We start from the raw sequence: 57,671 nt of genomic DNA on the forward strand, positions 1-57,671 counted from the left end.
TGACCACGCCCATGGGCACGGCCGACTTCAAGGTCTCGACTTCTTCATGGGTGTAGATCCGCTTGCGCAGGAGCTTGGCCACCAGGTAGGCGAAACCGAAGCCGATGGGGGTTGCGGTGTTGGTCAACTGGAGGGCGGTGACGGGGCCGTTGATGCCCTGGGCCTGGAGGGTCAGGGAGAAGGCGAAGGCCGTCTTGTTGATGGGACCGCCGAAATCGACGATGCTGAGCGCGCCCAAGACACCACCGAAGATCAGGTTGGAGGTGCCGTTCATGCTGGTCAGCAGGTTGGTCAGCCAGGTGGTGAACCAGGCCACGGGGGTACCAACAATATAGACCATGATCAGGCCGCTCAGAAGGGATGCCAAGAAGGGCACGATCAGGGTGGGCATGAGTCCCTTGGCCCAGCTCGGCACCTTGACATACTTGAGTACGGCAAAGGCCAGCCAGCCTCCGATGTATCCGCCGATAATGCCTCCGATGAAACCGGCGCTGATGGCCACTGCCGCCAGGCCGGTCACGAAGCCGGGCGCGATGCCGGGCTTGCCGGCAATTGAAAAGGCGATTCCGGTGGCGATGATGACGGGCAGAAGGCCCAGAGCCTTGCCGCCCAGTGTGGCCAGCGCCTGGAAGAAGTCGAACTTCCCCATGACCAGACTGTCCTGGGTCTTGCCGCCGAATGCCATACCGATAGCGATGATGAAGCCGGCACCACATACAATCGGAATCATGTAGGAAATGGCCGTCAAGAGGTGGCCCTTGAAGTTGGCCTTCTTCATAAATTGTTTCATGATGACTTCCTTGTCCGCATGGTTGCGTCCGCTCGGTTTACTTTCCGGTGATTTCGTGAAGCTTGGCGATCAGCTTGTTGGGGGACTTGATGGCGGTTTCCGTGGAGACCTTGACCACTTTCTTCCCCTTGAAACGCTCCTCGTCGGCGATCTTGATATCAATGGCCAGGATGACCACATCCGCCTGCTCGATGTCTTCCGCCGTCAAAGCATTCTCGATACCGATGGTGCCCTGGGTTTCAACCTTGATGTCATCACCCGCGGCCTTGGCCGCATCCTCCAGCTTCTGTTGGGCCAGATACGTGTGTGCAATGCCGATGGTGCATGCAGTCACCCCAACGATCTTCATAGTTGATTGCTCCCTCTTTCTTCTTTTTCCGTATTGGCAATGCCTCATTTGGTCAGGGCCGCTATGACCTGGTCCTGGCTGGTCGCCTGGAGAAGATCACGGACAACGTTGGCCTTGGCGAGCTTGCGTGCGAATTCAGAAAGCAGATGAAGGTGCCGTTTGGAACCCTTATCATCAGCACCGACAGCAAAGAGGACCACCACCTTGGCACCGGTGTCATCCAACGATTCCCACTCGATCTCGTGATCGAGTATGGCGATGGCGACCCCGTTCCTCTTCACGGTGTCACTCCTGCCGTGAGGTATGGCCACGTGCTCGCCGATACCCGTGGCACCCTGGGCTTCGCGCTCACGAATGGCCTTGAGGAACTCATCCACCGAATCTATGTATCCGGCATCATGCAGTCGCTGAGCCAATTCCGCGAATACCTCTTCCTTGGTATCGGCCTTGAGTCCGGTGACCACTGTCCGTGCATCGATCGCCTCACTGAGTGGTGCTGAATCCACAATCATTTCCCTTCTGTCAGTAATATCTGCTGAACATCTGTATCCGTGCCCGACTGAAGCACATTCATGAAGGCCTCATCGGCCATCCGTCGGTAAAGCATCCGCAATCTCAACAGGTCCCTGCCGTCGGGCTTCTCCGGCAGGAGAGTAACCAGAATCCGGTCCACGTCATGCCTACCGTCCCAGTTCAGGATTGGGTCGCACAATTTGATATAGAAAATGAGGCATTCGCTGACCTCGGATAGCTGCGCATGGGGGTTGGCCAGATTGATCCCGACCAGGGTGCTGCCTGCGGCTTCACGGTCCATCAGCCGCTCACGGAGACGGTTCGGCTCCTTGACCAATCCAAGATCGGACAGGTAGCCAATCACCCAATCAAGGAGTTCAAAAACATCGATTGATGTCTTGCCCAGATCAGGCTCCCATTCCATAATCGTTTTCATCGACCAGCCTCCCCGCCGCGAATCTGATCGGCCATACGCTCAAGCCGTTCCTGATCCTCGATGGTCAGCATGGCGCTGACAACCAGCGTGGGCATGGTCAGGCTCTCGGGGAGACCGACAGTCGAGACCACCAGGCCGATTTCAGGGTGCGCGTCCAGCGCGGTGTCGATGTCCTTGATCGCCACCGTCTCCACGATGTTCAGGTCGGAGAACCGACGTTCGATCTTGGAACGGAGCAGCTGTGCCGTGCCCAGGCCTGTGGTGCAGACCAGCAGGATATTGACAGGCGTGCGCAGGTTCTCGACTGCCTGCGCAAAATAGACCGTGATGAACCCGACCTCCTCCTCGTCGATGTGGTTGAGCCCGAAACGATTCTCCAACCCGTTCGTGGCATCCTGGACCGTCTGGAAAAGGTGGGGGTACTCCAGGCGAATCTGCTCCAGCAGGTTGTTGTTGACCTTGATCTTGTTCTGCAGCCGATTCAGGAGGGGCTTCATGTGCTTGGCCAGACCGGAGAATAACTCTCGGCTATCGATATCCCTATAGCGGGGATCTAGCGCCACCTGCCCGATCAGATACTGGGTAGCCGAGCGCACCTCTTCAGGAATCTCAGCCGGGGCCGAAAGGCCACCTTCGATCCTTGAGGAGGTCAGATACTGGTAGAGGTAGTAGATCTCGGCATCTGGAAGGTCGGCGTCCAGGTACATCTTGACGTTTTCAATCACGGACCGGCACACGTCCATGACCTTGGAATGCTCCTCCGGCCCGCCGTAACCCTCCGGACAGGACGTGTCCTCCATCAGGGAACCCACCCTGCGAAAGCGTTCTATGAGTATGTACAGGTGGGTGAAGATGTTAACCCGGTAAGGGTAGGGAATCTCCGCATGGATCAGCTCCTCGATCAGATCAAGTTGCTTGTTGACGAAGGCGGCATCGCGCTGCTCTATGCTCTGGTTTGGCTGCATGAATTGATGGTTAGCCAGGTCGCCCTCATCGACGAAAAGGCTGCTGATGGCCCGCCGGATATCCGCTTCGGCACCCTCGACCCAGACATACCCGCTGACTCGTTCCAGGGACAGACGAAACCTGCCCAGTATCAGGCGCAGCGAGCGCAAGTCGGTGGACATGGAGGAGTCGCCGATATAGTACTTCCCCCACAGCTCGCTCATCCGATACTTCTGTGGTGCCGTGATCAACAGACGCTTGACGATTTCATCGCGACGTTCAATGGATGAAAGATGGCTGACATCGATGTTGGCGTCACCTAAGGCATATCCTACGTCACCGAGGGAAACAGCATCCGGATTGCGCAACCGGTACCCACGACCGCGCTTGGCCTCGATAAGTCCATGCTGACCGCTTTGCTGGTTGATCTGCTGGTTGATCTGTCTGACGGCCCGGGAGATGGTCTTGGTCGATACTTTGAGAGCAGACGAGAGCTCCGATCCACGAACGAAATCGCGACGATTGAGCAAATACCCAATCAGCGACTTCTTGAATCCGGTCTCCATCGCCCAACCTCCTTTACAAGAAAGAGTAAGTTGGTTGAGGTCCACCGAGACTGGTGTGTAATGTTGTCTTAAGTCCGTTGATAGGGGACGTATGAATGCAGACCGCCCCGCCTGCTGTCTCACCAATCAGAACCGGTATGAGCAATACCGCTTCTGAATTTCCATTCCGTGTTTCGGCAGGATGCCGATCACACTTACTGCTACTGTGTGTCCGACCCGATCAACCACCGAAGACCTGCTTGACTCTGGTCTCGCTATCTACGAATCAGAAAACACCTGGGCGGACTACAACCATGTACTTACACTACTCATTACTCAATCATGCTCCGTCAATCAGGGCTTCCCTGATCGGCATGTCACCGCACAGGATGTTGCAGCATGGCCAATGCTCTGTCTGGTATCGATACAATCCACCAGGCACCTGGCCACAACCTGAATCGGTATCTTTCCAGGCCCCGAGTGGGAGAGCTCAATATGCCCCGTACCCTCACCTTTGAGTGGCGTATTTGTGTTGATGCGTGTAAAAAGAAAGGACCCGTGCAGGAGTGTGCCTGCATGGGTCCTTCAATTCCGAGTAGTGGCGGCGGTGTGCTACTCTCCCACACTCTTCCGGGTGCAGTACCATTGCCGTGCTGGGTCTTAGCTTCCGGGTTCGGAATGGGACCGGGCGTCTCCCCCAGGCCATGACCGCCGCGAATCTTCAATTCTGCCAATCCTTCTCGTGAAGGGTTGGGGTTTCCTGGCGGTTTGGGGACCGGATGGCGGACGCGTGTTTCGTGTTCGATCGCCTGTGGCTGTCCGTGCTATTGCCGCAGGCCGTGTACGCAGCAGGGTTGATGCCGCCGCCCCTCACAGGGGGGCGGGTGTTGTGTTGTCTTCGACCATTAGTGCCGGTCGGCTGCGCCCCTTGCGGGGTGTCCACGTCCGGTCTATCGACCATGTGTTCTGCATGGGGTCTACAGAAGCCCGAAGGCTTCATGGAATCCTTATCTTGGAGGGGGCTTCCCGCTTAGATGCTTTCAGCGGTTATCCCATCCGAACGTAGCCAACCGGCCGTGCCGCTGGCGCGACAACCGGCATACCAGAGGTTCGTCCACCCAGGTCCTCTCGTACTATGGGCAGGGCTCCTCAAGATTCCAACGAGCGCAGAGGATAGAGACCAAACTGTCTCACGACGTTCTGAACCCAGCTCGCGTGCCGCTTTAATCGGCGAACGGCCGAACCCTTGGGACCTGCTCCAGCCCCAGGATGCGACGAGCCGACATCGAGGTGCCAAACCATCCCGTCGATATGGACTCTTGGGGATGATCAGCCTGTTATCCCCGGGGTACCTTTTATCCGTTGAGCGATGCCGCGTCCGTACGCCGGCACCGGATCACTATCTCCGACTTTCGTCCCTGCTCGACCCGTCGGTCTCGCAGTCAAGCTCCCTTGTGCGATTGCACTCAACACCCGATTGCCAACCGGGCTGAGGGAACCCTTGGGCGCCTCCGTTACTCTTTGGGAGGCAACCGCCCCAGTTAAACTACCCGCCAGGCACTGTCCCTGGCCGGGATGACCGGCCGAGGTTAGAGGCCAGATGAGGACAGAGCGGTATTTCACATTCCGGCTCCACGGATGCTGGCGCACCCGCTTCGAAGCCTCCCGCCTATGCTACACAGTCCGCACCTAACGCCAATACCAAGGTATAGTAAAGGTCCCGGGGTCTTTTCGTCCTTCTGCGCTTAACGAGCATCTTTACTCGTACTGCAATTTCGCCGAGCTCCTGGTCGAGACAGTGGGGAAGTCGTTACGCCATTCGTGCAGGTCGGAACTTACCCGACAAGGAATTTCGCTACCTTAGGATGGTTATAGTTACCACCGCCGTTTACCGGGGCTTGAATTCACCGCTGCCCCCCCGAAGGGGATGACGGATCCTCTTAACCTTCCGGCACCGGGCAGGCGTCAGTGCATATACAGCGACTTACGTCTTCGCATGCACCTGTGTTTTTGGTAAACAGTCGCTACCCCCTGGTCTGTGCCGCCCCCACCGGCTCCGCGCGCAAGGCGCCTCACCGGCAGGGGCCTCCCTTATACCGAAGGCACGGGAGTGATTTGCCGAGTTCCTTGACCAGGATTCGCTCGATCGCTTTGGTATACTCTACCTGACCACCAGTGTCGGTTTAGGGTACGGGCGGCGCCACTCCTCACGCCGAAGCTTTTCTCGACGGAACGGCACACCGGATTCGGGGCACAAGACCCCCCATCATCACACCTCGCGCTCATGCCGGGCGGATTTGCCTGCCCGACGCGCCGCATGCTTGACCACGGATAACCACCACCGCGGCCCGGCTCCCGTTCCGTGTCACTCCTGCGCTACCCGCCACGCATCCACACGCCGGTCCCATGCCATCGGACGGTCCGAAGACCGCCACCCGACACGGGTAAGGGCACGCTTCCACGTCTTGGATTGGACGGCTTGACGCCGGTAGGAGAATATCGACTCCTTCATCCATTCGACTACGCCTGTCGGCCTCGCCTTAGGACCCGACTCACCCGGGGACGACGAACGTGGCCCCGGAACCCTTGGTCATCCAGCGGACGGGATTCTCACCCGCCTCTCGCTACTCATGTCTGCATTCTCACTTCCACGCGGTCCACGGCCGGCTCACGCCGCCGCTTCGCCCCACGCGGAACGCTCTCCTACCCAGCACAGCAAACTGCGCTGCCGCGTCTTCGGTGGCGTGCTTGAGCCCCGCTACATTATCGGCGCGGAACCACTAGACCAGTGAGCTGTTACGCACTCTTTCAAGGATGGCTGCTTCTGAGCCAACCTCCTGGCTGTCTATGCGACTCCACATCCTTTCCCACTTAGCACGCGCTTAGGGACCTTAGACGACGATCTGGGCTGTCTCCCTCTCGACGACGGAGCTTATCCCCCGCCGACTCACTGCCGCGATACACCTCTCACGTATTCGGAGTTTGGCTGCTGTCGGTACCCGATACGGGCCCTCAAGCATCCAGTAGCTCTACCCCATGGAGGCACTCACGCGACGCTGCACCGAAATGCATTTCGGAGAGAACCAGCTATCACGGAATTTGATTGGCCTTTCACCCCTAGCCCCAGGTCATCGGCCCGGTTTTCAACCCAGGTCCGTTCGGTCCTCCACGCGGTCTTACCCGCGCTTCAACCTGCCCAGGGCTAGATCATCCCGCTTCGGGTCCAGGACACGCGACTGGAACGCCCTTATCGGACTCGCTTTCGCTACGGCTGCCCCACACGGGTTAGCCTCGCCACGCACCACTGACTCGCAGACTCATTTTTCGATAGGCACGCCGTCACCCCGAAAGGCTCCGACGGATTGTAGGCACACGGTTTCAGAAACTCTTTCACTCCCCTCCCGGGGTGCTTTTCACCTTTCCCTCACGGTACTCGTACGCTATCGGTCAGACAGGAATATTCAGGCTTACCCCACGGTCGGGGCCGATTCACACGGGATTCCACGAGTCCCGCGCTACTTGGGAACAAGAACCGGCAGGCAGCGCGCCTTCGGCTACGGGGCCATCACCCTCTACGGCCGGGAATTCAATCCCGTTCGCCTCACACGCCGCTTTATCACTGCCGCCGGGCCCGTCGGAGCCCGGACGCCAAGTCCCACAACACCCATGCCGCAACCCCCGACGGGTCTCACACGGCACCGGTTTGGCCATCATCCGCTTTCGCTCGCCACTACTCACGGAATATCCTTTCCTGCAGGTACTGAGATGTTTCACTTCCCTGCGTACCCCCCGCACGAATGCGGTGCCGACCCATAACAGCCGGCGGGTTACCCCATTCGGACACCCTCGGATCAAAGCCCTGTCGGCGGCTCCCCGAGGCCTATCGCGGCCCCACGCGTCCTTCATCGGTCCTGTCTGCCAAGGCATCCACCATGCGCCCTTGCCGACAACACGACCACAGGCCATGCCACGACAACAACAACTGCGAACTGCCAGACGACAAATCATCACACTAAACGATCACAAAACGATCGACCCGAACCCACCAAGTGGGCCCGGACGAAACAATACAGCAGACAGCCAGCCGGAAAGCCGGCCATCCGCTCGCGTCCACTATCCAGTTCTCAAACCACCAGCGCACCGACGACACCCGACACGGGGCAACACCCCACACGGGAACCGACGGGCGGCGGGAACACCACCCACAAGGGTGGCGGTCCGGGAACCCAACAGCGCATCCATGCCACAGCCCTCCGACCGTTCCACGCCAGCACGCCCACGCCAGCCAGCCAACCGGCCGGCCCGCAGGCACGACCCCCACGCAGACCACGCAGAGGAATTTCATAATCTCCGTAGAAAGGAGGTGATCCAGCCGCACCTTCCGGTACGGCTACCTTGTTACGACTTAGTCCCAATCGCGGACCTCACCTTAGACGGCTCCCCCCCTTGCGGGTTGGGCCACCGGCTTCGGGTGCTGCCCACTTTCATGACTTGACGGGCGGTGTGTACAAGGCCCGGGAACGCATTCACCGCGGCGTTGCTGATCCGCGATTACTAGCGACTCCGCCTTCACGGAGCCGGGTTGCAGGCTCCGATCCGAACTGAGACCGGTTTTCAGGGATCCGCTCCATGTCACCATGTCGCATCCCGTTGTACCGGCCATTGTAGCATGCGTGAAGCCCTGGACGTAAGGGGCATGATGATCTGACGTCATCCCCACCTTCCTCCGGGTTAACCCCGGCGGTCCCCCGTGAGTTCCCACCATAACGTGCTGGCAACACGAGGCGAGGGTTGCGCTCGTTGCGGGACTTGACCCAACATCTCACGACACGAGCTGACGACGACCATGCACCACCTGTGAACCGGCCCCGAAGGGAAGCCGCGTCTCCGCGGCCGTCCGGCACATGTCAAGCCCAGGTAAGGTTCTTCGCGTTGCATCGAATTAATCCGCATGCTCCGCCGCTTGTGCGGGCCCCCGTCAATTTCTTTGAGTTTTAGCCTTGCGGCCGTACTCCCCAGGCGGGATGCTTAACGCGTTAGCTCCGACACGGAACCCGTGGAACGGGCCCCACATCCAGCATCCACCGTTTACGGCGTGGACTACCAGGGTATCTAATCCTGTTCGCTCCCCACGCTTTCGCTCCTCAGCGTCAGTGACGGCCCAGAGACCTGCCTTCGCCATCGGTGTTCTTCCCGATATCTACACATTCCACCGTTACACCGGGAATTCCAGTCTCCCCTACCGCACTCCAGTCCGCCCGTACCCGGCGCCGATCCACCGTTAAGCGATGGACTTTCACACCAGACGCGACGAACCGCCTACGAGCTCTTTACGCCCAATAAATCCGGATAACGCTTGCACCCTACGTATTACCGCGGCTGCTGGCACGTAGTTAGCCGGTGCTTATTCGAAAGGTACACTCACTCTCGCTTGCTCCCAATCAAAAGCGGTTTACAACCCGAAGGCCGTCATCCCGCACGCGGCGTCGCTGCATCAGGCTTTCGCCCATTGTGCAATATTCCCCACTGCTGCCTCCCGTAGGAGTCTGGGCCGTATCTCAGTCCCAATGTGGCCGGTCGCCCTCTCAGGCCGGCTACCCGTCGAAGCCTTGGCAGGCCATCACCCCGCCAACAAGCTGATAGGACGCGACCCCATCCCATGCCGGTAAACCCTTTCCCACACCATCATGCGACAGCGCGGAGCATCCGGCATTACCACCCGTTTCCAGGAGCTATTCCGAAGCATGGGGCAGGTTGGTCACGCATTACTCACCCGTTCGCCACTCTCACCGCCAAGCAAGCTTGACGGATCCCGTTCGACTTGCATGTGTTAAGCACGCCGCCAGCGTTCATCCTGAGCCAGAATCAAACCCTCCACAAAAAAACATGAAGAAGCCGAAACGACTCACATCAATAATTGACGGGCCAGCTTCCATAAGGAGGAAACCAACCCACGAAAAACCCCGACACCCCTCACAACGCTCCCACGTACCCGACAACAGCCGGGCGGGCATCGGACTGGCAATCAAAAAGCTATAAGTAGCACAAACACGCTCTTGAGTTCTCAAACCACCACCACACCAACAGCACCAAACCCTCCAAAGAGAACTCAACACTGCCGGGCAGCAAGAAGTAAACTTACACGAACTTAGGTTGTCCCGCAAATTGGTATACAAAAATATCGGAGGAACCCAATGATTCCGGGGCTTTTACGGCGTGTCGACTTTCATCGACATGTTCCCCGTTTCATCGGCCTTCGCCTATCCAGGAGCCCCGTGCACTCTTCAGCGAGGCTCATACCAATATCTTCAAGGCCTAATGTTAGTAGATTTAGTCGTTCGCAGGAAGTATTTCCACCATGCGGATGAGCGCGTGCGACGAGGCAACCATTGCTTATCAATAGCGTGCTACAGGCAGAGGGATTTAACAGTCGCCGCGAACCGTTCAGGCTCATCCCATTGCGGGCAATGCCTTGACTGGTCAAAGCAGATGAACCGATGCGGGCTCTCCAACCCATCGGCGAACTGCTCAACCAGACTACTCGGCAGATGACGGTCATACCTGCCGCTAATGAAATAGACGGGCGCCCCGAAAGAGGTCCGCCCGCTGAAATCGACCTGCTCCAGCTCAGCATCCAAGCGCGCCCGGGATTGAGCCACCCCCTTGGCTTGGTTAAGCAGACGCGACCAGTTGTAGTACGGCGAGCGCAGGTAGGTCATGATCCGTCCCAGGAATCCGAACAGCATGGCAGCCCCGCCGCGAGACAGCAACTCATCAATCATCAGCACCAAGTCGGCAATCCCGCTCTCCCCGCTGACAATCGAACTGAGCCGGTGGCCTAAATGCTGTTGGGCCCAATTTTGTCTTAACCGAAGAGCGGCATGCATACTGACAACCTGTCCGAGGCCGATGTAGCAGCGGACAAGCGAGGGATAGCGCTTCACCATTTCCAGCCCCAGGACGCTGCCCCAGGAATGACCGATGAGGATCAGGGAATCCTGCCCATAGGCGCGAAGAAGCTTTAGCACGAACTGGTGAACATCTTCGACTATAGAATCGATGGTTACTGCTTCGCCTGGGATAAAAGGATGGTAGGACAACCCACTGCCGCGCTGGTCCAGGTTGATGAAACGGAAATCGCGTTCCAATGCCGCGTTGTACCGCATGGTCAACGGAATGCAAGCATCGCCTGGGCCACCATGCAAATAAAGAATGATAGGAGCACGACGCGGTGCCGGATTCATCGAGAATACCAGGTGCGTGCCATTGATCTGCGTCCTATACAGGCGGGAGCGGCTGGGAACTACCACGGTGCGACCAGTCATGGAATCATTTTATCCATATCTCATCCAGCGTGCGCTGAAATCACCTTTAATGAGATAAAACCCGGCGTATAAGTATATGCACGGTTCGCATATTTCTTGACTCGCGTATCAATATAATTGACTGCTGCTTAAGCATATCTGTAAACCGGCGAATCAATCATCGCAGAAACAGAGCTGGCTTTTCTTCCCTGAAATTGCCTAATCTTCTTTCCCTATCCGATGGTCTTGCAAATAGCTAGCTGCATCCAAATAGTGAGAACGTTATCTAGGTATCAAGAGCACAATATCAAATAGGATGTGTTTTAGGCAATATAGAGCTTTATGATCTACCAGTGTTTGACGATAGAACGTTTTCATAATATGCTGTTTTATGTCGTGTCGATGATGTCACCGGCAAGAATTCAACAAGAGGGACCAGTAATAAAACGAAAGGAGCCTTGTACATATCAGCGCACCCCAGCCGATTATGACCTTGCTCTTGAGAATCAGACGGCCAACGCGTGAACAATGTAGTTCTCGGCATCGCTCAATCGGGTCCTGAACAATCCGAATCGAGCGATTGCTTCGCATTCCGATGAAAGAAACGCATCATGGGAAAATATCAGACACTTATAGCATTAGCGGCGAGCGCGAGCCTGCTGATCGGAACATGCGTTCTGCCAGCGGCCTACGCCGATGAAGCCAAACCAGCACAAGTCCTCAAAGTCGATATGGGCAAGACAACCGGGGACTTCCTCGGCGGAGCCTCAGGAACCCTGTACGGTTTAGGCGACGAAGGATCGCCGACAGATGCCATTCTCGACGGCGCCCGTGTGGAAAATTCTTCACAGAAACCGCCAACGGGCTCCCAACACCCCAGCGGGGACGCCCTGGCCTTGGAGCGCCAGTTCTTTGCCAATGGAGGACGAGAACTGGCCGTATACATGCAGGATTATTACCCAGATTGGTCCTATAACCATGGTTCACGCCCGGGAGATGACCGATCATATGTAACCAATGTGCCTGTCAGCGATCCCAGATATGGCACCTACAGCGATCAGTCCAATGGACGTTGGGATTATAGCGAAGTCGTCGAAATCGTCGTCAATAAGATATTGTCCCAATCAGAGCATCCTGACCAATACACCTTCATCCCCTTCAACGAGCCAGACGGAGGCAACTGGTACTACACGGGCGATGATGCCCAGAACCCGCTGTTCAAAACAACTTTCCTGAACGACTGGGACGCAGACTACCAACTGATACAAACCATCTGGCAACAATACAAAACCGGCGAAAAACCAAGCAAGGTGCACCCCACAGCAGCGCACGCCCGCATAGCCGGCCCTGGGGACTCATCCTTCAGGCAGAATAGATCAGAAGCTTTTCTGCGCCACACCAAGGAAGTGGGAACCCTACCGGATATCTTCGTCTGGCATGAGCTGGGCAAAGAAAGCCTGCAGAACTATCGGACCCACTACGCGAATTACCGTGCTTTGGAACACGACATCGGCGTGCCCGCCAGAAAGATCAACATCACCGAGTACGGAGAGCTACGCGACATGTCCGTACCTGGTCAACTTGTGCAATGGATGAGCATGTTCGAGGACACCAAAGTCCAAGCCGAGACCGCCTACTGGAACTATGCAGGCAACCTATCAGACAATATGGCCAATGCCAATGCTGCCAATGCAGGCTGGTGGCAGTTCAAATGGTATGGAGACCTGAGAGGAGATCAAACTGTTCAGGTGGATTCCGATCACCGCGACAAAATCGACTCGCTCCAAGGCATCGGGGCATTGGATACCGCCAACCATAAGGGAACAGTCTTATACGGAGGCGCCAACGACGAGAACGCCGATCAGGTGAAGAATACCGGAGCCAACATTCCAGTGACCGTGCAACTGACGGGATTAGACAAGGCAGGGTTTGGCTCCACAGTGGATGTCGAAGTGCGCGAGAATGCTTTTACGGGACCAGACGGCATCGCTGCAACCCCCCGCATGGTCAATGCGCTCTCAAATGCTCAGGTACGCAATGGCACACTCGATGTCACCACGACCAGTGTGGACCGGTATGCCTCATATCAACTCGTCGTCACGCCACACCAGGACCGGTCACTTCGCACAGATGACCAATTGGGTCGAAATCTCCAAGTCACAGAAGCTGAACGGACCAAATTATCCGGCGGCGCCCGTGCTTACGACAAAACACCTTCGGGCAATGGGTGGAGCTACTTCATGACGTCCGGCAACGGTGATGTCGGCAACTTCAAGGATGGGGCCACAGCTGACTGGGAAGTCCAAACCCCTGCTGACGGCAAATACAGGCTGCAGGTAATCAGCGGAAACACTGGATTCCCAGGGACTAATAAGGTCAGCGTGGACTCCAAAGCCGTTGGTGAATTAGACTATCACGCCGAACTTGCCATGAAAGATGCTGCGAAATGGCTGTATAGGGGAAGCTCTCAGCTGGAGATGAACCTTACTCAAGGACGACACATCATCAGTATCCATGGATCGACGGCCTTGGATAACACCCTTGACAAGTTCCTCCTTTACAGGATTCCCGAGGATCGCGATGGAACCAGTGATGCCGTAGACTACCCAGCTACGCAATTTCGCCTTGCCGGCGGAGCCTCGCTCGATTTCTCCAATGAAGGCAGTCGCGGGTTCGCCGAACTTCGATCAGGCCATGCTCATGCCTTCATCCACGGCTGGTCCCAGGGATACCACACGATCAAACTCGTCTATCGGGCCGCCAAAGGAACACCGATTGCCCTGAACATGAATGGAAAAATCCTCCCGGGAATCACTGCCGCCTACTCAGGTCTGCAATCGACCAGTCTTGAGGTGGCACTGAGTGAAGGCATCAACAGTCTGGACCTTTCGGGAACAGGCGTGAGTCTACGCGATGTTCAGGTCGCCGCATCCAAGGATCTGCGTCACTCTGCCATCTCCCTTCAGGCAGAGGATCAACAATTGAACGGCGGGGCGAGCGCGATCACTGAGAATTCGTCCAATGCCGAAAACCACCAATACGTGATCGGCCTGGGAAATCAGTTCACCACTGCTGAAAGCGGCCCAGCCGGATACGGCGATCGCACCCGTGTAGTGGTTGAGAATAGCAACAACAGACCAAAGGTGAATACGCACAATCCCGGCATCATGACCATTCCGGCAGGCACGGTTCCTCGTGGGGACTATATGGTGGCCGTCAGATTCTCCAACGATGCCTTCATCGGCAGGCACGACTACAACCCGCAAATCGTGGACCTCGGACTGCAAATCCGCCAGGGGGATGGCCACGGCCCTGAACTTGCCAGAGGTTCGTTTAGGTATACCTATTCCGACAGAAGCTTCTTGAACCGCTCGCTGCAGGTATCCACGAATGGAGGGGCCCTATCACTGGGGAACTGGGATCCGGCTGGAACGGGCAGAGGCGCTGTCTCCTGGGGAGTGGCACCGAATATCGACTCCCTGATTTTCTACCCTGAAATCATCGGGACGCCGACATCCGAAGACCTAGAGTCCCACCCATCAGAACCAGGTTCAGTCACCATCCATGCCCCCGGCCTGGCTCAGGGCCGAATGACACTGCGTAAGGGCCAGAAATTGCAGTTGACCGCCACAGATTCGCAGAGTTCATCTGATGCCGCCATCACCTGGTCCACATCGGATCCACGCATAGCAACGGTAGACCCCCAAGGCATGCTGTCTGCCCTTGAGGTTGGCAACTGCACGATCACAGCAAGTTCCGGAAGTGCCAGCTCGTCCTTCCGTCTTCAGGTGATTCCGGCGACATCCGCAGATGCGTCGACCGCGAACGATTCAAAAGCTAAGCCTAGGTCGAGCGCGAAAGCAGCAGGACAAAAAGGTCAGGAATTCCGACTTTCATCCACGGGGTCTGCAGTTACGCTCATCCTCCTTACAACCATCGTGCTTGTAGGAACTTCCGTTCTGACCTTCATGATGATCCAGCATTCTCACGGCAAACAGTCATGACATACTGTGCATACTGTGAGGCTTGGTCGAATTAACGGCTTTCCTGTGGCCATTCCCCAGTGCGATAGCCACAGGAAGACCGGCATCGCCGGCAGACACACTTACAACCCGACAGAAACGACACGCTTAATTGACTCGATAACGTTTTCAAATTACTCTGTGTTTTTAGGGATTGACCTTCGTGGCCATAGGGATATGAACATTCTCCAAGACCGCAGAGAGGCGATCAGCAAATAAGCAGGGAAGGTTGTTTGCGGTTATCGGTCACCACGATCTCCACCGACACCCGACTTGGCTGTAATCATATGGCAGAGGACATCATGACACATGACTTTCAATGGGGCAATAATCGTCTATCCTTGTTTTTCCATTGGGATGACGACGCTCCAGTCAGCATAGGTCGGATTACGTCGGATGATGTGGACATGAGGATCGACGACAATCTGCCCCTTGTGGAGACCATGGCCGCTGGCTTCGGTCATTGGATTGCCTGCGAAAGGCTGGTCAGTACTTCAATCGGGGCTGGCATGCGATACGTTTCTCATCATTCTGACAAATCTGAAAACGGTATCAATTCGTTACACGTACGAATGAAGAACCGTACCGCCGGTCTTCAAGCTGACGTGACCTATCAACTTCCTACGAATCAGACCATGTTCCGGACCTTTGTAACAGTGACCAACATCGGAAACCGCCCGATCAGCCTCGAATCAGTCACCAGCTGGGTCAGTCTGTTCGGATCCACGCCCGGAGGGCAGCAAGATGCAAGCGGCTGGAAACTTCTTCACGGCGCTTTCGCCTGGTTGGGCGAAAACCGCTGGCGCTCTGAAAATACCGAGGATCTCTTCCCTCAGCTCTCTCAGGAGCTGACCGGAAACAATCCACGCAACGAGTACAAGGCAATCTCCACAGGCACCTGGTCAACTGGTCGCCAGGCTCCGCTCGCGGTCCTATGCAACAAGAGCCATACAGCCACTTGGATTTTCCAAGTCGAGCACAACGGAGCTTGGCGATGGGAGGTCGGCGACTATACCGTCGATGGATACATGGCTTTATCCGGACCCACAAACGAAGATCACTCCTGGTCAAAATGCCTTGCGCCGGGACAAAGTTTTACGTCCGTGCCGGCATCGGTCACTCTGGCCTCTTCCTTTCAATCGGCCTACGATTCCCTGATCGCTTATCGGCGGACTTTCGGCACGCACGTGGCCAAGGACCAACATCCACTAGTGGTTTTCAACGACTACATGAATACCATCAACGGTGACCCGACCACAGAGAAGCTGCTTCCACTGATCGACAGCGCAGCTGAAGTGGGCGCCCAAGTCTTCTGCATCGACTGCGGCTGGTATGACGATTCCGGCGATTGGTGGCCTTCGGTGGGCGAATGGAAACCCTCCACGACGCGCTTTCCAGGGGGATTCGCCGAGGTGATTGATGCCATCGTCTCGCGCGGCATGGTTCCCGGCCTGTGGATGGAACCCGAGGTCGTGGGCGTGCGTAGCCCTATCGCCGCCGCACTGCCAAACGCGGCCTTCTTCCAACGCAATGGTCGACGTGTGGTCGAACAGGACCGTTATCTACTCGACTTTCGAGCTGATGAGGCTCGCAAGTACATGGACTCGGTAATTGACAGGCTTATCGGCGAATTTGGCATCGGCTACTTTAAGTTCGACTACAACGTCTCTCCCGGAGCAGGCACCGACAATCAAGCCGATAGCCTGGGAGATGGACTTCTAGGCCACAACCGGGCCTACTGTGACTGGTTGGATGCCTTACATAAGCGTTACCCAGACCTGATTCTTGAGAACTGCTCCTCGGGCGGCATGCGCGAAGACTTCATGCAGACCAGTCACTTCCGCGTCCAATCAACTTCGGATCAGCAGGATTATCGTCTCTATCCACCGATCGCGGCATCCTCACCCATGATGACCGTGCCGGAGCAAACGGCCAACTGGGCCTATCCACAAGCTTCCATGAGTCTGGAGGAGATCACCTTCAACCTGAACACCAGCATGCTGGGCAGATTGTTCATTTCGGGCTTTCTCAATGCCATGGGTGAGGACCAGCGCAACCTGATCGCCCAGGCCGTACAGACCTACAAGCTTCATATACAGCCCATCGTTTCCAGAGCTGTTCCTTTTTGGCCCATGGGACTGCCCGGATGGACAGACAAGGCATTGGCCCTCGGTCTTCGCTATGACCAGAGCGCACTGGTGACGGTGTGGGCTCGAGACCCCGCCGGCAAAGAAAGCAATGTGGTTCTATCCTTGCCTGATTTCGCCGACTCAGCCGTTGATGTTCATACCATCTTCCCCACAGGCGAACGCTTCGCACCATGGAAAATCCTTTGGGACCCGAACAATGCCAAGCTGCGTTTGCAAGCGCCAGAGCGTCGATTCACGTCCCGAACCATATTGATCACGAGAAAGGAGGCCCAAGGTCAAAGTCGTCTTTAAGGAATTACCGGCAGGCGTCGACACCTACAAACCGGGGGGTTCCGAGTAGCCATTCATGATGGGCAGAAGGTTCTACGAAGGATCGTGGAACATAGGAAAGGAATTTCAATGAAGATATTCAACACAACACGAGTCGGAGCGGCCATCGCCCTGACGGGTGCAATGGTTTTCTCTCTGGTCGGGTGCTCGAATCCCTCGACTGGCAGCAGTGACAGTGCCGATACAAGCTCTAAGGATTACTGGCCATCGGCAACGCAGAAACTCGACGGGGTTCAGCTGAAAATGTGGGTGGCTCAGAACTCCAACAAGATTCCGCTGAAGGTGGTCTCGAACTTCGAGAAGGCTACGGGTGCCAAAATCGATGTCCAGACCATCCCTGATCCGTACGAGCAGAATGTCCAGACGAAGATCACGACTGGAGATACACCCGACCTGGCCTTCTGGCAGCCCACCAAGTCCATGCTGGCTGGTTTTATCGCCCAAGATAAGCTGCAAAAGCTCGATAATGCACCTTGGGTGAAGAACTACACCCAAGGCATCGCCGATGCAGGTGGCGTGGTGGACGGCACTCGTTATGCGGCTCTTTTCTCCACCCCACCGGTTGAGGGCGTCTTCTACAACAAGGAAGTCTTCAAGAAGGCCGGCATCACCGAGACACCTAAAAACTGGAACGATCTAGTCGAGACTGCCAAGAAGATCAAAGCGGCCAATGTCCCCGGCGTGAACTCCCCCCTGTTCGAAATGGCAGGCTCACAATGGGGTACCCAGTACGCGGTATCCGTCCAACTGGCCGAGGCGGCTCAGAACGGCCTCTGGGACCGCATCAATACCGGAAAAGAGAAGTTCACCGACAAGACTGTTCAGACCGCAGTCGACAACTACAAGCAGCTCTTCGATGAGGGCCTCTATAACAAGGACGCAGGATCAGCCAAGGACACCGACCAGGCTGCAGCGCTCTGGGACGGCAAGACCGGAATGATCATCCAGGTCAATTCGCTGTTCAACGCCGTGGCTGCTCTGGCCAAGAATGATAAACAGGCCTTGGACGAAAGAATCGGATTCTTCCCCATTTCCAAGGATGGGAATGTCGGAACCATCATCCCCGAACAGAACAACGCGCTGGTGGCCTTCAAGAGCAAAGACAGCAAGAAGGAGGCCGCCGCTCGTCAGTTCATTAATTACTGGATGAGCACCGGATACGCAGACTTCGTCAAAGACCAGAAGATCATCTCCGTACTGAAGGGGGTTAAGTCTCCTAATTCGGTTCCTCAAGCCTTGATTGATTCCGCAGCTGCGATCAAGACCGGCGTAGGCTCCATGCAGTCTCTGGCCATAGCCAATCCTGACCTTTACATCAATTTGGCCGATATGGTCAACGGCACGAAGTCGCCCCAGGATGTGACCAAGGCGACCCAGGACCAGTTCGCTCAATTGGCTAAAGCACAGGGGGCCAAGAACTTCTAAAGGCTCCTGTCTTTGTCCTGCTTCCGGCAGCTGCCAGCACCAAGGCAACAGCCGGAAGCGGTCATAATGCACGACATCGGATGGGCATCAGGGCCGGCGCTCCTGATCCTGATGCCCATCTCATGGAAGGAAAAGCAGATAAGTATGGTAAACCATGCAACCGAGGGGGTCACACCTCACGGAGGGCGAAGAAGGAACAGATCGATCACCCCCGTCAATCCCATCAAAACGCTTATGAAGCAGAACTACCCGCTGCAATTCGTCATTCCGGCATTTGTGGTTCTGCTGATCTTCTTCTTCATTCCGACGATCATGAATTTCATCTACGCCTTCACCAACTGGTCGGCCTTTGGCAAGACGATTGATTTCAACGGGGTACGTAATTTCGTCGATCTGTTCCGCTCGGGCACCTTGATGCGAGACCTGCGCATCACCCTGGTCTACGCCATTCTCGTAGCTATATTCCAGAACACCTTCGGGTTGATCCTGGCGGTCTTTCTCGAAGAAGACACCCGCCTCAACAGGTTTGCTCGTGTCATGTTCTTCGTTCCAGTCATCATGTCGGCCCTGGCGGTCGGCTACATATGGCAGGCAGTGCTCAAATCTGACGGCGCCCTCAATCAGATACTCTCCTTCTTCCTGGGACGGACAATCGACCTGGCTTGGCTGGGTAACACCACATGGACCATCGTTCTTGTCGCAGCAATCCACGGATGGAAATGGATGGGCTTGTCCATGCTGATCTTCCTGGCCGGACTCAAGACCATCGATTCGGACGTTCTGGAAGCTGCAAGCATTGATGGCGCCAGCAAAAGCCAGATATTCTGGAAGATCAAGTTCCCGCTGCTGGCTCCGGCATTTACTTTCAATGTCGCCACATCACTCCTGGGCTCCATGAACGGCTTTGACATTGTCCAAGCGACTACAGCAGGAGGACCTGGCGGATCTACGGAAATACTGAACATCTTTATTTGGAGAACCTTCGGTCAGGGACTCTACTCGCAGTCGACAACCATGAGCCTGGTTCTGTTTGTCATGGTGATGATCATCGCCATCCCCCTGATCATCTACCTGCGGAGAAGAGAGGCAAAGATCCTATGACATCGGCAACCTACACGCCAGATACGGCCACCCAGGCCCAAAGCAACACAACCATGAACAAGCGATCCAAAGCCGGCACCATCGTCCATGCAGTACTGGTGGTTCTGGTCATGCTGATACTCTTGGGTGTCCCTTTCTGGCTTCTCATTGTTACAGCCGGCAAAAGCCAGGCCGAGGCGATCCGCCCCACGATGAGCCTGCCCAGCCATTGGCAGCTTTTGCAGAACTTCTCGACTGTCATCACCGATGGCAAAATGATCAAGGCTTTCTTCGGATCGGTGATCGTAACGGTGCCCTCGGTCTTCCTGGCTCTCTTGCTGGGCTCCATGGCATCCTGGGTACTTGCCCGTCGAGCCACCAAGCCAATGACGGTGGTGTATGCCCTTTCCATCTCTGGCCTTGTCCTGCCGCCGGCAGTGGTGACCGTTATGATGCTGCTCAAGATCATCGGCCTATCAGGAACAGCTCTGGGAATGATCGGAGTCTACGTCGGAATCTACCTGTCTACGGTCATCTTCTTCGTCACTGGATTCATCCGGACGATACCGATCTCTCTTGAAGAGGCCGCACGCATGGACGGGGCCAGTCCTATGCGGATATTCTTCACGATCATCCTCCCCCTCCTGGGACCGACGCTCGCCACGGCAACCATTCTGGTCACCCTCTACATCTGGAACGACGTCTTCTACTCGCTCTTCATACTGTCCGGCAAGATGGATCTGCTGCCGCTGAACCTTTACAACGTTGCCTCTGCAGGTCTGTACTTGAACAACTGGCATCTGATCTTCGCCTACATCATTCTGATGAGCCTGCCGCTGTTGATCATCTTCGCACTGGCACAGCGTAAGATCATCTCGGGCATCACTGGTGGAGCAGTAAAGTAGTCCAAAACAAGAGGTCGGACACTGGCGGCAAGGCATCAGCATGACGCCGTCTGCGTTCGACCTCCTCATGTACTATGAAGTGGCCGGAAACTGCTCGGCAGTGGAGGTCGGCCAAAAGGACGGACGAACAGATGCCGGTCCGTCAGTCTGATTCTGCGGGTATGTATTAATCCCATCCGATGGTCAGGCATAAGGCGGCATATGGGTATGGGAGTTGCTATGGCTAGGACAGTCGATCACAATAAACCGGCATCAATCAAAGATGTTGCTGTCCTGGCCCAGGTTTCGGTTCCTACTGTGTCCCGGTACCTCAACAGCCCAGAACGGGTCAGCAAGGAAAAACGCGACAGAATCGCCAAGGCAGTGAAGCTCCTGCGCTACCGCCCCAACCCCATTGCTAGAGCCTTGGTCAAGGAACGGACCAAAACCATCGCTGTTCTATCGACGAATACCACTCTGTTCGGTCAATCGCAGACCATTTTCGGCATTGAGGAAAGAGCGCAAAAGGCTGGATACACACTGAATATCGGAGTTCTGAGCCCAGAGGCGGGCGAGCAGTCGCGCCAGCGCATCCAATCGATTCTGGATCAGAATCCGGCAGGCATCGTGCTCCTTGATTACGATCAGGTTAGCGACGATGCCTTCGCCTACGTGAACAAGGATCTGCCCATCATCCTCATTGCCGGCAACCGGAAATCGGATGTCACTCAAATTTCCATGCAGGAGCGCGACGGAGGGTATGCGGTAACCTCCTATCTGTTGGGGTTGGGACATAAAACCGTGTATCACGTCAGCATTCCCGGCGGTGCTGGCGGGTACAGCCGCCTAGCCGGTTGGAGATCCGCCTGTGAAGATGCCGGGGTGCCGGCGCCAGCACCCATAAAGGCTGATTGGGATCCTGAGTCCGGCAAGCGCATAGGGTCAGCCTTGGGACGAAAACCTGAGGTCACCGCCATTTTCGCCGGCAATGACGAGATCGGCATGGGCATCATCCGAGGCCTCAACGATGTGGGCCGAAGAGTGCCCGAAGATGTATCAGTAGCAGGCTTTGACGATCACCCCATTGCCAAGATCTGGAATCCCTCACTGACGACGATCCATCAGGATTTCTTCAAGGCCGGAGAAAAGGCCTTCGACCTATTGAAAACAGAAATTGATGACATCGATCAAGGGCGGGGCAGGACCGATGACTGGAACAAGCTAGTGGAGCTGCCAGGCCACCTGATCGAACGAGAGTCGACCGGAGTTCCTAGATCGTAGTAACACGAGGTATGGGAATCCGTTCCCATACCACCTGCAAATACACGCCGCAAAACAAGTCAGGTTATGCGGCAAATTCGACAGTTCGCGCATGTACAGCCACAGAAACACGTCATAAATGATTAACTGAAATCGTGGCATAAAGGCGTGTCGATGCAGCTGAAGGTCGCTCGCCCACCCAGGAGGCGGATCACAGTTCAAGCGCTCCGTCTACTTCGTGACCGGCCCATAGTCGTGACCGGGTGAAGCTTCGGCAGAGAACAGAGGAAAGTAGCGAACATGTTCAGTGTCAATCTGAGCGATGTGGTCGCCGTACTCAAGTCGCTGATACCCCAGCTGGTGGTCATCGGCGTCTTTCTGGTACTGGCCCTGCTGATCACGATCGCCGTGAACAAGCACACAGTCAAAAACGTAGCCAACCGAAAGATGATCCACTCCCAGTCCTGGCTGGTGGCCTTCGTGGCTGTCGTCGCAGCCCTGGCAACCATGCTCCTGGGACCCTTGTCCAACCTGATCACCAAGTCCACCAGCAAGCACGAGCTGCAGCCAGCGACCGTTACCGCAGCCCGGAACCTGGCCAAGGACATCCAGCGTGAGTCCGTCACCATGCTGCAGAATTCGGATGGGACACTCCCCCTGAAGTCCGACAAGGTCAATGTCTTCGGCTGGGCCTCGACCAACCCCGTCTACGGCGGCACAGGTTCCGGCTCCATGTCGGCAGACAACCCTACAACCAGCCTGCTTGACGGCATCTCCTCAGCCGGTCTAAAGACCAACAAAGAGCTGAGCGACTTCTATACCAAGTACCGTGCAGACCGCCCCAAGGTCGAAATGTTCGCCCAGGACTGGACCCTGCCCGAGCCCACGGCAGACAAGTACACCAGCAAGCTCATGGATGACGCCAAGCAGTTCTCCGACACCGCTGTGGTGGTCATCGGTCGAGTGGGCGGCGAGGGCGCCGACCTGCCGAAGGACATGAAGGCCAAGGACATCACCTATCACGACAATGACAAGGCCAATCCGGACTTCAAGCAGGGCCAGAGCTTCCTGGAGCTGTCCAAGCCCGAGAGCGACATGATCGCCAAGGTCACCAGCTCCTTCGACAAGGTGGTCCTGGTCTACAACGGCGCCAACACCTTCAACCTGAACTTCGTGGGTCAATATCCGCAGATCAAGTCCGTCCTCTGGTGCCCGCCCCCGGGGCAGGCCGGTTTCACCGCCCTGGGCGAGGTCCTGAAAGGCAAGGTCAACCCTTCGGGCAAGACCTCTGACACCTTCGTGCGCGACCTGACCAAGACGCCGACCTACAACAACTTCGGCTCATTCACCTACACCAATATGGACGACCACAAGGCCACCTTCACCGGATTCACCGGCAAGCCCGAAACCAGTACGCCTACCTTCGTGGACTACAACGAGGGCATTTACGTGGGCTACCGCTTCTGGGAGACTGCGGCCAAGGAAGGCCTGATCAACTACAACCAGATGGTCCAATACCCCTTCGGATACGGCCTGTCATACACCACCTTCAGCCAGAAGATGGGACCGATCCATCATGCTGATGGGAAGATCTCCTTTGATGTGACCGTCACCAACACCGGCGCCAAGGCCGGCCGCGACACGGTCCAGACCTACTTCGATCCCCCCTATACCAATGGGGGCATAGAGAAGGCCAGCGCCAACCTGGTCTCCTTCAAGAAGACCAATATCCTGGATCCCGGCAAGAGCCAGACCATCCCCGTGAGCTTCAAGGACGAGGACATGGCCTCCTATGATGCCGACCATGCCAAGGCCTACGTGCTGGATCAGGGCGACTACGGCATCTCCATCCGTTCCGACTCCCACCGTCCGATCCAATCCGACACGGTCAACATTGCCCATACGGTCACCTATGACAAGAGCAATCCCCGCTCCGTCGACAAGGTCGCGGCCACCAACAGGTTCGACGATGCCAAGGGCACGGTGACCTATCTGTCCCGGGCCAACCACTTCGCCAACTATGCGGATGCTGTGGCGGCACCCAAGAGCACCGAGATGCCCGAGGAGGCCAAGGCCCACTTCTATAACAACGACAACTATGATCCCAAGAAGTTTGACAAAGACAGCGACAAGATGCCCACGACAGGTGCCAAGAACAATGTCAGGCTCTACCAGCTGCGCGACAAGAAGTACGACGACCCCATGTGGGACAAGCTGCTGGATCAGCTCAGCGTCAAGGACATGGACAGCCTGATCGCCATGAGTGGCTATGGCACCCAGGCTGTCAAGGGCATCGGCAAGATCGAACTCACCGATGCCGATGGCCCCGCTGCCCTGAACAACAACTTCACCAAGGTTGGTTCCCTGGGCTTCCCCTCATCCACCTCCATAGCCTGCACCTGGAACCCCGGTCTAGCCACCCGCTACGGCGAGATGATCGGCACCATGGCCCATGACATGGATGTCTCCGGCTGGTACGCGCCGGCCTTCAACATCCACCGCAGTGCCTTCTCCGGACGTAACTTCGAGTACTTCTCCGAAGACCCCGAGATCAATGCGGTCATGGGGTCCAACGAGGTCGCAGCGGCCCGGTCCAAGGGCGTCTACGCCTTCATGAAGCACTTCGCCATGAACGACCAGGAGACCAACCGTACCAACATGCTGGCTACCTGGGCCAACGAGCAGACCATCCGCGAGATCTACCTGAAGCCATTCCAGGCTGCTGTGGTCAAGGGTGGCGCCCAGGCTGCCATGAGCTCATTCAACTACGTCGGCACCACCTACGTGGCCGCCTATGCGCCGCTGATGCAGGATGTGCTGCGCGGTGAGTGGGGCTTCCGCGGCATGGTCCTGACCGACTACTTCGGCGTCTATGGTTATCAGAACGCCGACCAGTTGATCCGCAACGGGAACGACGCCATGCTGGCCACCACCGAGGTGACCAACCACGTCAAGGACAAGAGCGCCACCTCGGTCAAGGCCATGCGCCAAGCCAGCCACAACATCCTCTATACGGTCGTGCATGGATACAAGTACGCCAATGGCGACCCCAAGGTGCAGACCCCTGCCTGGCAAATTGCCCTCTATGTGGCACTGGTTGTGCTGGCCCTGATCTTCCTGGCTCTGGAGTACCTGGCCTTCAGAAGGTTCAAGGCACGTCGCAGCGCTGTGGATGTGGGCACTCTGAGCGATCTGGCGGATGACGCCCGGCAGACCCGCGCCCAGGATCCGGCCAGCATGGAGACCACACCGTCTGAGGACAGCTCCGACCAAGGGCCGACGGCCTGATCCTCCATCTGAAGCTGATCCGTTCCCCGGCGTACGGACTTATGCACCGTCCGCCGGGGAACGGATCAGCACACCTGTTGGTATATAGGCAACATTCATGCCAGGAAAACGACAGGTTATGCAACCCACTCGTATAGGCCTCGACAGTCCGGGAATTCAACGACCAATCCGAGGCCAATCGTGGAAGCAACGAGGGTTCCCGCCGCAGGATCAGCCCCCGTCACGGAAAAGGAACACTATGGAAGTCAAGGATCTGACAGTTCTGGAACGGGCATCGCTGCTCTCCGGAAAATCCACCTGGGCGACCCGTGCCCTGAAGAGGGCGGGCATCCCGAGCATGGTCCTGAGCGACGGCCCTCACGGTCTGCGCCGCCAGACCGGATCAGGGGACAATCTAGGCATGGGCAAGTCCAAGCCCGCTACCTGCTTCCCCACAGCCGGCACTGTGGCCTGCTCATGGGACCCGGAGCTGGCCAAGACCATGGGCCAGGCGCTGGGCAACGAGGCCAGAAGCCTGGGCGTCAACATGGTCCTGGGTCCGGGTATGAACATCAAGCGCAATCCCCTGTGCGGCAGAAACTTTGAATACTATTCCGAGGACCCCCAGGTGGCCGGTCATATGGCTGCCGGCCTGATCGAAGGCATCCAATCCCAGGGCGTGGCCGCCACCCCCAAGCACTTCGCCATGAACAGCCAGGAGCTACGCCGCCAGGCATCCGACTCCGTGGTGGACGAGCGCACCATGCGCGAACTCTATCTGACCGGATTCGAGATCGCCGTGCGCCAGGCCCACCCCTGGGCCATCATGACCTCATACAACATGGTTAACGGCACCTATGCCAACGAGAATTCCCACCTGCTCAAGGACATCCTGCGCAAAGAGTGGGGCTTCGACGGCATGGTGGTCTCGGATTGGGGCGGCTCCAACAGTGCGGTCGCCGCAGCAGCAAATGGCTCCTCCCTTGAGATGCCTCAGGCCGGATACGACTCCGTGAGACAGGTTGCCAAGGCCGTACAGGAGGGCCGCCTGGACGAGGCCGATCTGAATGCCCGAGCCGAAGAGGTGGCGCGACTGGCCAAGCTGACCTACCACTCTGACATGGATCCTGATGGGAACCTGACCGCAGAACAGATACGGGATCACCATCAGGTGGCACGGAGCATCGCCGAGGGATCCGCCGTTCTTTTGGTCAATCGGGAGGGACGCCTGCCTCTGGCCGCCGGCACCCGGATCGCCCTAGTCGGGGATATGGCCGAGACTCCACGGTTCCAAGGATCTGGATCCTCAAAGGTCAACGTAGCCAAGCAGGAGAGCATGCTGGATCTGCTCAGGCAGGGCAACGGCGACGGCCTGGAGCTGGCCTCTTACAGTCAGGGCTACGAACGGCATGGCGAGAAGAACCAGTCTTTGATCGACCAAGCCGTGGCTGCCGCTGGCCAGGCTGACGTGATTGTCGCCTGCGTGGGCCTGGATGAACGCAGCGAATCCGAGGGCCTGGACCGCTCCCACATGGACATTCCCAGCAACCAGGTCGACCTGATCAAGGCCCTTGGCGCGACGGACAAACCCCTAGTAGTCGTCCTGGTGGCGGGCTCCCCCGTCACCACCGACTGGATCGACCAGTGCGATGCCGTCCTCTACATAGGGCTGTCCGGGCAGGCTGGAGCCTCAGCCACCCTGAACATCCTGACCGGCCGGATCAACCCCTCCGGCCACCTGGCGGAAACCTGGCCCAAGTCCTATGCCGACTGCCCCAGCGCCGACTGGTACCCCGACCCTGCGCACGAGTCGATCTACCGGGAGGGCCCCTTCGTCGGCTACCGCTACTACCTGACCGCCGACGTGGAGGAACGCTTCCCCTTCGGCTACGGTCTGTCTTACGCGCACTTCGCTTACTCCGATCTAACCGTGGACGACAAGGGAGTCACCTTCACCCTGACCAATGATTCGGACAGGCAGGGGGCCACTGTTCCCCAGCTCTACGTCCAGGCGCCCAAGGGTGGCGTGCTCAGGCCGGTCCGCGAACTGAAAGGCTTCAAGAAGGTCAGCCTGGATGCCGGCCAGTCCACCCAGGTCCGTATCGACTTCGATCAGACGACCTTCCGGCACTTCGACACGGCCAGCAACTCCTGGCAGGTCGAGTCCGGCGACTGGACCATCATGATCGGGTCCGATGCCCGCAACATGGAGCTGAGCGAGCATCTGAACGTCCAGGGCACCGTCGACCCGCAGAGTCCAGACCCTGCCTTGGGCGCTTACCTGACCGGCCGGGTCAAGGAGGTCGACGATGCCGCTGTGACAGCGCTCTTCGGCCACCCGGTGGTCCGACAGGGCGCCGTCAGCACCTTCGGTGTCAACGATCCGCTCTCATCCTGGAAGGACTCAAGAAGCGTCATAGCCAGGTTCGTGGCCAACTTCCTCGCCAAGAGCGAGAACCGCCACGAGGCCAAGACCGGCAACCCCGACCTAAACACCCTCTTCCTTCTCAACATGCCTCCCAGGGCCATGGCCAAGATGACCAACGGGCTGATTGATACGGCCATGGTCGAGGCCATCGTCCGCATCCCCAACGGCCACCTATGGAGGGGGCTGGGCGGATTCATCGCCGGATTCTTCAGAAACATGTCCGCCAACCGCAGGACCGGAAAGGAGCTCAATCATGAGTGATCAGCACAGCCAACAGGCCGAACAGCCGGCCCAAGGGAAGGCGACGACGGCCTCACAGTGGGCGATTGTGCGCTGGTGGCGGCGGTTCAGCGACCGACACACCACCCTGGCCCAGTTCATCGTCTTCTTCATCCTGTCCAACGGGGTCACCGTCCTGCAGCTGGTGCTCATGCCCGTGCTCAAGGCCATCTTCAACGGCACCTCCCTGGTGGGCACCAACTTCCAGATCTGGCGCATGGGGACCGTCAGCGGCAAGCCCTACTACCTGTTCGACTACGCGGCCGGGTCCATCGGCCACGGCGGCGGGGGCGGCCTGGCCTACTTCCTTGCGGTGGAGATCACCCTGCTGATCGCCCAGATCATCAACTTCTTCCTCCAACGCAACATCACCTTCAAGTCCAACTCCTCGGTCTGGAAGGCGGCTTTCTGGTACCTAGTGGCCTACGTGATCATCACCATCATCGCGGCAGCGCTGCAGGGTTGGTACAAGGACCCCATCTACGGCTTCTTCCAGCACACCCTGAACTGGGGCAGCCTAGGGACCACCATTGCTGATCTGGTCACCATGATCATCAACTCGGCCATCTCCTTCTGGGTCTTCTTCCCCATCTTCAAGGTCATCTTCCGTCAGGAGCCCACCGAATCTCAGGCGAGCGCCCAGTAAAATTCCGGCCCCACTCCCCCGGCTGTCAATGAACCGGCATGCATCGGCAGCCAGAGGGGCGGGGCCTTTTCCTCAAACCCATCATGTACAGTGGTCGCATACAACGGCCGCCGGCGGGATTACGGCAACCCCGCCGACATACCCGCCGACCCATTCTTTTGCGAAGTGATCGTTCATGACAGCTGACCGACCGGCCTCCACGAGACCGCCCGTTCTCACCTTCATCGTCCCCGCCTATAATATGGCCCAGCATCTGCCGACCTGCCTGGATTCCCTCTTGAGCCGGGAGGAGGACGATCTGGAGGTCATCGTGGTCGATGACGGGTCCACCGACGCCACAGCGCAGGTTGTACAGTCATACCAAGAGCGTCATCCGCAGACTGTCCGTCTGATCAGCCAGACCAACAAAGGCCACGGCGGCGCTGTCAACACCGGCCTGGCAGCCGCCCGGGGTCGCTACGTCAAGGTGGTCGATGCCGACGACTGGGTGGACCCGACCTCCCTGAGTCTGGTTCTGAACCAGCTGCGGGACCAGTCGCGACGTACGAATCCGGTGGACATGGTAGTCACCAATTACGTCTACGAAAAAGAAGGCCGCAAACATAAGCGGGTCATCAACTTCCGCAGCGTCATGGACCCGGGACGGGTGCTGGACTGGAACCATCTGCGCCGGTTCGGGCTGTCCCAGTACATGATCATGCACGCCCTGATCCTGCGCACCGAGGTACTCCGCCAGGCCCACACACACCTGCCCGAGCACACCTACTACGTGGACTTCATCTACTCTTATCAGCCCCTGCCCTGGGTGCACACCCTGCTCTACCTGGACACGAATTTCTACCGTTATCACACCGGCCGTCAGGGCCAGTCAGTGCAGACCTCGATCATGATCGCCCGGGTCTCACAACTGCTGCTGGTCAACGGACTCATGGCCGAGTCGACACCTGATCCAGGGACGGTTCCACGCGGACTTTATCGTTATATGATCCACTATCTGTCCATTAACTGCGTGGTGACCTCGGTCTTCCTTATCCTCTCTCGCAATCCAAGCAATTATCGGAACAAGGACATGCTCTGGCGAAGGCTGGAGCACCGCTCCCCCGTCATCGCCTCCGACGTGCGTTCCACCCTGCTCTGCAGGATGATCAACATGCCGGGCAGGCCGGGCCGCTTGGCCATCCGGCTGGGTTATAAGGCCGCCGAAGCCGCCATGGGCTTCAATTGATCGCCCACCCGAGGCAGGAGTACGCAGAGGCTGAACCAGTGATGCTCGGTGCGCAGGGTTATCTCGCCCTGGTAGCGATGGGCTATGTGTCGAATGGACTTGACCCCGTAGCCATGCAGGCCATCCTCAGTCCTGGTCTTGGTGGTGGCCAGCTCGCCATTGCCCTTCCAATTCAGAGGCGATGTGAAGTAGTTTTCAATGCGGATCACCACGAATTGTCCACGGGCGTACAGGGCCACCTTGATCAGGCGGCGGTCGGATTCCTTGACCTTCCTCAAAGCCTCAATGGCATTGTCCAAGGCGTTGCCGAAGAGGGTGGAGATGTCCATGGGCGACATCCCCTCCAAGAGGGAGCCGTCGGCCACCATGGTCAGAGTGATCCCTTCTTCGGAACAGATGCGCTCCTTGGTCGACATGACCACGTCCAGGATGGGGTTGCCGGTGTGCTGCTGCGACCCATACCGTCCGACCGCAGCCTCCAGCTCTTCGAAATCCTGGGACTTGCGCTCAGGATCCATCTGCGAGCGCAGGGCCGCAATCTGATGCTTGAGGTCGTGGGCAAGCCTGCCCATGGCCTCCAGATTCTCTTTGGATCGTATGTACTCCCTGTGCTGGCTGTAAGCCCGGGCGTTGATGGAGGCCAGCTCGGCACTGGTATGGCTCTCCCGCAACTGTTCCTGCTGGGCATAGAGCGTGGCGAACCCGCACAGGTCCACCAGGGTGCGGATGTAGAAGACCTCCAAGCCAACCCGGCCGGAGAAGGGTGTGTTGGTGGAGACGAAACTCAGGTTGGACATGGCGAAGGTGACCACAGCGATGACTGCGGCTATGAAAACGCTGCGTCCTGGCACGGAAGACTGGGCATTGGCGAAGTTGCGCCGCTCCGCCAGCCAGGCCAGCATGCCTACGCCGCCATAAATCAGCACCAGCAGAATCAGGGAGGGCGGGTCATACAGGCTGTGGTTCGAGGGCCGCATGAAGGAGTCCAGCTGCCAGTGCAGAGAGGCGACCAGCTCGGCCAGGACGAAGGCACGGGCCAGCAGATAGGCCCCATCCAGCGCCCCCAACCCCGAAGCCAGCATGATAATGGCGTACATGCAGGCCACGGCCAGGCACATGCTGATGATCCAGAAGGCGATAGGCAGGGTGCCGGCCCAGTACTGGACCCCGATGAGCACGGCCAGACCGGGCAGAAGCACAACCGTCATTCTTAGGCGTGAGGTCCTCACCCCGATGGCCAACAGATAGACCAGGCAACCCAACCACTCGCTGATGGCCGTATAGAGCCGGGGGATATCGGGCAGGGCATTGAGGATGTGGGTGCTGGTCATGGCCGACCTGCCACATAGGCGGTCAGAGCCGTCATGAAGCCCTTCTTACGGGGTCGGCTGACCCGTAGCCGCTGGCCGGTAGACATGATGCAGTCCTGGTCCTCCATGCCCGTCACATGGGCCAGATTGACCAGGTAGCAGGAGTTGGAACGGAAGAATCCTCGCTGGTCCAGCTGGCCCTCCAGGTTTTTCAGCGTGCTGTTCGTAGTCAGTGAGGAATCCAAGGTGTGAATGACACTGCTGTGGCGGACGGATTCGATAAAGACAATGTCCTTGAGGGGGATCCGGGTGAATCGGGCACCCTCGGTGATCAGAATGGACAGGTCCACGCGGCCGCGCACCTGGGCGATGGACCGATCCAGTTCCTGGGAGAAAGCGAACCAGGGCAAGGGCTTGAGCAGGTAGGAGAGAGCGCCCACCTCATAGCCGTTGATGGCGTACTGGGGGGCGGAGGTGATGAAGACGATGACCACCGACTCGTCACGATCGCGTACCCGACGGGCCACTTCGATTCCGTCCATGGGGGTCATCTGAATGTCCAGAAGGAGGATGTCATACACGGGTCGATAGCCGTCCGCAAAAGCCTTGCCATCGGTGAAGACGCTGACCGTCAGTTCTTCCTGACGTTCCTTGCGGTAACGGCTCAGGTAATTGACCATGGTCCGACAGCTGATGGAATCATCATCCACCACTGCGATTCTGATCATCCTGGCACACACTCCTTACCCCGTCGGCCAAGGACCTGTGGCCGCCGTTATCACCGTTCTTCAATGATATCGGAGATATCCGCATGGCAGACCCCGCTTGCCCGAAGCCGAACGCTGACAAGCAGGAGGGTTGGTTTGAAAAAGCAAATAAGTTTGAACTGCTCATTTTTTACCTTGCGAATCTATTCTCACTTGTGGACGGGAACGATTAGAGTCGAAACATGTCTACCTTCGCACCCTCCTCGTCCTGGAAACCGTCCACCTGGCTGGCTCGTCTGATGCTGCTGATGGCCGCGGCCGCCTGGGGAGCCGGATACACCTTCGAAAAGGTTGCCATGGAGACCCTGACCGTGCGCTGGCTGATGGGCATTCGCATCCTCTGCGCCATCGTGATCATGACGCCCTTTTTGCTGCCCCGGCTGCGCAGAACCGGGGCCATACATACCCTGGTACCGGGGCTGATCCTGGGGGTCAGTTACTGGGCGGCCTTCAGCCTGCAGATGATGGGGCTGACCACCATCGCTCCGGGCCGCAACTCCTTCCTGACGGCCACCTACTGCATCTTTGTGCCCTTCCTGGTCTGGATTATGGCCCGCCGACGGCCGGCCCTGCGGCACTTCGTCGCGGCCGCCATCTGCATCCTGGGCGTGGCTCTGATCTCGCTGCCGGCCCACGGCGGGGGACAGGGGCTGGCTCTGAGCACTGGCGACCTGCTGACTTTGGCCGGTGCCCTGCTCTACGGGGTCAACCTGGTGATCACTGGTTTCCTGACCAAGAAGTTCGACGCCCCTACGCTGACCTACCTGGAGCTACTTTTCGGTGACATCCTCTTCCTGGTCTGCGCGCTGATCTTCGATCCCTTGCCCACTGCGGCCGACTTCACGCCCTCGACCCTGGGCTCCATGATTTATCTGACGCTGATCTCGACCCTGATGGCCCAGAATTTCCAGAACATCGCCTTCTCCAGGGTCCCCGCCGCCCAGGGTTCGCTGATCCTGTGCTCGGAGAGCCTGTTCGGTATGCTGGTTTCGGTCCTGGTCCTGCACGAGGAGCTGACAGCCACCCATCTGTTGGGCTTCGCCATCATCTTCGCCGCCATCATCCTATCCGAAGTCAGACTTCATCCCCGCCGGCTATCGAAGGGCTCCTCAGCAGCCGGGTCCTCCCGGTAGGCTGTCCCGGGCAAGAGGTCGTAGGGCATCTGCCGCTTGATCAGGTAGAAGACCAGCAGGAGCAGGGCCAGGATGCGCGTTGCAGTCTGAACCTTGCCGGTCCAGGGGCCGAAGACGGCCAGGATGACTGCGGTCCGGCACAGATAGAAGAGGAAGCGGGACCAGCCATGCCGCTGCTTGGTCTCGACGGTCATATGGGTGAAGGTGGCACCCAGCGTCCGTCCCCGGCGGGGCAGGGGTATGAGCAGTTCAAAGATCAGCAGCATGGCAAGATCAACCACGGTCCCGAATACATCCAGAGCGGATGGGGCGATCAGCAATCCGCCAAAGCGGTAGTGACCATCCAGCTGATAGGCGCCCAGACGATGGACCGCATAGGTCACGCCCATTCCCAGAGACATGGACAGAATGGTGGCCAGAAGCAGATCCAGAGCCAAGGAGACGGCTCGGTGTATGAACCCGGGGTTGGTGACCAGCTGGGCAGCGTCAGCCTGACGGGTGGGAACGAGCTTGTTGGCCGCCATGGCTACCAGGTAGCCGATCAGAGCGCCTGAGGTGTTCCAAATCAGGTCGTCCACGTCGAAGAGACGGTAGGCGCAGCCCACGATGCCGAACACTCCGGTCAGCTGGGCCGTTTCGATGAAGAGGGAGACCAGAAAGGCAACCGGCAGGGCCAGGATGAAGCGCCAGCGGAAGACCCGCCCCATGATGAAGCCCAGGGGCAGGAAGAAGGCCACATTGAGCAGGATCTGCAACATGGCCATCCGGCCGCCTGTGCTCAGGTCGGTCAGGAACTGCAGGGGATTGAGCTGGGGGGTCAGATGATGGGTGGCGCAGAAGGCGGCACGATCGTCGGGCATGGGCCAGAGGGTGAAGAAGACCAGGGCCAGCAGATATAAGACGGTCAGGTAGGCCGCCATGGCTGCTGTCAGCCTGAGCCGGTGATAGCGGTTGTAGATCAGGGCAAGAATGGGCAGGGTCAGAATCAGCGAGGCCAAGGGCCAGAAGACCAGAGATATGCCAAAGGAGCCGCTGAAGTAGTCCAGGTATGTCGAGAGCACAATTCCAGTCTAAATCGCGCTTAAGCCTATCGACCGATTGACTGTGCCGACGAAGAGGTCAGTCGTCGCCCAGGGTTACGTGGATGCCACCAACCAGGGAGCTGACCAGGTTGTAGAGAAAGGCGAAAATGGTAACCAGAGCCACTACTATGACAATCTCGAAGATAGAGAAAATGGTCACCGAACTCAGAACCGTCCCCAGGCTCAGCACCTGGCCTAGGTCGAAACCACCAGCATCCAGGCCTGTCTTGGAGATGACCTGAGTCAGGTTGTCAAAGAGTCCCATAGCATTGAGCAGAATCCAGAGCAGGGCGGCGGCCACCACCTGAATGATGGCCCCGGCGATGGACAGCAGGAAGGTGACCTTGGCCACAGACCAAGGTTCCAGCCGGGTCAAGGACAGCTGCATGCGCCGGGCCCGAGGCACGTGAGGACGCGTCGTCGAAGGGGCTTTGACCGGAGCGGCAGCCGAAGCTGTGGTTCTTGCGGAACGCCCTGATGCCGTCCTGCCGGCAGCAGAAGCCGGGGGAGTGGCCGATGAGGGTTGGCGGGACTCGCCCTTTTTGGATTCATCAGCCTTGGTCTTGCCGGTTTTGGGTTTTGCTGTACCCTTCTTACCGGTACCGGCCTTGGCCTGCTTTTGATCATCCTGACTCATCGGCACTCCTTGATCCTTGCATTCATCAGTCCGCGCATACCGCCGCAGGACCTGGACGACTTCTTACGAGGCTACCAGTCTTGTCAGACTGGTAGCGGACCTGCTCAGTCCTCTTGGGCCAGACCTTGGCCGTCGCCGGTTCCGGTGGTGGCGATGGGCTGATCCTTGGCCGCCAGGGGAGCGGCAGAAGCCACGTCAACCTGACCGTCATTCTCCTCCTGGTCGTCACGCTCGGCATTGCGGGCGATGGAAAGAATCTCGTCACCCTTGTCGGGCTTGGCCAGGGTGACCCCTTGAGTGTTGCGTCCAGTTCGCTTGACCTCAGCCACATCGGAGCGGATGACCTTGCCGGACTTCATGATGGCCATGATCTGGTCGTCCTCGTTCACCACCAGGGCGCCGACCAGGGAACCACGGCCCTCGACCATGGCGATGGCCTTGACTCCGTAACCGTTGCGGCCCTGCAGGCGGTACTCGCTCAGAGCAGTCCGCTTGGCGAAGCCCTCGTCGGTGACCACTAGCAGGTCATCGCCGGACTCACTGGCGATCACGTCCATGCTCAGCAACTCGTCGCCGGGGCGGAACCGCATACCCTGGACGCCTGCAGTCTGCCGTCCCATGGGCCTTAGGGTGGAGTCGTCAGCCGGGAAGCGCACGCTCATGCCCTTGCGGGAGACCAGGATGATTTCATCGTCGGCATTGCAGAGGGCGGCACCCACCAGCTCATCGCTCTTAGGCGCCTCTTGGCCCTCCTCGTCGGCGACGGTGCCCAGTTCCATCAGCCGCACGGCAATCAGGCCACCCTGGCGAGGCGAATCATATTCAGCCAGGCGGGTCTTCTTGACCCGTCCGGTCCGGGTGGCCAGAATCAGATAGTCGGCATCGTCGTAGCCGTGCAGGGAAAGGACCTGTTCGATCCGCTCGCCCGGGCCCAGCTGGAGCAGGTTGGCTACATGCTGCCCCTTGGAGTCGCGGGAGCCCTCAGGCAGTTCGTAGGCCTTGAGCCGGTACACCCGGCCCTTGTTGGTGAAGAAGAGCAACCAGTTGTGGGTGCTGGTCAGGAAGAAGTGGTCCACCACGTCGTCCTCGCGCAGCCTGGCCCCGCGGATGCCCTTGCCGCCGCGGTGCTGGGCCCGGTACTCGTCGGCCTTGGTCCGCTTGACGAAGCCGGAGTGGGTGACAGTGACCACCACCTGTTCGTCAGCAATCAGATCCTCCACGTTCATCTCACCCGAGTAGGGGACGATCCGGGTGCGCCGTTCGTCGCCATACTTGTCGACGATCTCATCCAACTCGTCGCCCACGATGGTGCGTTGGCGTTCGGGGTGGGCCAGGATGTCGTTGTAGTCGGCGATCTTGCGCATGAGCTCCTCATGCTCGTCCAGGATCTTCTGCCGTTCCAAGGCGGCCAGACGGCGCAGCTGCATGGCCAGGATGGCATCGGCCTGGACCTCGTCCACGTCCAGCAGCTCCATCAGGCCGGTGCGGGCCGTCTCTACATCCTTGGAGGCGCGGATCAGGGCGATAACCTGGTCGATCATGTCCAAGGCCTTCAGATACCCCTGCAGAATGTGGTCGCGTTCCTCGGCCTCACGCTTCAGATAACGAGTGCGCCGCTCGACCACGTCCAGCTGGTGGTCCACCCAGTGGCGGATGAAGGCATCCAGGCTCAGGGTCCTGGGGACCCCGTCCACCAGAGCCAGCATGTTGGCTCCGAAGGTCTGCTGAAGCTGGGTGTGTTTGTAGAGGTTGTTGAGGACCACCTTGGGAACGGCATCGCGCTTGAGCACCAGGACCAGACGCTGGCCTGTGCGGCCTGAGGTCTCGTCGCGCATGTCGGCGATGCCTTGGATCTTGCCGTCGCGCACGGCCTCGCGGATAGAGGAGGCCAGCCGGTCGGGGTTGACCTGGTAGGGCAGCTCGGTGACTACCAGGCACATCCTTCCACGGATCTCCTCGGTGTTGACCACCGCCCGCATGGTAATCAGGCCGCGTCCGGTCCGGTAGGCCTGCTCGATGCCCTTGTGGCCCAGAATGGTGGCGCCAGTGGGAAAGTCAGGCCCCTTGATAATGGAGATCAGGGCGTTGAGTAGCTCCTCCTTGGAGGCCTCGGAATGCTCCAGGGCCCAGTGAACGCCCTTGGCCACCTCACGCAGGTTGTGCGGAGGAATGTTGGTAGCCATGCCCACAGCGATGCCGGCTGATCCGTTGACCAGCAGGTTGGGGAAGCGGGAAGGCAGAACCGTGGGCTCCTGGGTCTTGCCGTCGTAGTTGGGGATGAAGTCAACCGTGTCCTTGTCGATGTCGCGCACCATCTCCATGGCCAAGGGGGCCATGCGGCACTCGGTGTACCTCATGGCAGCAGCCGGATCATCGCCGGGAGAACCGAAGTTGCCCTGGCCGTCCACCAGCGGATAGCGCATGGACCAGGACTGGGCCAGACGCACGATGGTGTCATAGATGGCCGAATCGCCGTGGGGGTGGTACTTGCCCATGACGTCGCCCACCACGCGCGAGCACTTGTTGTAACCGCGGTCGGGCCGGTATCCGCCGTCATACATAGCGTAGATGACCCTGCGGTGGACCGGCTTCATGCCGTCACGGACATCAGGCAGGGCCCGCTCCACGATCACGGACAGGGCGTAGGACAGGTAGGATTCCCGCATCTCCTGCTGGAGGTCAATGGGTTGAATCCGCTCACCCTTAAGGAGGCCGTAATCGGTGTTGTCCATCTCCTGGGGGCTGAGCGGCTCACGAGACCCGTCGGGCAGGTTGAGGCCGTCCTGGTCCGGGCTGTTGTCGTTGTTGTTATCGTCTGCCAAAATCGATCCTTAGCTCAAATGGTGAAAAGGGAAGGACGTCCGTCTCAGGCGTCGATGAAGCGGGCGTCGTGGGCATTGCGCTGGATGAACAGACGCCGGGGTTCAACCTCGTCGCCCATGAGCATGGTGAAGGTTTCGTCGGCCTGCTCGGCGTCATCAATGCGGATCTTCTTGAGGATGCGGTGATCCGGGTCCATGGTGGTCTCCCAGAGTTCCTGGTAGCTCATCTCGCCCAGACCCTTGTAGCGCTGGATCCCTTCACCCTTGGGCAGCTGTCGGCCGGAGGCCTTGCCCTCGGCCAGAACCCTGTCACGCTCGGCATCGGTGTAAACGAAGCTGTGGGGCCCCTTGGTCCACTTGAGCCGGTAGAGCGGAGGCATGGCCACATAGACGTAGCCGGCCTCGATCATGGGCCGCATGTAGCGGAAGAAGAGGGTCAGATTCAGGGTGGCAATATGGGCACCATCCACATCGGCGTCGGCCATAATGATGACCTTGTGATAGCGCACCTTATCGATGTTGAAATCCTCGCCGTATCCACCGCCCACGGCCGTGATCAGGGATTCGATGGTGTCGGACTTCATCATGCGGTCCAAGCTGGCCCGCTCCGTGTTGAGGATCTTGCCACGCAGGGGCAAGATGGCCTGAGTCATGGGGTTGCGCCCCTGGATGGCCGAGCCGCCTGCAGAGTCACCCTCCACGATGAACAGCTCGCACTCCTGGGGGTCGCTTGACTGGCAGTCCTTGAGCTTGTCAGGCATGCCGGCAGTCTCGAAGATGGACTTGCGACGGGTGTTCTCGCGTGCCTTCTTGGCCGCGATCCGGGCCCGGGAGGCCTCCATGGCCTTCTGGATGATGGCCTTGGCCTCGCCTGGGTGGGCGTCGAACCAGTCGCTCAGTCTCTCGGTCATGACCCTCTGGACGAAGGTTTTGGCCTCGGAGTTGCCCAGCTTGGTCTTGGTCTGACCCTCGAACTGTGGATTGGTCAGCTTGACGGAGACCACGGCGGTCAGCCCCTCGCGTACGTCGTCGCCCGAGAGGTTGTCATCCTTGTCCTTGAGAATGTTCTTATCCCTGGCATAGCGGTTGATCATGCTGGTCAGGGCAGCACGGAACCCCTCTTCGTGGGTGCCGCCCTCGGTGGTCGCGATGGTGTTGGCGAAGGTGTGGACGGACTCCGAGTAGGCGGTAGTCCACTGCATGGCCACCTCGGCGGAGATGCCCAGCTTCAGGTCCTCGGCTTCGAAGTCGATGACCTCGGCCTCCACAGGCGTGGCCTTCCTGACCTTGACCAGGTAGTCCACATAGTCCTTGATGCCGTTGGCGTACTGGTAGCTGACGGACTGGCCCTTCTGCTCCGGGGTCTGCTCCTCGCCCGCCACCTCGTCGCCGGCCTGGTCATTGGGACGCAGATCGGTCAAGGTGATCCTCAGGCCCTTGTTGAGGAAGGCCATCTGCTGGAAGCGGCTGCGCAAGGTCTCGAAGTCGTAGACCGTGGTCTCGAAGATTTTGGGGTCGGCCCAGAAAGTCACCGAGGTGCCGGTGCTCTCGTCCGGCCCCATGGCCTGGTCCTTGGATAGAGGAGCGGTGGGCTTTTGGTTGCGGAAGTTCTGATGCCAGTGGTAGCCCTGCCGGCGCACCTGGACGTCGATCCGGGTGGACAGGGCGTTGACCACGGAGATGCCCACGCCGTGCAGACCGCCCGAGACCGCGTAACCGCCACCACCGAACTTGCCGCCGGCATGCAGCTTGGTCATGACCACCTCGACGCCGCTCTTGCCCTCGCCTGGCACCTCGTCCACAGGAATGCCACGGCCATTGTCATCCACACGGATGCCGTTTTCGGGCAGGATGGTGACTTCAATATGGTCAGCGTACCCAGCCAGAGCCTCGTCGACCGAGTTGTCGACGATCTCGTAGACCAGGTGATGCAGGCCCCTGGAGCCCGTCGAGCCGATGTACATGCCGGGACGGACGCGGACCGCCTCTAGCCCCTCCAGCACCTTCAGATCGCTGGCATCATAATGCTCGGGGGAGAGCGAGTCATCCAGCTGCGCGTCGTCCAACTGATCCTGGCCCGTCATGCCGTCATCCCGAGGCTTGTCCTCCTCATGCTCCCGGCCCTCTTGCGGGGTCCGGGACGGGTCAGTGTTGAGATCTGCCACGGATAGTCCTTTCTGCACCCCTATCGTCGGCCACTGACAACAAAGCAGCTTCCGTTCGTGGTCGAACAGGGGATCAAGTCATGGTCACCAGGTTCCAAATCGTCCATAAAGGGGCCTTGGAAGCGTTTGACCCTATAACCTATAGATTACCAGCTCTAGGGGACTTTAGGCTTACAGAAAGCTGGGAAGACGGTATTCGTAGATTATGGGTTCATCCATAGGTGTCGCGCACGCCTCGTCCGGGTGGATCGAACCGTGACCGGCGGAAGCTGTAGTTGTGGGGGCCGGTCACCCGGATCTGCTTGACCGGCATGCCCAGACGCTTGACAATGGTCGCCTTGAGCTGGGGGACCAAGTAGGCCAGCTGGGTGGCCCAGACCGTGGTCTGCGCCTGGATGATCAGCACGCCCTCCCGGTAGGAGACCACTCTCGAATGGGCGGCGATGCCGGGTCCCACCACACTGTCCCACTGGTTGCGCAGCCGGGCCACCTTCAGATGGCTGGTCCACCCGCTTCCGGCAGCCAGGCTGGTCACCACTCCTCCCAGTTTGGCCGGGTCGCGGCCTGGCTTGCCGAATGCATACCAAGCCTTACGTGAGTCATCCTCTCGCTGCCGACGAGTGGCCGCCCGTCTCGTGCAGCCTTCGAAGACCAGGGCCGGCAATCGACGCTGGTCCAGGTGCAGGGTCTCGACCATGGGTGCCTTCATGACAGGTCGTTCCCCTCCGGCCCATCCGGCATATCCGAGCCGCCATCGGCCGTTCCCCTGGTTCGCCGCAGATCCTGCATGGCACTGGCGATGGCCGGATCCTGAGCGGCCGGATCGGATGGCTGCAAGGGCCTCAACCTGGACACATCCACCAACCTGGCGCCCTGCAGGGAGGGAATATCGCTGTCGGCGGCCACGGTGATGAGTACCTGGTCCTGCTGGCGGGCAAAGTCGAGAATCTGATCCCTGCGGCCCCGATCCAACTGGGCAAAGACATCATCCAGAATGACGATGGGCTCCAAGGAGCGACGATCCTTGACCACCTGCAGCAGAGCCAGTCTCAGAGCCAGGGCCAGGGTCCACATCTCACCGTTGGAGGCAAACTCCCGGGCAGGCATGCCGTTGAGAGTGAAGGCCAGATCATCGCGCTGGGGACCGATCAGATTGGTGCCCCGGGCCACTTCTCCCGGGTATATCCGCTGAAAGTGACGACTGACAGCCTCGGCAACCTCGGGACCGGTCTGCCTATCGGGTCCGATCTCCTCAAAGGAGGGCCGGTAGGTCAATCGGGCATCCTGATCAGGGCCTGCCAGCCGACCATACAGATCGCTGAAGGGCTGATCCAGGGCCTCTACCAGAGCCGCCCGTCGTCGACTCAGATCCAACCCGGTACGAATAAACTGCCCGGTCCATACCTCTAGGCCGGACAGGGCTGCGTCACGCCCATCGCCCGAGGGGTCGTGGCCCGACTGGGAGAGCTGCTTGAGCAGAGCAGCGCGCTGCCTGGTCACATGGCGAAAATCCTGCCAAACCTGGAAGTAGTCAACATCGAGCTGGCTGCCAGCCTGATCCAGCACGGCACGTCTGGCTGCCGGCTCTCCTGAGACCATCAGCTGATCCTCGGGGCTGAAGGTCACGCAGGGCACCCGGCCTACCAGGTCACGCTGATAGAGGGAAGGCCCGCCGTTAATTCTTCCCCGGTTGGCCCCCTTGGCGGCAATGGTCAGCTCATAGTCGGTGGCGGTTCCGTCCTGCTCCAGCCTGGCCCTGATGGTGGCCTTGGACTGCCCACGCTCTACCAGGGGCAGTGAGGACGAGGTCCTGTGGCTGCTGCCGGTGGACAGGACCTCGACGGCCTCGACCAGGTTGGTCTTGCCCAGGCCGTTCCGTCCTTCGAGAATGGTCACCCCGGGCTCCAAATCGAGGACGCAATGCTCCCAGGAACGGAAGTGATCCAGAACCAGACGGGAGATGTGCATGGCGATTGTTCCTCGAACCTGCCCGGGTGTCAGTTGTTGAAGCGCATGGGCACAAGCAGGTAACGGTAGTCCATGGACTCTTCGGAATCCTGCTCCTGCTGGCCGTTGAACTCTACAGCCTTGACTGCCGAGGTCATCTTGATGCGGACAAAAGGCTCAGCAATGGCGCCCAACCCGTCGATCAGGTAGTTGGGATTGAAAGCCACTGTGATGTCCTCACCGTCCAGATCCGCCTGCAGAACTTCATGGGCCTGCGCTTCGTCAGCTGTGCCTGCGCTCAGGGTCACCTCGTTGCCGGAGAAAACCATACGGATTGGGGCATTGCGCTCGGCTACTAGGGCCACACGCTTGATGGCGTCGATCAGATCCTGCCGGGCGATGACAGCTTGGATGGGGTACTCGTCTGAAAAGAGACGATCTACTGCAGGGAATTCCCCGTCGATCAGCTGGGTAGTGGATATTTTGCCAGCGTTTTCCACTCCCATGATGGTGGGGTTGTCGGCTTCATAATCCATGGTCACGTTCTGGTGCTCGTCCAGGGAACGGGCGATGTCCCGCAGCAAAGAGCCGCGGATAAGCATGGAGGTGGAGAAGTTGGCATCGCGAGGAGTCCAAGTGAAGCTCGAACGGGAGAGCCTGAAACGGTCGGTGGCGGTCATGACCACCTTGTCCCCAGTGATCTCGGTTTTGACGCTGGTCAGCACAGGACGGCTCTCTTCCCGGGAAACAGCGACGATGGACTGGGAGATGGACTGAATGAAGGTCTCAGCATCCACCTGGCCCATGGGCTCAGGAACGGCAGGGAGGTCGGGGTATTCGCTGTCAGGCATCAGTTGCAGAGAAAAAGTGGATTTGCCCGAGGTAATGGTCATCTTGGATCCCTCGGTTGACAGGTAGGTCTTCTCTGATGGCAGGGATTTTGTGATGTCAGCCAGCAGTTTACCCAGTACCAAGGCTGTTCCGGATTCGTCGATGCCTGCCTCGATGTGGTTCCTCGCCGAAACCTCGTAATCGAAAGCAGAGAGCTTCAATGTTCCGTCAGAGGCTTCCATCCTGATGCCTGCCAGGATCGGCGAAGCCGGCCGGGAGGGGATGATGCGGGTGGTCCATGCCACTGCATCCGAGAGTGCGGATGAATTCACTTCTACTTTCATGGGAGCCTTCTTGTCGATGAATGAACTGGATTCATTCTATCGAATAGGTCGGGTGATGTGGTTGGAGTGAGAGGTGTGCTTGAGTATGAAGGTGACTATTGCATAAATATACATTGAGTCATCGTAATAAGCTTGGTGGATGGTGTGGATAAGTTCTCAGATCCTTGCAATGCAGTGGATAGGCATCACCTGAGTGTTGTGGATAAGTAGTGTAATCGGTGTGATTAAAAAGCCAATTTATCCACAAGTCTGGAGTTCTGCTTAGTTATCCACAAAAACATGTGATTTGTTCGCGGAAGATGCACCAGTTATCCCCGGAAAAGCAGTGGGTTATTCCCAAGGTTTGCCCACATTCGGGGATAAGTAGGTGGATATCTTTTTCTGCCGATCCACAGTAGTGTCTGCGTGTCGTATCATTCCTGAGGCTGTTTGAGCCGGACGGTCAGCTCCATGACGTAGTTGTAAATCTCTCGTTTTTCCTGCATCTCATTGGAGATACGTGTATAGGCGTGCATGACTGTGGTGTGGTCGCGGCCGCCGAAGACCTCGCCGATATCCACCAAGGACATGCTGGTCATCTCCCGCGCCAGATACATGGCTATCTGTCGGGCTAGGGCGATGTTCTTGGTGCGCGTGCGGCCGACAATATCGTCAAAGGTCAGATGGAAGTATTTGGCCACCTGGGAGATGATGTCAGTGGGCTTGATCTCCACATCCGTAGAGAAGAAGTCTTGCAGAGTCTGTTCGGCCAGGGCTGTGGTGACCGGCTGATTGTTAAGGCTGGCCACGGCGGTGACACGGGTCAGGGCCCCCTCAAGCTCTCGGATGTTCTCGGTGAAGCGTTCCGCGATCAGATCCAGAACCTCGTTGGGAATGCTGACCCCGTTCATGGAGGCCATCATTCTGAGGATGGCCACCCGGGTCTCCCGGTCCGGAGGTTTGACATCCACAGTCAGACCCGAATCGAAACGCGAGATCAGTCGTGATTCGAAGCCTTTCAGATTCTTGGGGGCTACGTCCGAGGCGATGACGATGCGCTTGTTGGCGTCATGTAAGGCATTAAAGGTGTGGAAGAACTGGTCCAGGGTGGCTTCCTTGCCCCCCAGAAACTGGATATCATCGATAAGAAGCACATCCACCTGCCGATAGCGGCGGTTGAATTCCGCGATCTGGCCCGACCCTTGGGTGGAGTTCTGCAAGGCGTCGATGAATTCGTTGGTGAATTCCTCCGAGTTGACGTATCGGACCTTGAGCGAAGGATCCTTGACCAGGGCATAGTTGCCAATGGCGTTGAGCAGGTGGGTCTTGCCCAGGCCTGAGCTGCCGTAGATACATAAAGGATTGAAATCCTGGCCTGACCCTTCGGCCACGGCCAAGGCTACGGTTCGCGCAAAGCGGTTGGAGTCGCCTGGGACGAAGGTATCAAAGGTGGCATTCTTGTTCAGGTGGGTCTGCGGGTCGCGCTCCACTCGGTTCTGGCTCATGGGGAAGCGGGGCACGGTGAAGGCGGGTCGGGATGCGGTCCTCTCTGCCTCGCTCTGCTGGTCGGCATCAGCGCCTGCCGTTGACCTCACAGCGGGGGAGGGCTCGGACAGTTCGGCCTGCATATCCAGGGTCATAGGCACATAGGTGCCCTCGTGGAAGTCATTGACGGAAACAATCGGGGACTTGGAGGTTCCAGCGTTCTCGGTCCGCCAGTCCGAGTGGGTCTCTGAGTCGGGCGATCGGTCGATGCCGGCCTGACGCTGGTAGTCGCTATAGGGATCCTGAGCAGGACCGGGAACCTGACGGAACTCGCCGCTGCCCGGGACAGAGCCAGCCATGGCGGACGCGCGTTGGTCATTCTGTTGATCGGCAGCTTTCTGCTTGGCCATTTGCTCTGGGTAGACGATTTTGATGGCCGGGAACATTTCCTTGTTGGTGACCAGCTGCAATGCATTGAGGAGCGGCTGGCTGAGCGGTCCCTGCACAGCCTCCTGAGTGGCCTTGGAGGAGACCCTGAGAACGATGGTGGTGCCGAAAACCGCCTCGGGGGTGATGTCCTCCAGCCAGCCCTTGTCTCTGGAGGTCAATGAGCTGCTGTAGCGGAGCACCTGCAGGACCGAATCCCAGATTCTCTTGGCCTGGGCAGCGGCATCCAGCGGATCCTGCGCCATCAGTGTGCTCCTCTCTTCTCGACGACGGATTTCCCGGTCTTCCTGCTTCTCTCAGAGTAGACAGTAGCTCATTGTTACACCGACTTTGCGCGGTTATCCACAGGATAGCGTGTTGTATCTACGATGAATGTGAATAACAGTGATGTAATTTGTGGATAAGTAAGGAGGCCTATTCTCCTGCTATGACAGGGTTTGCACAGGGTATGGAGCGGTCCTCACCAGCTGGATGGCGGAAGCCTGTTTGACTCCGTCTCGGCTCATGTGTACCGTGATATAGCTTGACTCATAACGAGCCGTACTCGAGTATGTCTACACACGGGAGCAACGAATTATGAAGAGGACATTCCAGCCCAACAATCGCCGTCGTCACATGAAGCACGGATTCCGCGCTCGTATGCGCACCCGCTCCGGTCGTGCCCTGATCAACCGGCGCCGGGCCAAGGGCCGTCGGACCCTCTCTGCCTGAGTCGGATCCAATCCTTTTTCAGAAGGTGGAACGGCTGAGAAGCCACCGGGAGTTCACGGCGGTGCTCAGGCGACGCCATCGGGTCAGCAGCAGGGATCTGGTCATACATTATTCGATACCTGGATCTGACCGAACAGCGACCTTGCTGCCGGTGACATCGGCTGTGCGCGAAGGGCGGCATGACATCCTGCCTGCAGGCAGACGCCGCATGGGGCTCGCTGTATCCAAAAATGTGGGCAAGGCCGTGACTAGGAATAAGGTCAAACGCAGATTCAGGCAACTTGCCGGATCTAAGGAGGACCTGCTGCCATCCTCCTGTGATCTGGTCATGCGCGCCAAACCCAGCGCTGCCACAGCCACATACAAACAGCTGGAGGAACAAGTCGACAGGCTTTTCCGTGACCTCATGCGCAAGACCGGGAAGACTGCCGGCGGCCTCGATGCACAGGGACAGTCAGAGCTGCAGCTTGCCGGGTCCAAGCGTCAACCCGTTCAACATTTGGAAGCCAGTGAAGGGTGCAGGGCATGAGTGGCCTGGCCTCCCGGGCTCTGCAGGGTGCAGTCCGCTGGTATCAGCGCCGCATCTCACCCCTTTCGCCGCCGAGCTGTCGTTACTACCCGACCTGCTCCCAGTATGCTTTGACCGCTCTGAGGCGGTTCGGGGCCTTGCGTGGAACTATCCTGGCCGTTCTGCGGCTATTGCGTTGCACGCCATTCAACAACGGCGGAATCGATGACGTGCCCCAAAGATTTTCCATCTTCTATCGGTTCTCGTGGTCCGCGGCCCATGAGGAGGCCCGGCTGACCCCCATGGCCCCAGACAAGGAGACGGCCTGATAATGTTCCAGAACAACGACACCTTCACTTTCGATACGGGCATATACGGCTTCTTCTACAAGATCCTGTATCCCATTGAGTGGCTCATGACCTACATCATGACCTACTGTCACAAGTTCCTGACCCTGATCGGGTTCCACAAGGGTCCCGGCGTGGCTTGGGCGCTTTCGGTAGTGATGCTGGTGCTGGTCGTCAACCTGTGCGTGCTGCCGCTCTTCATCAAGCAGTTGCGATCCATGCAAAAGATGCAGGCCCTGCAGCCCAAGCTAACGAAGATCCAGAATAAGTACCGCAATAAGAAGGATCCAGCCAGCCAAGAGGCCATGAGGCGGGAGACCATTAAGTTTTATCAGGATAACCATGCCAACGCCACGGGGTCCTGTCTGCCTGCGCTGGTCCAGGGCCCGATCTTCATGACCATGTTCTACGTGCTTTCGGCTGTGCCCTTCATCGCTCGGGGCAAGCGGGCACCTTTGGGAGCCTTCAACCGACAGGTGGCGCGAGAATTCGAGGAGACCACCTTCTTTGGGCTGCGGATTTCGGACAACTTTATGTCTGCCCAGGGTGCGGGCCGCATAGTCATTGTGATCTTCATCGTGCTCATGTGCCTGGCCATGTTCTACTCGCAGTTCCATAATGTTCGACGAAACTTGCCTAGGTCGGCCATGCAGGGGCAGCAGTACAAGATGCAGCAGATGATGGCCTTCATTTTCCCAGTCATGTATATCTTCTCGGGTATTTACTTCCCCTTCGCCGTGTTGATTTATTGGTTGACCAACAACCTTTGGAATCTGGGCCGAACCCTCTTCCAGGTCCACCATATGCCCACTCCCGGCTCGCCGGCTGCAGAGAGCAAGGAGGAGCGAGATCACCGCCATGAGAACGCTCGTCGCAAGCGCCAGGGGCTGCCCTCTTTGGAGGAGGAGCAGCTGATGGAGGCCAAGCGGCTGGAGGAGGAAGCCCGTAACAACAAGAACGTCTCCCACCAGCGTTCTCAGCCCCACCGCAAGCGTCGCGGTCGTTGATGCGGCTATTGGCATAATGGCCGGCGCGGTGACCCAGCTTTCGATCGGGCGGATACTGGAGTAGTCTGCAATCATTACGTCCGTGTATCCTCAATACTGGACACTCGATTGGTGACCAGGAATCCAGTGGATCTGAGGTTATGAATCGGATGTAAACGCGTGTAAGGAGAGCATAGATGTCTCAGTCTCTGGACCAGGGAAAGACCATCGAGCAACTCAATGAGGAGGCGGATGTCGCCGCCGACTATCTGGAGGGGTTGCTGGACATCGTCGATTACGAGGGCGATATCGAGATGGGGGTGCGTAACCACCGTCCGACCGTGCAGATTGTGGCTGACGACGATACGGATATCAAGCATCTAATCGGCAAGGATGGCGAGGTAGTCGACGCTCTTCAACAGCTGACGCGGCTGGCTGTGCAGCAGAAAATAGGGGAGCGCTCCCATCTGATCGTGGATGTGGACGGCTTTCTGCGGCGCAAGCGTGAGCATCTTCGCGAGCAGGCCCTGGATGTGATCGATGAGGTTCGTGAGACCGGCGATCCCGTCAATATGAAACCTATGAACTCATTCGAGCGCAAGATCGTCCATGACATGGTTCGCGAGGAGGGGCTGAAGTCACGCTCCCACGGTGAGGAGCCTCACCGGTACGTCACCGTCTATCTGAAGGCCAAGAACGAAGACGAGGACCTGCCTGACGACGTTGAGGACGAGCCAGTCGGGTATGACGTCCCGCGGGACGCGGATGACGCTGATCAGGTCGAGGATTCGGCTGACTACAGGGCTGATGACGATCCTGCTGACGCGGACAGGGAGTGACAGTAGAGCCAAGTAGAGCTATGCTCCGATGAAGTATTTGTGATGTCGGCCTTTTTAGATTGCTCCATTGTTTGGTGCGGCCATACTGTGTAAGTCCGTTTTGTTATCGGTCTGTGTAGCGCTATTCGGCAGGTATGTTGTCTTGTCTGGCTCATGATGGTGCTTAGTTTGCCATGCTGCTTAATTCGGAATGCTCTTGGTTCGTGATCCTCTATAAGAGGCTTCCTTCTATGCTGTTTCCGTTAGGATATTGATGTGTGCCTTTGACGCTCTTTTGTGGTTGAAAACCATACGTTGGTAAATGGGCTGGCTTCGGAGTCCAGAGGTTTTCGATTCTGACAGGGTGAGATGCCGCTTGATACGAGATACAAGACAGTATGACGCTGTCAAGGTCTGTGGCTGTGATTAATTGTGTGCCGAATGCAGATGTGAGGAGTTGAAATGGCTGTTGTGGATGATGAGTTGAACAATAGTCCCCTTTTGAGGCAGGTTCTCGGCGATGCTTTAGTACCCATGCAGCGTTTTCACGACAAGCTCCTACGTGAGGGCGTGGAGAGAGGAATCATTGGCCCCCGCGATGAAGACATTATTTGGGAGCGGCATATACTCAATTCAGCTGCCATTGTGCCTTTTGTGCGTGAACGATTGACTACTGATGGTCAGACAGCGACAGTGGTAGATATAGGTTCCGGTGGGGGCTTCCCTGGTATTGTACTGGCTGCGTGTCTTCCGCAGTGCACTGTGGTACTTGTCGAGCCAATGGAGCGGCGTGTGCTCTGGTTGCAGGAAGTCATTGATGAGTTGCAACTGGTTAATGTGTCAGTGCTTCGCAAACGTGCAGAGGATCTGGCTCCGCAATCCTCTCATGCATCAAATCGGCGCAACAAAAAAGGTTCACATAGCCACCGTCATGGTCGTCGCCGAAGCGAGGAAGTGTCTAGTTCCGTTTCTGGCCACGGTTCTTCGACTTTGGTCACCACCAGGAATGGTGACAGTCAGCAAGTTGCGAATGGGACCGAATCCTCGGCTGTGATGGGCGGAGCAAGTCCGGCAAATATGGATTTCGCGCCTTCAGTTCCTCAGAATTTTGATGCCGTGACCTGTCGGGCTGTAGCACCTATGACCAAGCTCGCTGGGTGGACTCTACCTCTCTTGAGGTCAGGAGGTCAGCTTATTGCTCTTAAAGGTCGTTCGGCGCAAAATGAGCTTGATAAAGCTGCTAAAGAGATAAAAAAATATCATGGAGCGAATCCACGGGTTCGTCAAGCCCCTGTTGCACCCGGTCTTGAGGACACTCACGTGGTTCTTGTGGACAAAAGCTAAAGCACGATATTGATAGGACACAATTTAATGACTTCGTTGTCAGCGTCTTTGCACAATAGCGAGATAAGACTCTGCTAAATTAGAGAATAAATTATCAATTTCTAAATAGAGCCTTGTCGAAAATGACCAGAAATGACTGATTCTGTCTACTAGATCGAACCTGCATTTGCCGGACTGCAACTAAAGTGTCTGCCACCTAATCGGAAGGGATGACATGCTCAGTTAAGGAGAGAACAAAGTATGTTAGAAATCCTATATGACTTTTTTAAGAATGGTTTGCAGTCCGAGGCTTTTAACGACTTTGATCCTCCAGTATCTAATCTGTCCGCAGAGCAAAGCCATCATAAGTTACATATGAGTATAATATTTGAAATAGTAAAGCTGTTTCATTTGAGATCAAACACATCGCCCCGTCTCTTCCGACTGCTCTGCTATAAGGCTTATTTCATACTGGTTTTGTCTTTCAAACATTGTTGTGCCGATTGTATAGGGTTATAGCTTAGAACGGGATATACCGCCAACTTTAGGATGCTTGATTAGCCAACTCTGGTGATGCCGTCCTTTGATACTCAGTGACCTAGCAATTTACCTGTTTCATGTGCTAATTCGTCTTATTACGCCCGCCCTGCTGTTTTTATTTACAGGTTCCCATTGCATAAGTGCAGTTTGGTTTGTCTAACCTGTGTGTTGATCTGCGTTGTATCTTCATTAATACTCATAGAGCGCTGTCGATCTTTGCAAATGTATAAGCGAGTGCTTGATTAATCGGTTAATACAACCAGAAGCAATTTCTAAATCGGTTTCAACGCTGACTATGCCTTTTTGATGTCGGGTATGGAGGGATAGCTGAATTTAGCACAAGAGGCCATCCACAGTTTCTAGTGCGTGCACTAAAGATAGTTTCACGTGAAACATTGCGTAATCAACATCTGTTTTATTGTGTGGTATGTTGCGCACTTCGCCACTTATAGTGTTACAGATTCACCCATTCACAAAGAGCTGAGGGTGTGTTATATACGAGTAAGTCCACACAAGACGGCTATATCCTGCAGCATCTTGTATCTGACATTATTCTGCCTTGCTGCTCTGAGTGGATGACTCCTAACTAGAGATCAGATGCAATGTTTCACGTGAAACCATTGACATGGAATTCAATAATCTTGATCACGGGTATTTGAGTATAAATGAAAGGGAATCACGATATCCTCTATATTTTGATTAGAAATGGCCCTTGAACTTTATTTTAGCTATTTTCTTTCAACCATATTCTCATGAAGTATAGTGGAACACCTATCAGTATTCTGATGCCGGTTGCTTAACAATGAAACAGATTAAATTCATAATTTTGCGACCAGTGCTGTCCGCTAAATACGTGGTAGTCCTTGCTTGCGTATAAACCACCTTAGAATAAAGAGTGGGCAGAACTGAGACACCGAACTGTGTAAGCTAACAAGCAAAAATGAGATGGAACTTCCTGAACAATTGAGATGTTTCACGTGAAACACTATCCTGCAGTACAGTTGTATAAGGATTTGTTTATGAGTTTAATTAGACATTTGTAGCAGTGTTATTAAGATTTCTCAGTAGGTGGACTAATCATTGATAATAACTATGAATAGTGCTTCGTGCTGATGAGGCGTAGTTAATTTATTGATACGCGTTTTTTTAAAGTTATGCACAATTGAGACCTGACAAATGAATTATCCACATTATGCTTGGTGAGTCATGATGTGGTGCAGGAAGAGGCAGAATTGCCAATAATCACAAGGCAAAGCTAATAATTTAAGGGGAAGGTCGGTGACAGATCCGTTATTGGACCTATCCACACTTATCCACAGTTATGAACAGTGACTGTGTGTAACTAGCGATTGGTTCTGACATGTCCAACTAGGACGGGAAAATTGATTTGTTATCAAAAGGAGGATGGTTCGTGACCGCATCGAAGAAGGTGAAACCCGTTTCGAGAAATACCTCGGATATCGGTGAGCAAGGTACGCCGAACGCATCAGGTATGGAGTCGGCAACGGATATTCTGAATCGAATATTCGCTGACGGGACAGGTTCGGTGTCAGGTGCGGAAATGGCAGATCTTTCTGCACGCTATCAGGCTTTACGCCAGGCTGAATTCCCTCATCCTTCAAAAACTCGCTTCATTGCCGTTGCAAATCAAAAGGGCGGGGTAGGGAAGACCACAACTACAGTTAATTTGGCATGCGCCTTTGCTGAATTCAATCAGCGTGTGTTGGTCATCGATATGGATCCACAAGGCAACGCTTCTACTGCATTGGGAGTAGCTCATGAGTCCGGGACTCCATCAACGTATGATGTACTTGAAGGCCGTCTTGGGATTGACGACGTTAAGGTAGTTTCCCCTGAATTCCCCAACCTTGAGGTTGTCCCATCTTCCATTGACTTAAGTGGAGCTGAGCTGGAAGTTGCGGATATGCCCAACCGCAATCAGCTAATGAAAAAAGCAGTTGCTGACTATCTCAAAGTCTGCCATCAGCATTATGACTATGTTCTCGTTGATTGCCCACCTAGTCTCGGATTGCTAGTTCTGAACGCCATGTGTTCAGTCAATGAGGTATTGATCCCAGTACAAGCTGAATACTATGCGCTTGAAGGACTGCAACAGCTACTGCATACCATAGGGCTTGTTCAGCAAAGCTATAATCCTTACCTTGTAATCTCGACAATGTTGTTGACGATGTACGATAGGCGAACACTGTTAAGCAAAGAAGTGTTTGATCAGGTCAAGGAACATTATCCAGAGATAGTGCTTAATACGACCATTCCGCGTTCAGTCAAAATCTCTGAAGCTCCCAGCTTCCGGCAAAGCGTTGTCACCTACGACCCTAAAGGAGCCGGTGCTATTGCTTATGAGGAGGCAGCGTTAGAAATCGCCCAGAGATCGAACCAGGTACTGGAACATATTGCCAATAGAAGACAGGGGGAGTGAGGACATGACAAGCCGTTCACGGTTAGGCAAGGGCTTGGGGGCTCTATTCCCCGCTTTGCCAGGTGAAGATGATGAAAACAATGCTGACAATAATAGTCGGCGACAAGATAACAAAGTACCAAATTCAAGCAATAAGCAGCCGATTTTTCAAGGTTTGGGTGCGGAATCAAATGGACAAAAGCGCCTAGAGAAGGACGACACAACAAAAGGCAAGGCAAAATCAGAAAGAAGTACTCAGCATTCGGATCGTGCTGGCTCAGAGCTAGCGGATTCAGCAAAGTCCTCTAAGAGTGGTCGTAAACGTACCAACGCAGGACAAAAGCGAGTCAGTATTTCCAAGTCAATCGCCGACGATGTTTCACGTGAAACATTAACGTCGAAGAGGACCACCAAGCGTCGGTCTGTTCCCTCCATCAGCAGCTTGGAACACCCTAGTGATTTATTCTTTGGCCCTACGACGACGAATGTTTCACGTGAAACATCGTCGATGATGAAATCGAGTGATGCTGTCGACGATAGGACAAAAGAGGCTCGGCAAAGCGTTAACCGTGCAGTTCCTGTTGGCAATGATACTGAGCTAAATAAGGCAGAAGGCAATACCCAAGAGAAGCTGGAACCCGTCAAAGGCGGGTACTTGGCTGAAGTGCGTGTGGACGATATTAGGCCCAACGCACAGCAACCGAGGCAGATCTTCGATGAAGATGAACTGTTGGAGCTGTCCCTCTCCATCAAGGAAGTTGGTGTATTGCAGCCGATAGTGGTGCGAAGATCGACTCTTGCAGACTATCCAAGAACAACTGGAGATAAAACAACCTCAGTTGTCAGCGCAGGCAGTAAATCAAAAGTTGTTGACGCTAAGACCGGTGCAGAGCGATCGGGACAGCTTTTAAACCAGAGAGACGTGAATCTGCGGCAAACAACTCATTATGAAATCATAATGGGTGAGCGTCGTTGGCGTGCTACTAGGTTGGCTGGCCTAGATACCATACCTGCAATTGTTAAAACGACGAGCGATGACACCATGTTGCGTGATGCCTTGCTCGAGAATCTCCATAGAGTAGCTCTTAATCCTCTGGAAGAAGCAGCAGCTTATCAGCAAATGATCGATGAGTTCGGCTTGACTCAGGACGGTTTGTCTAAGTCAATTTCCAAGTCCAGACCTCAGATCACCAACACACTTCGCTTGTTGAAGTTACCCCCCAGTGTTCAGAAAAAAGTCAGCTCAGGTGTGTTGTCAGCTGGACATGCCCGCGCCTTGCTTACTTTACCGGATGAAAAGTCCATGACTGCTTTGGCAGACAAGATCATCGCTGAGGGATTGTCAGTAAGATCTACCGAGGAACTTGTCGCCTTGCAGACCGGACAGGCGAAGAAGAAAGCAAAAAAGCCTAGAGTAAACGCCTGGGCCGATAGTCCTGTACGCCAGGACCTGGAAAGTCACTTTGATACGAAGGTGGCTATTAAGGGGACTAAAAAGCACGGGAAAATAGAAATCGTATTTTCTTCGCCAGAAGATATGGACCGTATTGTTGGCATTCTCTTGGAGAAGGATCAATCCCCAAATAATGGCAATCGTTCGGGCGGTAAAGGCTGGGTTTGATCCTATTCTCAGAATGCGACTGCAGGGGTTGCTTAACCAAACCCTGCCGATAAGGCGAGCGATTGCTTCATAGCTCAAACAGGTCCCGTATGAGCTGATGAGCAATCGCTGCATTTGTCTTAAGATCAGAATGATTAAACCATCATTAGTAAGTGCCAGTCACTGTCCAGATATATCTGTGCTGAAAGGCTGTGCGCAATATACCTATGTTGGCAGACTGTTCGGTTCTGAATAACTGCTAACTGATCAGCCAAGTCGTGTTGTCGGTTAACTACATCCGGTCCGATCGGTATCTCAACTGGTTAGCTGTCATGGGTGGATGAGTGCGCCCAAGTGTGGGGCATGTGGTGAGTCGTTGACTAAGCTGGCTATTTAGTTGGGCGTACTGGAGTGGTTGCTTATGTCTGTGCTGTGTGTCGGCTAAGAGGTAAGTCTCCGCTTAGATGTGGTTCTAGATGAAGCAAGGTTCCTTTCCTGGCAGGGAAGTAGCATACCTAAGCTAGCAAGGTCTGTAGGATTTTCGACGCGGCGTTGGGGGGAGGGCTGGGTTCTGTAATGTCTCCTTAGCAGAGAGTAGTTATATCAGCAGGAGACGATAGAAAAAGCTGTAGGGTCAGTGATGTTTCTGTTGAGCGGGCTATTTCGTCGTAACCAATAGACAATTAAGTGCAACTAAATAAGCTGCTGAAATAGTAGATAAACGAAGTGCCTGGCAATCTTAAACTGCCAGGCACGTAAATTCTTGTTTGCAGGGCGTATCAGGTCTTAGCGGTTATCCAAACTCGTAAGATACTCTTGGGCATCCAAGGCTGCACGGCAACCCATGCCAGCAGCAGAGATGGCCTGACGATAGACTTTGTCGGTTACGTCACCAGCGGCAAAGACTCCGGGTGTGGAGGTCTTAGTTGAACCGCCCTTGACCAGGATATAGCCGTCCTGATCCAGGTCGACTTGTCCATTAAAGAAAGCAGTCTGGGGGGTGAATCCGATGGCAACGAAAACTCCATTTGCTGGAATATTTGACTGCTGGCCAGTTGCTGTGTTGCGCACATCCAAAGAGGTTACACCGCTACCGTCACCGTTGATCTGCGTGACGACCGAATCGAGAAGGAAGTTGATCTTGTCATTGGCCTTGGCTCGGTCCACCATGATTTTTGAAGCGCGGAAGCCTTGGCGACGGTGAATCAAGGTGACAGAAGAACCGAAACGGGTTAGAAAGTCTGCGTCACTCATGGCAGAGTCGCCGCCGCCAACGACCACAATCGGCTTATTCTTGAAGAAAAATCCGTCACATGTGGCGCAGTAGGAAACACCTCGCCCAGAAAACTCGCGCTCTCCAGGAATCTCCAATTTTCGATATTGCGAACCAGTGGTGATAACGACTGCTCGAGTTTGGTATTCTTCACCGCCATCGGTAGTGATCCGTTTGATATCTCCACTCAAGTCAACTGAGACGACATCGTCGTACTCGATCTGAGCACCAAAATGTTCGGCCTGCTCGCGCATCTGATCCATCAGATCCGGACCCAATACCGCTTTTGGGAATCCGGGGAAATTCTCTACCTCTGTCGTGTTCATAAGCTGACCGCCGGGCGTTAGGGCTCCAGCAATCACTAGTGGAGCATATCCGGCTCTTCCAAGATAAATGGCGGCCGTGTAACCTGCTGGTCCGGACCCTATAACAATGGCATCATGAACACTTTGCTTCATAACGTTACTGTATCCATGCAGGATGACTGGGGCACACGCGGTGGGCGAAAAGGGCGCTACTTATATCACAGTAGGTCTGTTTTTGACAGAAGCAGGTTATTCTTAAACTATGGAGAAAACCGTGATAGTGGCCATCGTAACCAATCTTGGGACGATTCTGGTGCTGATCTGGTTTATGCTCCGAGTTGATCGGTTGCTGCGGGAGCATCCTAGCCATCAAACAGATAATAAGAGTGAGGATGACAGCTGGCATAGTTGGCGTTTTTGGAATCCTCCAAGCTCTGATGACAATGAAGACGAGTTGGACGCAGATTCTCCGGTAACAGATAAAAACCTTGTCGCTGATGATGGCATGTCAGTTAGGTCTACCGACCGGTATGCATCCTCAACTCAGGAAGAACTTGGTGAAAGTTCCTCGCGCGGATCGAACAAGAGCGAGGAAAGCAGCAGAGACGAGTAAGGCATATTGAGCAAGGCCGAGGACTGCCCAATTGTAGTAGGGTGCGGTTTTAATTGCTTGTTTGATCTTATGAAGTATGGCCTTTGAACAAGGATGGATCCCCTTGGATATATTAATCCACTGATTTGCAGGGTATCTATGGGCATTTATCTATGAGCTCTAGAGTGCGTGAGGGGAGCAAACCGCGTCAGCAAGATGGCTTAATAAATGAAATCTGATCGGAAGATGTGTTCTCAGCGATGAGGAAGGACAAATAGGGGCAAATGAACCGGGAAAACTATGCCGGTGACCGAATGATAATTTGCAGGTGAAGACTCAACCCTCGCTCGAAGTTCTTGCTGGCATAGTTGAAATGGATCGATTCTCGACGCTATAAAAGCAGCAAAACCTACATGCAATTACGCGTACTTTGATAGAAAAACTTGGTATAACATCTTCAGCAAAATCAGGCAGCATCCGTAGTGATTGCAATCCTGCGAGGGTCGTCTTCTTTTTCAGTCGACCATTTCTTTATTCGACTCGCACTTTTAAGGTGCAGGATTCGTTGTCGGTCATAGGCCGTTATACCGTTTGAGGCTCTCGCTGGAGTTCGTGCAGTAAGTTGATCACCCCAGAATGTTTCACGTGAAACATTGGATACCGACCGCGATTGCATTCAAGGGTGTGAACAAATACCGCAGTTTCCTGTGAGTTGAGTCTCGGAGGACGACCAGTCATTGCAGCATCGGCAATCCATTGGTCTGCGTCGATTTTGCAAATCGGTTTGGTTGACAATATAAAACTGTGATCTGACTGAACATGCCCTTCGATCAATATCGGCTTTGGCTGAGTAGCAAAAGAGAAGTGGAGAGTACATCAGAAGTGGGGAGCTGGGCATATCGAATAGAAGGCGAGAAATAATCGATGATGAGTGGCGAACAATGAACCACTGCCATTGTATGGCTGGGAAAGAATGCTAATGAGAATCTGGTGCCCGCCCTGTATGCTATCTGCTGTGCCTGTATTGCAATCGGCGTATATTGCAGATCCGCCTGACGCATATTGTACAAATTGCACATCATGCATCAGGCGGACCTTGTACGTGCTAGCCGAACGATAGGCAGAACCAGAGGGGCTTTAAGGTCTCAATCGGTTCGCTTTTGATTCAAAACTGATTGAACCAATGCCGTGTATAGCTCTGGCAGATTGTAGCCAGCGGCCTGGGCTGACTGTGGCAGAAGCGATGTGTCCGTCATACCGGGTGCCACATTGGACTCCAGGAATTGCGGCTGACCTTGGGCATCAACGATGAAATCGGTTCGTGAAATATCGCGGAGCCCCAGAGCCCGGTGAGCGGTCAGTGCGGCATCGCTGACAGCCTGTGTGGTCTTGGCATCCAGTCGGGCTGGAACATAGAACTCT

At 56.5% G+C, this 57,671-nt stretch carries 37 protein-coding genes, 3 rRNA genes and 2 pseudogenes (2 of these 42 running past the window's edge); 20 read left to right on the plus strand and 22 right to left on the minus strand.

All coding sequences use genetic code 11. The features are described from left to right. The 9 genes from J3T93_RS05970 to J3T93_RS06010 form a co-directional block, all read right to left on the minus strand. On the minus strand, positions 1-790 hold the 5' portion of the coding sequence (locus J3T93_RS05970) for a PTS fructose transporter subunit IIC (RefSeq protein ID WP_267430933.1). Its footprint begins 329 nt before the window's first position; the window shows 790 of its 1,119 coding nt (coding positions 1-790); the start codon lies at positions 788-790; its stop codon lies beyond the left edge, outside the window. Positions 791-827: 37 nt separating this feature from the next. Beyond that, positions 828-1,139 (minus strand): PTS fructose transporter subunit IIB, encoded by a 312-nt coding sequence (locus J3T93_RS05975; RefSeq protein ID WP_267430935.1) that lies wholly within the window; start codon positions 1,137-1,139, stop codon positions 828-830. Positions 1,140-1,183: 44 nt separating this feature from the next. After that, positions 1,184-1,651, minus strand: a complete 468-nt coding sequence (locus tag J3T93_RS05980) for a PTS sugar transporter subunit IIA (RefSeq protein ID WP_267430936.1) — start codon at positions 1,649-1,651, stop codon at positions 1,184-1,186. After that, complete coding sequence (locus J3T93_RS05985; protein ID WP_267430937.1) at positions 1,648-2,088, minus strand: PTS sugar transporter subunit IIA; 441 nt, start codon at positions 2,086-2,088, stop codon at positions 1,648-1,650. Before J3T93_RS05985 ends, J3T93_RS05980 begins: the two co-directional genes overlap by 4 nt. Then, complete coding sequence (locus J3T93_RS05990) at positions 2,085-3,599, minus strand: BglG family transcription antiterminator (RefSeq protein ID WP_267430938.1); 1,515 nt, start codon at positions 3,597-3,599, stop codon at positions 2,085-2,087. Before J3T93_RS05990 ends, J3T93_RS05985 begins: the two co-directional genes overlap by 4 nt. A 578-nt stretch (positions 3,600-4,177) precedes the next feature. Continuing rightward, positions 4,178-4,294: ribosomal RNA gene (gene rrf, locus J3T93_RS05995) — 5S ribosomal RNA — on the minus strand. A gap of 170 nt (positions 4,295-4,464) precedes the next feature. Beyond that, a 23S ribosomal RNA gene (locus tag J3T93_RS06000) occupies positions 4,465-7,532 on the minus strand. A gap of 402 nt (positions 7,533-7,934) precedes the next feature. After that, positions 7,935-9,459 (minus strand): 16S ribosomal RNA (locus J3T93_RS06005). The 16S, 23S and 5S rRNA genes sit together here, the layout of an rRNA operon. A gap of 526 nt (positions 9,460-9,985) precedes the next feature. Beyond that, positions 9,986-10,903: an alpha/beta hydrolase gene (locus J3T93_RS06010; protein WP_324123868.1), complete on the minus strand. Its 918-nt coding sequence runs from the start codon at positions 10,901-10,903 to the stop codon at positions 9,986-9,988. Positions 10,904-11,493: 590 nt separating this feature from the next. Between J3T93_RS06010 and J3T93_RS06015 the strand changes: the two genes are divergently transcribed. Further along, the gene (locus J3T93_RS06015) at positions 11,494-14,886 is read left to right on the plus strand and encodes an Ig-like domain-containing protein (protein ID WP_267430939.1); all 3,393 of its coding nucleotides are present in this window, start codon (positions 11,494-11,496) and stop codon (positions 14,884-14,886) included. Between the two features lie 353 nt (positions 14,887-15,239). Here J3T93_RS06015 and J3T93_RS06020 read toward each other — a convergent pair whose 3' ends face one another. Continuing rightward, positions 15,240-15,368: a hypothetical protein gene (locus J3T93_RS06020; protein WP_267430940.1), complete on the minus strand. Its 129-nt coding sequence runs from the start codon at positions 15,366-15,368 to the stop codon at positions 15,240-15,242. A 171-nt stretch (positions 15,369-15,539) separates the two neighbouring features. On the opposite strand from J3T93_RS06020, the gene J3T93_RS06025 reads away from it, so the two are divergent. The 9 genes from J3T93_RS06025 (at position 15,540) to J3T93_RS06065 (ending at position 29,878) form a co-directional block, all read left to right on the plus strand. Beyond that, positions 15,540-17,345: a glycoside hydrolase family 36 protein gene (locus tag J3T93_RS06025; protein ID WP_267400924.1), complete on the plus strand. Its 1,806-nt coding sequence runs from the start codon at positions 15,540-15,542 to the stop codon at positions 17,343-17,345. Positions 17,346-17,453: 108 nt separating this feature from the next. Continuing rightward, the gene (locus tag J3T93_RS06030; protein WP_121914843.1) at positions 17,454-18,809 is read left to right on the plus strand and encodes an ABC transporter substrate-binding protein; all 1,356 of its coding nucleotides are present in this window, start codon (positions 17,454-17,456) and stop codon (positions 18,807-18,809) included. A 234-nt stretch (positions 18,810-19,043) separates the two neighbouring features. Further along, positions 19,044-19,910, plus strand: coding sequence for a carbohydrate ABC transporter permease (locus tag J3T93_RS06035; protein WP_121914844.1), 867 nt, complete (start codon positions 19,044-19,046; stop codon positions 19,908-19,910). Continuing rightward, positions 19,907-20,794, plus strand: a complete 888-nt coding sequence (locus J3T93_RS06040) for a carbohydrate ABC transporter permease (protein WP_051354109.1) — start codon at positions 19,907-19,909, stop codon at positions 20,792-20,794. Before J3T93_RS06035 ends, J3T93_RS06040 begins: the two co-directional genes overlap by 4 nt. A gap of 219 nt (positions 20,795-21,013) precedes the next feature. After that, positions 21,014-22,054, plus strand: coding sequence for a LacI family DNA-binding transcriptional regulator (locus tag J3T93_RS06045; protein ID WP_267400921.1), 1,041 nt, complete (start codon positions 21,014-21,016; stop codon positions 22,052-22,054). Between the two features lie 279 nt (positions 22,055-22,333). Further along, complete coding sequence (locus tag J3T93_RS06050; RefSeq protein WP_267430942.1) at positions 22,334-25,321, plus strand: glycoside hydrolase family 3 C-terminal domain-containing protein; 2,988 nt, start codon at positions 22,334-22,336, stop codon at positions 25,319-25,321. A gap of 238 nt (positions 25,322-25,559) precedes the next feature. Further along, on the plus strand, positions 25,560-27,989 hold the full coding sequence (locus tag J3T93_RS06055; protein ID WP_267430943.1) for a glycoside hydrolase family 3 C-terminal domain-containing protein: 2,430 nt from the start codon (positions 25,560-25,562) through the stop codon (positions 27,987-27,989). Beyond that, positions 27,982-28,653, plus strand: a complete 672-nt coding sequence (locus tag J3T93_RS06060; RefSeq protein ID WP_267400918.1) for a hypothetical protein — start codon at positions 27,982-27,984, stop codon at positions 28,651-28,653. Before J3T93_RS06055 ends, J3T93_RS06060 begins: the two co-directional genes overlap by 8 nt. Positions 28,654-28,828: 175 nt before the next feature. After that, positions 28,829-29,878, plus strand: a complete 1,050-nt coding sequence (locus J3T93_RS06065) for a glycosyltransferase family 2 protein (protein WP_267400917.1) — start codon at positions 28,829-28,831, stop codon at positions 29,876-29,878. On the opposite strand, the gene J3T93_RS06070 is transcribed toward J3T93_RS06065, so the two are convergent. Both J3T93_RS06070 and J3T93_RS06075 read right to left on the minus strand, forming a co-directional pair. Beyond that, positions 29,842-31,209: a sensor histidine kinase gene (locus J3T93_RS06070; protein WP_267430944.1), complete on the minus strand. Its 1,368-nt coding sequence runs from the start codon at positions 31,207-31,209 to the stop codon at positions 29,842-29,844. The genes J3T93_RS06065 and J3T93_RS06070 overlap by 37 nt on opposite strands. After that, entirely contained in the window at positions 31,206-31,916 is a 711-nt protein-coding gene (locus J3T93_RS06075; RefSeq protein ID WP_267430945.1) for a LytR/AlgR family response regulator transcription factor, read from the minus strand. The genes J3T93_RS06070 and J3T93_RS06075 overlap by 4 nt, the downstream gene beginning before the upstream one ends. Before the next feature lie 221 nt (positions 31,917-32,137). On the opposite strand from J3T93_RS06075, the gene J3T93_RS06080 reads away from it, so the two are divergent. Then, a complete protein-coding gene (locus J3T93_RS06080) occupies positions 32,138-33,088 on the plus strand; it encodes a DMT family transporter (RefSeq protein ID WP_267430946.1) in 951 nt (316 codons plus the stop codon). Here J3T93_RS06080 and J3T93_RS06085 read toward each other — a convergent pair. The 8 genes from J3T93_RS06085 to dnaA all read right to left on the minus strand — a co-directional run bounded on the left by J3T93_RS06085 (position 33,037) and on the right by dnaA (position 45,072). Continuing rightward, on the minus strand, positions 33,037-34,149 hold the full coding sequence (locus tag J3T93_RS06085; RefSeq protein WP_267430947.1) for a VanZ family protein: 1,113 nt from the start codon (positions 34,147-34,149) through the stop codon (positions 33,037-33,039). The two genes, J3T93_RS06080 and J3T93_RS06085, sit on opposite strands and share 52 nt — an antisense overlap. 58 nt (positions 34,150-34,207) lie before the next feature. After that, entirely contained in the window at positions 34,208-34,807 is a 600-nt protein-coding gene (locus tag J3T93_RS06090) for a DUF3566 domain-containing protein (RefSeq protein WP_267430948.1), read from the minus strand. A 104-nt stretch (positions 34,808-34,911) separates the two neighbouring features. Then, on the minus strand, positions 34,912-37,539 hold the full coding sequence (gyrA, locus tag J3T93_RS06095) for a DNA gyrase subunit A (RefSeq protein WP_267430978.1): 2,628 nt from the start codon (positions 37,537-37,539) through the stop codon (positions 34,912-34,914). A 134-nt stretch (positions 37,540-37,673) separates the two neighbouring features. Then, positions 37,674-39,713, minus strand: coding sequence for a DNA topoisomerase (ATP-hydrolyzing) subunit B (gene gyrB / locus J3T93_RS06100; protein WP_267430979.1), 2,040 nt, complete (start codon positions 39,711-39,713; stop codon positions 37,674-37,676). A 292-nt stretch (positions 39,714-40,005) separates the two neighbouring features. After that, on the minus strand, positions 40,006-40,503 hold the full coding sequence (locus J3T93_RS06105; protein ID WP_267400908.1) for a DUF721 domain-containing protein: 498 nt from the start codon (positions 40,501-40,503) through the stop codon (positions 40,006-40,008). After that, positions 40,500-41,762, minus strand: a complete 1,263-nt coding sequence (gene recF / locus J3T93_RS06110; protein ID WP_267430949.1) for a DNA replication/repair protein RecF — start codon at positions 41,760-41,762, stop codon at positions 40,500-40,502. Before recF ends, J3T93_RS06105 begins: the two co-directional genes overlap by 4 nt. Positions 41,763-41,791: 29 nt before the next feature. Continuing rightward, positions 41,792-42,916, minus strand: coding sequence for a DNA polymerase III subunit beta (dnaN, locus tag J3T93_RS06115; protein WP_220236566.1), 1,125 nt, complete (start codon positions 42,914-42,916; stop codon positions 41,792-41,794). 413 nt (positions 42,917-43,329) lie between these two features. Continuing rightward, positions 43,330-45,072 carry a chromosomal replication initiator protein DnaA gene (gene dnaA / locus J3T93_RS06120; RefSeq protein ID WP_267430950.1) on the minus strand — a complete coding sequence of 581 codons (1,743 nt, stop codon included), beginning with the start codon at positions 45,070-45,072 and terminating at the stop codon, positions 43,330-43,332. Positions 45,073-45,403: 331 nt separating this feature from the next. Between dnaA and rpmH the strand changes: the two genes are divergently transcribed. The 8 genes and pseudogenes from rpmH to J3T93_RS06160 all read left to right on the plus strand — a co-directional run bounded on the left by rpmH (position 45,404) and on the right by J3T93_RS06160 (position 54,100). After that, on the plus strand, positions 45,404-45,538 hold the full coding sequence (rpmH, locus tag J3T93_RS06125) for a 50S ribosomal protein L34 (RefSeq protein ID WP_015022700.1): 135 nt from the start codon (positions 45,404-45,406) through the stop codon (positions 45,536-45,538). A 25-nt stretch (positions 45,539-45,563) separates the two neighbouring features. Further along, a pseudogene (rnpA, locus tag J3T93_RS06130) lies at positions 45,564-45,956 on the plus strand (ribonuclease P protein component); the annotation flags it as partial. A gap of 107 nt (positions 45,957-46,063) precedes the next feature. Further along, on the plus strand, positions 46,064-46,375 hold the full coding sequence (gene yidD, locus J3T93_RS06135; protein WP_267430951.1) for a membrane protein insertion efficiency factor YidD: 312 nt from the start codon (positions 46,064-46,066) through the stop codon (positions 46,373-46,375). A 2-nt stretch (positions 46,376-46,377) separates the two neighbouring features. Beyond that, the gene (gene yidC, locus J3T93_RS06140; RefSeq protein WP_267430952.1) at positions 46,378-47,400 is read left to right on the plus strand and encodes a membrane protein insertase YidC; all 1,023 of its coding nucleotides are present in this window, start codon (positions 46,378-46,380) and stop codon (positions 47,398-47,400) included. Between the two features lie 176 nt (positions 47,401-47,576). Continuing rightward, positions 47,577-48,113, plus strand: a pseudogene (locus J3T93_RS06145) (protein jag); the annotation flags it as partial. A gap of 546 nt (positions 48,114-48,659) precedes the next feature. Next, entirely contained in the window at positions 48,660-49,541 is an 882-nt protein-coding gene (locus J3T93_RS06150; RefSeq protein WP_267430953.1) for a 16S rRNA (guanine(527)-N(7))-methyltransferase RsmG, read from the plus strand. Positions 49,542-51,552: 2,011 nt separating this feature from the next. Next, positions 51,553-52,500 carry a ParA family protein gene (locus J3T93_RS06155; protein ID WP_029676100.1) on the plus strand — a complete coding sequence of 316 codons (948 nt, stop codon included), beginning with the start codon at positions 51,553-51,555 and terminating at the stop codon, positions 52,498-52,500. A 4-nt stretch (positions 52,501-52,504) separates the two neighbouring features. After that, positions 52,505-54,100, plus strand: a complete 1,596-nt coding sequence (locus tag J3T93_RS06160) for a ParB/RepB/Spo0J family partition protein (protein WP_267430954.1) — start codon at positions 52,505-52,507, stop codon at positions 54,098-54,100. A gap of 765 nt (positions 54,101-54,865) precedes the next feature. On the opposite strand, the gene trxB is transcribed toward J3T93_RS06160, so the two are convergent. Beyond that, complete coding sequence (trxB, locus tag J3T93_RS06165; RefSeq protein ID WP_267430955.1) at positions 54,866-55,810, minus strand: thioredoxin-disulfide reductase; 945 nt, start codon at positions 55,808-55,810, stop codon at positions 54,866-54,868. Between the two features lie 109 nt (positions 55,811-55,919). Here trxB and J3T93_RS06170 point away from each other — a divergent pair, with 109 nt between their 5' ends. Further along, positions 55,920-56,270 carry a hypothetical protein gene (locus tag J3T93_RS06170; RefSeq protein ID WP_267430956.1) on the plus strand — a complete coding sequence of 117 codons (351 nt, stop codon included), beginning with the start codon at positions 55,920-55,922 and terminating at the stop codon, positions 56,268-56,270. 1,124 nt (positions 56,271-57,394) lie between these two features. On the opposite strand, the gene J3T93_RS06175 is transcribed toward J3T93_RS06170, so the two are convergent. Next, on the minus strand, positions 57,395-57,671 hold the final stretch of the coding sequence (locus tag J3T93_RS06175; protein WP_267430957.1) for a D-alanine--D-alanine ligase family protein. It continues 938 nt past the right edge of the window; only the last 277 of its 1,215 coding nucleotides appear in the window; the start codon falls outside the window, past its right edge — the gene reads right to left on this strand; its stop codon occupies positions 57,395-57,397.

It is taken from the genome of Bifidobacterium sp. B4111 (assembly GCF_026537235.1).
Lineage (GTDB): Bacteria > Actinomycetota > Actinomycetes > Actinomycetales > Bifidobacteriaceae > Bombiscardovia.

What these genes read in the sequence shown, in the direction of transcription:
- J3T93_RS05975 (WP_267430935.1), bottom strand. Translation starts at nt 1,139, where the DNA reads ATGAAGATCGTTGGGGTGACTGCATGCACCATCGGCATTGCACACACG.
- J3T93_RS05980 (WP_267430936.1), bottom strand. Translation starts at nt 1,651, where the DNA reads ATGATTGTGGATTCAGCACCACTCAGTGAGGCGATCGATGCACGGACA.
- J3T93_RS05985 (WP_267430937.1), bottom strand. Translation starts at nt 2,088, where the DNA reads ATGAAAACGATTATGGAATGGGAGCCTGATCTGGGCAAGACATCAATC.
- J3T93_RS05990 (WP_267430938.1), bottom strand. Translation starts at nt 3,599, where the DNA reads ATGGAGACCGGATTCAAGAAGTCGCTGATTGGGTATTTGCTCAATCGT.
- J3T93_RS06010 (WP_324123868.1), bottom strand. Translation starts at nt 10,903, where the DNA reads ATGACTGGTCGCACCGTGGTAGTTCCCAGCCGCTCCCGCCTGTATAGG.
- J3T93_RS06015 (WP_267430939.1), top strand. Translation starts at nt 11,494, where the DNA reads ATGGGAAAATATCAGACACTTATAGCATTAGCGGCGAGCGCGAGCCTG.
- J3T93_RS06020 (WP_267430940.1), bottom strand. Translation starts at nt 15,368, where the DNA reads ATGACCGAAGCCAGCGGCCATGGTCTCCACAAGGGGCAGATTGTCGTC.
- J3T93_RS06025 (WP_267400924.1), top strand. Translation starts at nt 15,540, where the DNA reads ATGTTCCGGACCTTTGTAACAGTGACCAACATCGGAAACCGCCCGATC.
- J3T93_RS06030 (WP_121914843.1), top strand. Translation starts at nt 17,454, where the DNA reads ATGAAGATATTCAACACAACACGAGTCGGAGCGGCCATCGCCCTGACG.
- J3T93_RS06035 (WP_121914844.1), top strand. Translation starts at nt 19,044, where the DNA reads ATGAAGCAGAACTACCCGCTGCAATTCGTCATTCCGGCATTTGTGGTT.
- J3T93_RS06040 (WP_051354109.1), top strand. Translation starts at nt 19,907, where the DNA reads ATGACATCGGCAACCTACACGCCAGATACGGCCACCCAGGCCCAAAGC.
- J3T93_RS06045 (WP_267400921.1), top strand. Translation starts at nt 21,014, where the DNA reads ATGGCTAGGACAGTCGATCACAATAAACCGGCATCAATCAAAGATGTT.
- J3T93_RS06050 (WP_267430942.1), top strand. Translation starts at nt 22,334, where the DNA reads ATGTTCAGTGTCAATCTGAGCGATGTGGTCGCCGTACTCAAGTCGCTG.
- J3T93_RS06055 (WP_267430943.1), top strand. Translation starts at nt 25,560, where the DNA reads ATGGAAGTCAAGGATCTGACAGTTCTGGAACGGGCATCGCTGCTCTCC.
- J3T93_RS06060 (WP_267400918.1), top strand. Translation starts at nt 27,982, where the DNA reads ATGAGTGATCAGCACAGCCAACAGGCCGAACAGCCGGCCCAAGGGAAG.
- J3T93_RS06065 (WP_267400917.1), top strand. Translation starts at nt 28,829, where the DNA reads ATGACAGCTGACCGACCGGCCTCCACGAGACCGCCCGTTCTCACCTTC.
- J3T93_RS06070 (WP_267430944.1), bottom strand. Translation starts at nt 31,209, where the DNA reads ATGACCAGCACCCACATCCTCAATGCCCTGCCCGATATCCCCCGGCTC.
- J3T93_RS06075 (WP_267430945.1), bottom strand. Translation starts at nt 31,916, where the DNA reads ATGATCAGAATCGCAGTGGTGGATGATGATTCCATCAGCTGTCGGACC.
- J3T93_RS06080 (WP_267430946.1), top strand. Translation starts at nt 32,138, where the DNA reads ATGTCTACCTTCGCACCCTCCTCGTCCTGGAAACCGTCCACCTGGCTG.
- J3T93_RS06090 (WP_267430948.1), bottom strand. Translation starts at nt 34,807, where the DNA reads ATGAGTCAGGATGATCAAAAGCAGGCCAAGGCCGGTACCGGTAAGAAG.
- gyrA (WP_267430978.1), bottom strand. Translation starts at nt 37,539, where the DNA reads ATGGACAACACCGATTACGGCCTCCTTAAGGGTGAGCGGATTCAACCC.
- gyrB (WP_267430979.1), bottom strand. Translation starts at nt 39,713, where the DNA reads ATGACGGGCCAGGATCAGTTGGACGACGCGCAGCTGGATGACTCGCTC.
- J3T93_RS06105 (WP_267400908.1), bottom strand. Translation starts at nt 40,503, where the DNA reads ATGAAGGCACCCATGGTCGAGACCCTGCACCTGGACCAGCGTCGATTG.
- recF (WP_267430949.1), bottom strand. Translation starts at nt 41,762, where the DNA reads ATGCACATCTCCCGTCTGGTTCTGGATCACTTCCGTTCCTGGGAGCAT.
- dnaN (WP_220236566.1), bottom strand. Translation starts at nt 42,916, where the DNA reads ATGAAAGTAGAAGTGAATTCATCCGCACTCTCGGATGCAGTGGCATGG.
- dnaA (WP_267430950.1), bottom strand. Translation starts at nt 45,072, where the DNA reads ATGGCGCAGGATCCGCTGGATGCCGCTGCCCAGGCCAAGAGAATCTGG.
- rpmH (WP_015022700.1), top strand. Translation starts at nt 45,404, where the DNA reads ATGAAGAGGACATTCCAGCCCAACAATCGCCGTCGTCACATGAAGCAC.
- yidD (WP_267430951.1), top strand. Translation starts at nt 46,064, where the DNA reads ATGAGTGGCCTGGCCTCCCGGGCTCTGCAGGGTGCAGTCCGCTGGTAT.
- yidC (WP_267430952.1), top strand. Translation starts at nt 46,378, where the DNA reads ATGTTCCAGAACAACGACACCTTCACTTTCGATACGGGCATATACGGC.
- J3T93_RS06150 (WP_267430953.1), top strand. Translation starts at nt 48,660, where the DNA reads ATGGCTGTTGTGGATGATGAGTTGAACAATAGTCCCCTTTTGAGGCAG.
- J3T93_RS06155 (WP_029676100.1), top strand. Translation starts at nt 51,553, where the DNA reads ATGGAGTCGGCAACGGATATTCTGAATCGAATATTCGCTGACGGGACA.
- J3T93_RS06160 (WP_267430954.1), top strand. Translation starts at nt 52,505, where the DNA reads ATGACAAGCCGTTCACGGTTAGGCAAGGGCTTGGGGGCTCTATTCCCC.
- trxB (WP_267430955.1), bottom strand. Translation starts at nt 55,810, where the DNA reads ATGAAGCAAAGTGTTCATGATGCCATTGTTATAGGGTCCGGACCAGCA.
- J3T93_RS06170 (WP_267430956.1), top strand. Translation starts at nt 55,920, where the DNA reads ATGGAGAAAACCGTGATAGTGGCCATCGTAACCAATCTTGGGACGATT.